Source organism: Helicobacter hepaticus ATCC 51449, assembly GCF_000007905.1.
GTDB classification, from domain to species: domain Bacteria; phylum Campylobacterota; class Campylobacteria; order Campylobacterales; family Helicobacteraceae; genus Helicobacter_C; species Helicobacter_C hepaticus.
This window is the reverse complement of record NC_004917.1, coordinates 1,672,473-1,730,143: the sequence shown is the minus strand read 5'-3', so window position 1 is coordinate 1,730,143 and position 57,671 is coordinate 1,672,473. Positions and strand designations below refer to the sequence as shown.

The 57,671-nt window shown below is 36.1% G+C and carries 60 protein-coding genes, 1 tRNA gene and 1 pseudogene (2 of these 62 cut by a window edge); 30 read left to right on the top strand and 32 right to left on the bottom strand.

The window, feature by feature from the left end:
* The 5 genes and pseudogenes from waaF to HH_RS08705 all read left to right on the top strand — a co-directional run.
* Positions 1-227, top strand: the final stretch of a protein-coding gene (waaF, locus tag HH_RS08725) for a lipopolysaccharide heptosyltransferase II (RefSeq protein ID WP_011116647.1). Its footprint begins 1,006 nt before the window's first position; 227 of the gene's 1,233 nt are visible here — the last part of the coding sequence; its start codon lies beyond the left edge, outside the window; it ends in the stop codon at positions 225-227.
* The gene (locus HH_RS08720; protein ID WP_011116646.1) at positions 224-850 is read left to right on the top strand and encodes a flavin reductase family protein; all 627 of its coding nucleotides are present in this window, start codon (positions 224-226) and stop codon (positions 848-850) included. Before waaF ends, HH_RS08720 begins: the two co-directional genes overlap by 4 nt.
* Positions 843-1,001, top strand: a pseudogene (locus HH_RS09865) (glycosyltransferase family 2 protein); the annotation flags it as partial. The gene HH_RS08720 and the pseudogene HH_RS09865, both read left to right, overlap by 8 nt.
* A 229-nt stretch (positions 1,002-1,230) precedes the next feature.
* Positions 1,231-2,409: a succinyl-diaminopimelate desuccinylase gene (gene dapE, locus HH_RS08710; protein WP_011116644.1), complete on the top strand. Its 1,179-nt coding sequence runs from the start codon at positions 1,231-1,233 to the stop codon at positions 2,407-2,409.
* A gap of 17 nt (positions 2,410-2,426) precedes the next feature.
* Positions 2,427-3,035, top strand: a complete 609-nt coding sequence (locus tag HH_RS08705; RefSeq protein ID WP_011116643.1) for a YhcH/YjgK/YiaL family protein — start codon at positions 2,427-2,429, stop codon at positions 3,033-3,035.
* 6 nt (positions 3,036-3,041) lie between these two features.
* Here the strand turns inward: HH_RS08705 and ligA are convergent, their stop codons facing one another.
* Complete coding sequence (gene ligA / locus HH_RS08700; protein WP_193328825.1) at positions 3,042-5,000, bottom strand: NAD-dependent DNA ligase LigA; 1,959 nt, start codon at positions 4,998-5,000, stop codon at positions 3,042-3,044.
* A 108-nt stretch (positions 5,001-5,108) separates the two neighbouring features.
* Here ligA and HH_RS08695 point away from each other — a divergent pair, with 108 nt between their 5' ends.
* The 3 genes from HH_RS08695 to HH_RS08685 are packed head-to-tail and all read left to right on the top strand — an operon-like array spanning position 5,109 to position 8,192.
* Positions 5,109-6,077 carry a chemotaxis protein gene (locus HH_RS08695; protein WP_011116641.1) on the top strand — a complete coding sequence of 323 codons (969 nt, stop codon included), beginning with the start codon at positions 5,109-5,111 and terminating at the stop codon, positions 6,075-6,077.
* A 48-nt stretch (positions 6,078-6,125) separates the two neighbouring features.
* Positions 6,126-7,871 carry an aspartate--tRNA ligase gene (gene aspS, locus HH_RS08690; RefSeq protein WP_011116640.1) on the top strand — a complete coding sequence of 582 codons (1,746 nt, stop codon included), beginning with the start codon at positions 6,126-6,128 and terminating at the stop codon, positions 7,869-7,871.
* Positions 7,872-7,880: 9 nt separating this feature from the next.
* Entirely contained in the window at positions 7,881-8,192 is a 312-nt protein-coding gene (locus HH_RS08685) for a YbjQ family protein (protein ID WP_011116639.1), read from the top strand.
* Between the two features lie 174 nt (positions 8,193-8,366).
* Here the strand turns inward: HH_RS08685 and HH_RS08680 are convergent, their stop codons facing one another.
* On the bottom strand, positions 8,367-8,999 hold the full coding sequence (locus HH_RS08680; protein ID WP_050720619.1) for an outer membrane beta-barrel protein: 633 nt from the start codon (positions 8,997-8,999) through the stop codon (positions 8,367-8,369).
* 155 nt (positions 9,000-9,154) lie between these two features.
* Positions 9,155-11,404, bottom strand: coding sequence for a type I DNA topoisomerase (gene topA, locus HH_RS08675; protein WP_011116637.1), 2,250 nt, complete (start codon positions 11,402-11,404; stop codon positions 9,155-9,157).
* A 162-nt stretch (positions 11,405-11,566) separates the two neighbouring features.
* Here topA and HH_RS08670 point away from each other — a divergent pair, with 162 nt between their 5' ends.
* Positions 11,567-13,111: a flagellin B gene (locus HH_RS08670; RefSeq protein WP_011116635.1), complete on the top strand. Its 1,545-nt coding sequence runs from the start codon at positions 11,567-11,569 to the stop codon at positions 13,109-13,111.
* Positions 13,112-13,142: 31 nt separating this feature from the next.
* Positions 13,143-15,044, top strand: a complete 1,902-nt coding sequence (locus tag HH_RS08665; protein WP_011116634.1) for a motility associated factor glycosyltransferase family protein — start codon at positions 13,143-13,145, stop codon at positions 15,042-15,044.
* Here HH_RS08665 and HH_RS09245 read toward each other — a convergent pair whose 3' ends face one another.
* From HH_RS09245 to HH_RS08600, 14 genes are all read right to left on the bottom strand, one after another.
* On the bottom strand, positions 15,045-15,443 hold the full coding sequence (locus tag HH_RS09245; RefSeq protein ID WP_050720618.1) for a hypothetical protein: 399 nt from the start codon (positions 15,441-15,443) through the stop codon (positions 15,045-15,047).
* Positions 15,425-15,760, bottom strand: coding sequence for a hypothetical protein (locus tag HH_RS09240; protein ID WP_050720617.1), 336 nt, complete (start codon positions 15,758-15,760; stop codon positions 15,425-15,427). The genes HH_RS09245 and HH_RS09240 overlap by 19 nt, the downstream gene beginning before the upstream one ends.
* Before the next feature lie 407 nt (positions 15,761-16,167).
* Positions 16,168-16,725 (bottom strand): Fe-S-containing hydro-lyase, encoded by a 558-nt coding sequence (locus HH_RS08655; protein WP_011116632.1) that lies wholly within the window; start codon positions 16,723-16,725, stop codon positions 16,168-16,170.
* Positions 16,726-16,735: 10 nt separating this feature from the next.
* Positions 16,736-17,581, bottom strand: coding sequence for a fumarate hydratase (locus tag HH_RS08650; RefSeq protein WP_011116631.1), 846 nt, complete (start codon positions 17,579-17,581; stop codon positions 16,736-16,738).
* A 62-nt stretch (positions 17,582-17,643) separates the two neighbouring features.
* On the bottom strand, positions 17,644-18,447 hold the full coding sequence (locus HH_RS08645; RefSeq protein ID WP_041309158.1) for a hypothetical protein: 804 nt from the start codon (positions 18,445-18,447) through the stop codon (positions 17,644-17,646).
* Between the two features lie 6 nt (positions 18,448-18,453).
* Positions 18,454-18,732 carry a hypothetical protein gene (locus HH_RS08640; RefSeq protein ID WP_011116629.1) on the bottom strand — a complete coding sequence of 93 codons (279 nt, stop codon included), beginning with the start codon at positions 18,730-18,732 and terminating at the stop codon, positions 18,454-18,456.
* Between the two features lie 288 nt (positions 18,733-19,020).
* A complete protein-coding gene (locus tag HH_RS08635) occupies positions 19,021-19,461 on the bottom strand; it encodes a hypothetical protein (protein WP_011116627.1) in 441 nt (146 codons plus the stop codon).
* A gap of 27 nt (positions 19,462-19,488) precedes the next feature.
* Positions 19,489-20,154: a 3-methyladenine DNA glycosylase gene (locus tag HH_RS08630; RefSeq protein ID WP_041309424.1), complete on the bottom strand. Its 666-nt coding sequence runs from the start codon at positions 20,152-20,154 to the stop codon at positions 19,489-19,491.
* Complete coding sequence (locus HH_RS08625; protein ID WP_041309423.1) at positions 20,141-21,724, bottom strand: ATP-binding cassette domain-containing protein; 1,584 nt, start codon at positions 21,722-21,724, stop codon at positions 20,141-20,143. The genes HH_RS08630 and HH_RS08625 overlap by 14 nt, the downstream gene beginning before the upstream one ends.
* Positions 21,711-22,778, bottom strand: a complete 1,068-nt coding sequence (locus HH_RS08620) for an ABC transporter permease (RefSeq protein WP_011116624.1) — start codon at positions 22,776-22,778, stop codon at positions 21,711-21,713. The genes HH_RS08625 and HH_RS08620 overlap by 14 nt, the downstream gene beginning before the upstream one ends.
* On the bottom strand, positions 22,771-23,823 hold the full coding sequence (locus HH_RS08615) for a microcin C ABC transporter permease YejB (RefSeq protein ID WP_011116623.1): 1,053 nt from the start codon (positions 23,821-23,823) through the stop codon (positions 22,771-22,773). The genes HH_RS08620 and HH_RS08615 overlap by 8 nt, the downstream gene beginning before the upstream one ends.
* Before the next feature lie 79 nt (positions 23,824-23,902).
* The gene (gene kcuS, locus HH_RS08610) at positions 23,903-24,139 is read right to left on the bottom strand and encodes a KCU-star family selenoprotein (RefSeq protein WP_011116622.1); all 237 of its coding nucleotides are present in this window, start codon (positions 24,137-24,139) and stop codon (positions 23,903-23,905) included.
* A gap of 56 nt (positions 24,140-24,195) precedes the next feature.
* On the bottom strand, positions 24,196-25,068 hold the full coding sequence (locus tag HH_RS08605; protein WP_011116621.1) for a hypothetical protein: 873 nt from the start codon (positions 25,066-25,068) through the stop codon (positions 24,196-24,198).
* A 9-nt stretch (positions 25,069-25,077) separates the two neighbouring features.
* On the bottom strand, positions 25,078-25,920 hold the full coding sequence (locus HH_RS08600; protein WP_011116620.1) for a hypothetical protein: 843 nt from the start codon (positions 25,918-25,920) through the stop codon (positions 25,078-25,080).
* Between the two features lie 219 nt (positions 25,921-26,139).
* Here HH_RS08600 and HH_RS08595 point away from each other — a divergent pair.
* Positions 26,140-26,215: transfer RNA gene (locus HH_RS08595), tRNA-Val, on the top strand.
* Here HH_RS08595 and lspA read toward each other — a convergent pair.
* Positions 26,194-26,694, bottom strand: coding sequence for a signal peptidase II (gene lspA, locus HH_RS09380; RefSeq protein ID WP_011116619.1), 501 nt, complete (start codon positions 26,692-26,694; stop codon positions 26,194-26,196). The genes HH_RS08595 and lspA overlap by 22 nt on opposite strands.
* Before the next feature lie 22 nt (positions 26,695-26,716).
* A complete protein-coding gene (gene glmM / locus HH_RS08590; protein ID WP_011116618.1) occupies positions 26,717-28,078 on the bottom strand; it encodes a phosphoglucosamine mutase in 1,362 nt (453 codons plus the stop codon).
* 87 nt (positions 28,079-28,165) lie between these two features.
* Here glmM and rpsT point away from each other — a divergent pair, with 87 nt between their 5' ends.
* From rpsT to HH_RS08575, 3 genes are read left to right on the top strand one after another with little or no spacing between them, the layout of a single operon-like run.
* The gene (rpsT, locus tag HH_RS08585) at positions 28,166-28,438 is read left to right on the top strand and encodes a 30S ribosomal protein S20 (RefSeq protein WP_011116617.1); all 273 of its coding nucleotides are present in this window, start codon (positions 28,166-28,168) and stop codon (positions 28,436-28,438) included.
* A 25-nt stretch (positions 28,439-28,463) separates the two neighbouring features.
* Positions 28,464-29,531 (top strand): peptide chain release factor 1, encoded by a 1,068-nt coding sequence (gene prfA, locus HH_RS08580; protein WP_011116616.1) that lies wholly within the window; start codon positions 28,464-28,466, stop codon positions 29,529-29,531.
* Positions 29,528-30,607 carry a glycosyltransferase family 10 domain-containing protein gene (locus tag HH_RS08575; RefSeq protein WP_011116615.1) on the top strand — a complete coding sequence of 360 codons (1,080 nt, stop codon included), beginning with the start codon at positions 29,528-29,530 and terminating at the stop codon, positions 30,605-30,607. Before prfA ends, HH_RS08575 begins: the two co-directional genes overlap by 4 nt.
* Here the strand turns inward: HH_RS08575 and HH_RS08570 are convergent.
* The 5 genes from HH_RS08570 to HH_RS08550 form a co-directional block, all read right to left on the bottom strand.
* A complete protein-coding gene (locus HH_RS08570; RefSeq protein WP_011116614.1) occupies positions 30,547-30,900 on the bottom strand; it encodes a hypothetical protein in 354 nt (117 codons plus the stop codon). The two genes, HH_RS08575 and HH_RS08570, sit on opposite strands and share 61 nt — an antisense overlap.
* A gap of 67 nt (positions 30,901-30,967) precedes the next feature.
* Positions 30,968-33,343: a ribonucleoside-diphosphate reductase subunit alpha gene (locus HH_RS08565; protein WP_011116613.1), complete on the bottom strand. Its 2,376-nt coding sequence runs from the start codon at positions 33,341-33,343 to the stop codon at positions 30,968-30,970.
* Between the two features lie 9 nt (positions 33,344-33,352).
* Positions 33,353-33,976: an NAD(P)H-dependent oxidoreductase gene (locus HH_RS08560; protein WP_011116612.1), complete on the bottom strand. Its 624-nt coding sequence runs from the start codon at positions 33,974-33,976 to the stop codon at positions 33,353-33,355.
* 71 nt (positions 33,977-34,047) lie between these two features.
* Entirely contained in the window at positions 34,048-35,850 is a 1,803-nt protein-coding gene (typA, locus tag HH_RS08555; RefSeq protein WP_034365749.1) for a translational GTPase TypA, read from the bottom strand.
* A gap of 109 nt (positions 35,851-35,959) precedes the next feature.
* The gene (locus tag HH_RS08550) at positions 35,960-36,532 is read right to left on the bottom strand and encodes an adenylate kinase (protein WP_011116610.1); all 573 of its coding nucleotides are present in this window, start codon (positions 36,530-36,532) and stop codon (positions 35,960-35,962) included.
* Between the two features lie 113 nt (positions 36,533-36,645).
* Between HH_RS08550 and HH_RS08545 the strand changes: the two genes are divergently transcribed.
* A complete protein-coding gene (locus HH_RS08545) occupies positions 36,646-37,434 on the top strand; it encodes a DUF3943 domain-containing protein (protein WP_226989493.1) in 789 nt (262 codons plus the stop codon).
* 18 nt (positions 37,435-37,452) lie between these two features.
* Here HH_RS08545 and HH_RS08540 read toward each other — a convergent pair whose 3' ends face one another.
* Together HH_RS08540 and HH_RS08535 are read right to left on the bottom strand one after the other, a co-directional pair.
* Positions 37,453-38,034 (bottom strand): hypothetical protein, encoded by a 582-nt coding sequence (locus HH_RS08540; RefSeq protein WP_011116608.1) that lies wholly within the window; start codon positions 38,032-38,034, stop codon positions 37,453-37,455.
* Positions 38,035-38,046: 12 nt separating this feature from the next.
* Positions 38,047-39,597: a DEAD/DEAH box helicase gene (locus HH_RS08535; protein ID WP_083750357.1), complete on the bottom strand. Its 1,551-nt coding sequence runs from the start codon at positions 39,595-39,597 to the stop codon at positions 38,047-38,049.
* A gap of 154 nt (positions 39,598-39,751) precedes the next feature.
* On the opposite strand from HH_RS08535, the gene HH_RS08530 reads away from it, so the two are divergent.
* The 15 genes from HH_RS08530 to HH_RS08460 are packed head-to-tail and all read left to right on the top strand — an operon-like array spanning position 39,752 to position 52,759.
* A complete protein-coding gene (locus HH_RS08530) occupies positions 39,752-40,492 on the top strand; it encodes a cytochrome c biogenesis CcdA family protein (RefSeq protein ID WP_011116606.1) in 741 nt (246 codons plus the stop codon).
* A 1-nt stretch (position 40,493) separates the two neighbouring features.
* Positions 40,494-41,774 carry a metal-dependent hydrolase gene (locus HH_RS08525; RefSeq protein WP_011116605.1) on the top strand — a complete coding sequence of 427 codons (1,281 nt, stop codon included), beginning with the start codon at positions 40,494-40,496 and terminating at the stop codon, positions 41,772-41,774.
* On the top strand, positions 41,774-42,598 hold the full coding sequence (gene mscS, locus HH_RS08520) for a small-conductance mechanosensitive channel MscS (protein ID WP_011116604.1): 825 nt from the start codon (positions 41,774-41,776) through the stop codon (positions 42,596-42,598). Before HH_RS08525 ends, mscS begins: the two co-directional genes overlap by 1 nt.
* Positions 42,598-43,872: an aminofutalosine deaminase family hydrolase gene (gene mqnF, locus HH_RS08515; protein WP_011116603.1), complete on the top strand. Its 1,275-nt coding sequence runs from the start codon at positions 42,598-42,600 to the stop codon at positions 43,870-43,872. The genes mscS and mqnF overlap by 1 nt, the downstream gene beginning before the upstream one ends.
* Positions 43,869-44,369 carry a low molecular weight protein-tyrosine-phosphatase gene (locus HH_RS08510; RefSeq protein ID WP_011116602.1) on the top strand — a complete coding sequence of 167 codons (501 nt, stop codon included), beginning with the start codon at positions 43,869-43,871 and terminating at the stop codon, positions 44,367-44,369. Before mqnF ends, HH_RS08510 begins: the two co-directional genes overlap by 4 nt.
* 11 nt (positions 44,370-44,380) lie before the next feature.
* Positions 44,381-44,764, top strand: coding sequence for a Spx/MgsR family RNA polymerase-binding regulatory protein (locus HH_RS08505; RefSeq protein WP_011116601.1), 384 nt, complete (start codon positions 44,381-44,383; stop codon positions 44,762-44,764).
* On the top strand, positions 44,765-46,135 hold the full coding sequence (locus HH_RS08500; protein ID WP_011116600.1) for an NlpC/P60 family N-terminal domain-containing protein: 1,371 nt from the start codon (positions 44,765-44,767) through the stop codon (positions 46,133-46,135). It abuts the gene before it with no gap.
* Positions 46,132-47,001, top strand: a complete 870-nt coding sequence (locus tag HH_RS08495; RefSeq protein WP_011116599.1) for a metal ABC transporter solute-binding protein, Zn/Mn family — start codon at positions 46,132-46,134, stop codon at positions 46,999-47,001. The genes HH_RS08500 and HH_RS08495 overlap by 4 nt, the downstream gene beginning before the upstream one ends.
* A gap of 3 nt (positions 47,002-47,004) precedes the next feature.
* Positions 47,005-47,736, top strand: a complete 732-nt coding sequence (locus tag HH_RS08490; RefSeq protein WP_011116598.1) for a metal ABC transporter ATP-binding protein — start codon at positions 47,005-47,007, stop codon at positions 47,734-47,736.
* Positions 47,729-48,541: a metal ABC transporter permease gene (locus tag HH_RS08485; RefSeq protein WP_011116597.1), complete on the top strand. Its 813-nt coding sequence runs from the start codon at positions 47,729-47,731 to the stop codon at positions 48,539-48,541. Before HH_RS08490 ends, HH_RS08485 begins: the two co-directional genes overlap by 8 nt.
* Positions 48,538-48,729 (top strand): DUF5408 family protein, encoded by a 192-nt coding sequence (locus HH_RS08480; protein ID WP_011116596.1) that lies wholly within the window; start codon positions 48,538-48,540, stop codon positions 48,727-48,729. Before HH_RS08485 ends, HH_RS08480 begins: the two co-directional genes overlap by 4 nt.
* Positions 48,730-48,755: 26 nt before the next feature.
* Entirely contained in the window at positions 48,756-51,311 is a 2,556-nt protein-coding gene (locus tag HH_RS08475; protein ID WP_041309156.1) for an RNA ligase, read from the top strand.
* Between the two features lie 16 nt (positions 51,312-51,327).
* Entirely contained in the window at positions 51,328-51,789 is a 462-nt protein-coding gene (locus tag HH_RS08470; protein ID WP_011116594.1) for a hypothetical protein, read from the top strand.
* A 15-nt stretch (positions 51,790-51,804) separates the two neighbouring features.
* Entirely contained in the window at positions 51,805-52,383 is a 579-nt protein-coding gene (locus HH_RS08465; protein WP_226989492.1) for a hypothetical protein, read from the top strand.
* Positions 52,373-52,759 carry a hypothetical protein gene (locus tag HH_RS08460; protein ID WP_011116591.1) on the top strand — a complete coding sequence of 129 codons (387 nt, stop codon included), beginning with the start codon at positions 52,373-52,375 and terminating at the stop codon, positions 52,757-52,759. The genes HH_RS08465 and HH_RS08460 overlap by 11 nt, the downstream gene beginning before the upstream one ends.
* A gap of 8 nt (positions 52,760-52,767) precedes the next feature.
* Here HH_RS08460 and HH_RS08455 read toward each other — a convergent pair whose 3' ends face one another.
* The 6 genes in view from HH_RS08455 to rlmB are tightly spaced (at most 35 nt apart) and all read right to left on the bottom strand, a layout consistent with a single transcriptional unit that may run on beyond the window.
* Positions 52,768-53,100 (bottom strand): YraN family protein, encoded by a 333-nt coding sequence (locus HH_RS08455; protein ID WP_011116590.1) that lies wholly within the window; start codon positions 53,098-53,100, stop codon positions 52,768-52,770.
* A gap of 23 nt (positions 53,101-53,123) precedes the next feature.
* Positions 53,124-54,419, bottom strand: a complete 1,296-nt coding sequence (locus HH_RS08450) for a homoserine dehydrogenase (protein ID WP_011116589.1) — start codon at positions 54,417-54,419, stop codon at positions 53,124-53,126.
* A gap of 9 nt (positions 54,420-54,428) precedes the next feature.
* Complete coding sequence (locus tag HH_RS08445; protein ID WP_011116588.1) at positions 54,429-55,637, bottom strand: LL-diaminopimelate aminotransferase; 1,209 nt, start codon at positions 55,635-55,637, stop codon at positions 54,429-54,431.
* A 35-nt stretch (positions 55,638-55,672) separates the two neighbouring features.
* The gene (locus HH_RS08440) at positions 55,673-56,482 is read right to left on the bottom strand and encodes a hypothetical protein (protein WP_011116587.1); all 810 of its coding nucleotides are present in this window, start codon (positions 56,480-56,482) and stop codon (positions 55,673-55,675) included.
* The gene (locus HH_RS08435) at positions 56,476-57,633 is read right to left on the bottom strand and encodes a hypothetical protein (RefSeq protein ID WP_011116586.1); all 1,158 of its coding nucleotides are present in this window, start codon (positions 57,631-57,633) and stop codon (positions 56,476-56,478) included. The genes HH_RS08440 and HH_RS08435 overlap by 7 nt, the downstream gene beginning before the upstream one ends.
* A protein-coding gene (rlmB, locus tag HH_RS08430; protein ID WP_011116585.1) for a 23S rRNA (guanosine(2251)-2'-O)-methyltransferase RlmB crosses the window boundary here: on the bottom strand, positions 57,620-57,671 show its final stretch. The gene runs 638 nt beyond the window's last position; 52 of the gene's 690 nt are visible here — the last part of the coding sequence; its start codon lies beyond the right edge, outside the window — the gene reads right to left on this strand; the stop codon is at positions 57,620-57,622. The genes HH_RS08435 and rlmB overlap by 14 nt, the downstream gene beginning before the upstream one ends.

Here is a 57,671-nt window from a genome sequence, read left to right as displayed (position 1 = left end):
ACATACCTAGTGTGCCCTGTGTAAGAAAAGATTCTATATCTTTTTGTGAAGACCAACAAGCAAAATCTCTTTACGCTCTTGTTTGTAAATCTCTCCCTTGTGCGCCTTGCAAAAAACGTGAATGTCCCTTAAAACATCATAATTGTATGAAACTTATTACTCCAACAGAAGTTATCACTCAAACGCAAAATCTCCTAAAACTCCATTATAAAAGGCTTGATAAATGATACTTAAATCTTGCGATTCTACGCCATTACAAGCTTATAAAATTCTAAGTAATACAATTACACCTCGCCCTATAGCGTGGGTAAGCACTATTTTTCCAAATGGTGGAATAAATCTTGCGCCTTTTAGTTTTTTTGCGCCTATTAGTGTTAATCCACCTATTTTCTCTCTTTGTATTATGCAAAAAAGTGATGGCAGCCATAAAGATACTTATAAAAATATTATTAACACGTGTAAGGCTACCATTAGTATGTGCGAACACTCTCATCTCCAAGCTTTACACGATACGAGCACAGAACTTGCATATAATGTAAGTGAGGCAAATAAATTTGATATTCCACTTGAGTTGCTTCAATCAGGATTTCCTCCCGTGCCTCAAGGCATTAAAGTCGCCTTTATGTGTAATTTATACGATGTGCTAGAGCTTGGCGAAAATAAAAGTGTGCTTTTAGAAGTTGATTCTTTTTATATCGCCGATGAACTATATAGTGAAGACTTGAACTTTATGCCCACTTTTATCGGACGTGTAGGACGTATATATAAATTATGCTCTACGCCCATTACGCTAAATCCAGGTTCCAAAGATAAACAAAAACCATCAATTCAAGGAGAGAGTGATGAATGATGCGCCTCTTTTTTCTATTATTGTGCCCATTTATAATGTGCAATCCTATCTTAAAGAATGCCTAGATTCGCTCTTAGAACAAAGTTATAAAGATTTTGAAATTATACTCATTAATGATGGCAGCACTGATAAAAGCGGAGAAATAGCACAAACTAATGAAACCTATGCTTTTTATTACCGCTGTATTCGCACCTTGCTTAAACGCATAATGCGCATTTTAAATAACTTACCTTGGAGTGATGAAAAAGCTGATATTATTCAAAGCATTAAACCCCTTTATACCTATGCACCTTATCGCACAAAATTTTCAATGAATTTTCCACACTTTAGTGCCTTTGCTACAAAAGCACTCTCTTATCTTAAATTTAAAAAGGACTAATATGCCTCTTTCACTTTTACAAGAGCTCATCAAGCGTCCAAGTATCACACCTCAAGAATGCGGTATTTATGAGATTATCCTTAATAAATTAAATTCTCTCATACAAAAGGAACATATTGATACATTCATCATTGAGCAAGAAAAAGAGGGGGTAAAAAATCTCTTTTATCTTATTGCACCTAAAGGTGCAGACAAATCAAATCTGCATCATTTTTGTTTTGCAGGACATATTGATGTTGTGCCAACGGGAGAGGGTTGGGAGTTTGAACCATTTTGTGGGACACAAGATGAAAAGTATATCTATGGACGAGGCACGCAAGATATGAAAGGAGGCATAAGTGCCTTTATATGTGCCGTTTGTAATATTTTAGAATCCCATAATACTTCTTCATTACCCATTATGCTCTCAATCCTTCTTACAAGTGATGAAGAAGGAGAGGGAATCTATGGCACAAAGTTTATGCTTGAAGAGCTTAAAAAACGCGATTTGCTTCCTCATAGCTGCATTGTCGCAGAACCTACAAGCATAAATCACACAGGCGATATGCTTAAAATCGGTAGACGTGGCTCAATCAATGGCACACTCATCATTGAAGGCAAACAAGGACACGTTGCCTATCCACAAAAGTGCATCAATCCCATAGAACTATTAGGGAGCAAGCTTGGTGCATTAGCAGGCATAGAATTAGATAATGGGGATTCTCATTTTGCGCCGAGCAAACTTGTAATTACCGATATTCGAAGCGGTATGGAAGTTGTAAATGTAACACCACAGAATCTCAAAATAATGTTTAATGTGCGTAACTCACCTTTAAGCAATGAAGATTCTATTCGCTCTTATATTACCTCAATTCTTGGCTCCCTACCCTATGAACTCACGCTTAAAACTAATTCGCTTCCATTTATTACAGCAGATGATAGTGAAATTGTCAAATCACTTTGCGCCATCATTGAGCGCACTCTTGGCATCACACCACAACTAAGCACAAGTGGAGGGACAAGTGATGCAAGATTCTTTGCATCTTATGGTGTAAATGTAGTGGAAATAGGTGTGCCAAATGATAGAATCCACGCTATAAATGAACGCGTATCAATAAGTGATATACTTGCGCTGCACGATATTTTTGTAGAATTTTTGCAACTCTTTATAAAGAATGCTAAAATAGAGAATCTCAAATAAAATATAAGGAATAAAAAATGGCAATCATCGGCAAACTTGCGCATTTAGATTGGTTTTTTAAAGCCTACCCTGTGCTTAAAGACATACAAGAATATATGAACAACGCTTTAAATCCCACACACGATATACACAAAAGAATATGCTCTCTTAAGATTCCTCCACTTAAGGAGCGTTATGAGATAAGCTATCCCCTTACGCAAGGTGTGCGTGCTATTGAACAATCTTATCATCTCAAACCAATGCGCAATGCCTTTTTTGAGTCCCATCGTGTATTTATTGATTTCCAGCTTGTAGTAGAAGGCTACGAATATATGTTAATTGGCGATAAAAGCACATTTGATATACACATACCTTATGATGAAAGCAAGGATTTAATAGTCTATAACAACCTTTTAAGAGATTCTCATAGAGAATATAGCACTTTAAAATATACTTTACCCATTAATGAATCTTTAAATACACCCTATCGCACTAGTTTGCTTTTAAGTAGTGGGGATTTAGCAATTTTTTTCCCAGATGATACTCACGCTGGAGGTTTAGAACTCACACCTGATGTGCCTACACCTTACACTTATGCTATTAAAAAAAGTGTATTGAAAGTGCCTGTATCATTACTAGAACTATAAATTCTTTCACTTATTGATTTGTGCAAGAAATTCTTCTTCGTTTAATGTGGTAATATTTAAAGATTGTGCTTTTTCTAGCTTGCTCCCTGCCTTTTCTCCATAAATAACAAAATCGGTTTTTTTACTTACACTTGAGCTTATTTTTGCACCCTTAGATTCTAAAAGTTTAATAATTCTATCTCTTGGCTGACTTAGTGTGCCTGTAAGCACAATAGTTTTATTGAAGAAAACATTATTGTTATCAATTTCTAATAACTCTACTTTAGGCTTGATAATACAAAGCAGCTCAGCAATAAGCGTTTTGTTAGCGTGATTAAATTCCACAAGCGAATATGCCATTTCCTCCCCAAATCCATCAACGCTCAATATTTCTGAAAGTTCAAGTTCAAACACATTTAATCCAAATTTTTGAGCAAGCTTTTTACTTGCGCCTTCACCAATATGTTCAATGCCAAGTGCATTAATAAAACGCCATAACTCTACACCTATAGTATTTTGTATAGCATAAATAAGATTATTTGCCCTCTTTTCTTGCCACCCTTCAAGTGTGAGCAATTGTTGTATGCTTAAAGCATAAATATCTTTAATATTTCTTACAAAGGCATTTTCATAGAGTTGTATTACGATTTTTTCACCTAAACCATCAATATTAAGCGCTTTTTTTGAGGCAAAATGGATAATGGATTCTATTACACGCGCTTCACAGCTTAGATTCTGACATTTGATGAATATATCTTCAAGTAAAAGTTCTTCTCCACAGACTGGACAATGCGTAGGTTTAGAAATAACTTTTTGAGTACCATCACGCAAAGCCACAAGCGGTTTAATGATTTTAGGAATCACATCTCCACTCCGAATAATAATCACTTCATCGCCCAAACGAATATCTTTGCGCTCAATTTCACTAAAGTTGTGTAAAGTTGCACGTGAAATCATCGCTCCCTCAATCTCCACAGGCTTTAGTTCTGCCACAGGTGTAATAATACCTGTGCGTCCAACTTGTAGGCTTACAGATAGAATCTTGGAGCTCTTTTCCACTGCGGGAAACTTATAAGCACAAGCAAAACGAGGAGATTTAATCGTCCAACCAAGTTGTTGTTGAGAGGCAATTTTATCAAGCATAATCACCATACCATCAAGCATTATGGGATAATTATTGCGTTGAGAAAAAAGCACATTATAAGCATTTTGTATGGATTCTATACTCTCGCAATAACTCAAAAAAGGCACAGGAGCAAAACCAAGTCGTGTAATTGTATTAAAAGCTTCATAAAAGCTCTCAAATCGTATCAAACCTGCCCCAATGCCCCAAGGCATAAAACGAAGTTTGCGTTTAGCAGTAATTTTTGCATCAAGCTGTCTCAAACTCCCTGCTGCTGCATTACGAGGATTTGCAAAAAGGCTTAAGTTTTCGCTTAAACGATCTTGATTGATATATTCAAAATCCTCTTTGGCTATGACTACTTCACCGCGTATCTCAATTTCCTCTTTATAATTAATTTCAAGAGGAATACTCTGAATCGTCTTTGCATTATGCGTTACAAGCTCCCCAATAACACCATCTCCTCGTGTCGTAGCACTCACTAGCTTGCCTTCTTGATAAAGGAGATTGAGACTTGCGCCATCAAATTTAGGTGAGCAAGTAAAAGTAGCTTGAGGGTAGCTTTTATAGATTCTTTGCACCCATTCTACTAGTTCATCATAATTAAAAACATCTTCTAGACTCCACATACGCTCCAAATGCGTATTTTTACTAAAAGATTCTAAGGGCACATCACCTACACGTTGTGTTGGCGAACTTGCATCAATAAGATGAGGATTTTCTTCTTCAAAACGTACTATCTGATGATAGAGGCTATCATATTGCTCATCAGTTGCAATAGGTTCATCAAGCACATAATAGTGATATGCCATCTTTTTGAGAATCTGCACTTGTGTGTAATATTCTTGACTTGTCATAACGATTTACCTTTAAAATTTGAAGTTTAAGTGCTTATATTATGTATTTTATGATAGAATCATACCATTATTTAAGCGACATTTCTGTATTTCTTCTTATTTTGGAGGCTGACTTTGACACAAAAGCAATCTTTGATTGATAAAACAACTTCTTTGCATCTTAATAATGAAGTGCAGTTTTTATGCTTTACACTTGAAGAAGAAAGTGATGGCTCAAATCAGCTTTATGCAATGAATGTATTTAAAATACGTGAAATTATATACTATAATGATGACCTTACTGAAACTGCGGGAGACAATAGTGGTATTGTATTGGGTTATCTTACGGTGCGTGATGAAACAATTCCTCTTGTAGATATGAGACGTTGGCTCTATTATAGCAAGGAATGCCCTAATAGAGATTTGCGAGAATATTCACTCAATACAGATAAGAATCTCGTGATTATATGTAGCTTTTCTAATCATACCGTTGGGCTTAAAATTATGGGTGTAAAGCGCATTATCCATAAAAATTGGAATGACGTGAGCGTTGGACCAGAATATGGTGTAGATGGCGAATCAAAAATCACTGCTACGACAAAATACGATGATGGTTCAGTGATTCAAATTCTTGATGTAGAACGTATGCTCACAGAGGCTTTCCCGGGTGGAAACGCTGCAAATGAACTTGAACTCAATGATATAAAAAATATTGAAAGTGATAAAATTGTGCTTCTTGCTGAAGATTCTAAACCAGCAGCCAAATCATTACAACAAATCATAGAAAAACTCGGTCTTAAGTATTTTACTTTCCCTAATGGCAAGGCATTACTTGATTATCTCCATAATCCAGGTGTAGCCGCAAATATTGGGGTGATTATCACAGATTTAGAAATGCCTGTTGTTTCAGGCTTTGAAGTGCTTAAACGTATTAAAGAAACACCTGCAACTTGTCATATTCCCGTTATTATTAACTCATCAATGAGTAGCGATAGTAATTACCAAATGGCAGAACGACTGAAAGCTGATGGATTTATTAGTAAATCAAATCCTACTGAAATTGAACAATCTTTACGCCAGATACTTGAAGAAATGAATTTTTAATTCTCTATATGAATATGAATATGTTTATTTTACTCTAAAAGGCTAGCAATGTTAAGAACTCATTTATGTGCGGAATTAGGAGAGGAGCATATTGGCACAGAAGTGCAAGTTTGCGGCTGGTGCAATACTTACAGAGACCACGGAGGTGTAGTTTTTATTGATTTGCGCGATAAAAGTGGTATTGTCCAACTTGTATGCGACCCAAGCACTCAAGCTCACGCTATCGCTTCAAGTGTGCGCGATGAATATGTACTCGTTGCAAAAGGTAAAGTAAGGGCAAGAGGTGCAGGACTAGAGAATCCTAAACTTAAAACAGGTATGATAGAAATTGTGCTAAACTCACTTATTATTGAAAATAAATCGCCCACACCTCCCATTGCCATTGGTGATGAAAGCGTAAATGAGGAGTTACGACTTAAATATCGTTATTTGGATTTGCGCTCTCCTAAAGCATATAATATATTCAAAATCCGCTCTGATGCAGCTATTGCTACACGTAATAGTTTGCAAAAAATGGGCTTTTTAGAAGTAGAAACGCCTATACTTACAAAAGCCACACCTGAAGGGGCAAGGGATTATCTTGTGCCCTCACGTGTGCATCAAGGTGAGTTTTATGCCCTGCCCCAAAGCCCACAGCTTTTTAAACAACTCCTTATGATGAGCGGATTTGATAAATATTTTCAAATCGCTAAATGCTTTCGCGATGAAGATTTGCGTGCTGATAGGCAGCCAGAATTTACGCAAATTGACATTGAAATGAGTTTTTGTGAGCAAGAGGATATTATTAGTGTAGCAGAGAATCTACTTAAAGATATTTTTAGTGCGTGTGGCACGGAGATTGAAATACCTTTTATGCGTCTACCTTATGCACAAGCTATGGAATCTTATGGAAGCGACAAGCCCGATTTACGCTTTTGTATGCCGCTTGTAGAAGTGGGAGATTTATTTGTAGATTCAAGCAATGCAATTTTTAAAAATATCGCACAAGATTCTAAAAACAATCGCATTAAAGCTCTATGTGTCAAAGGTGGAGATACATTTTTTTCACGCAAGACTCTAGGTGAAGCAGAAGATTTCGTGCGTAAGTTTGGTGCAAAAGGGCTAGCCTATATTCAAATAAAAGAAAATGAACTCAAAGGTCCTTTAGTAAAATTTATCTCTGAATCTGCACTCAATGAGCTTGTATCGCGCGTAAAAGCAGAGGTTGGAGATATTATTTTCTTTGGCGCAGGAGCTAAAAAAATAGTATGGGATTATATGGGAAGGTTGCGTCTTAAAGTTGCTGAAGATATGAAGCTTATTAATGAAAATGAATATAAATTCTTATGGGTGGTGGATTTTCCTATGTTTGAAAAAGATGAGGGTAAAACAAAAGCCCTACATCACCCTTTTACAATGCCAAATGATTTGGATAAAGAAGATATTGAGGAGATTACCTCTGTGGCTTATGATGTGGTGCTCAATGGCATTGAACTTGGTGGGGGAAGCATTAGAATCCATAAAGATTCTATACAAAAGCGTGTGTTTGAATTACTTGGCATTAGCACACAAGAAGCAGAGGATAAATTTGGCTTTTTACTTGAAGCATTAAGCTTTGGTGCACCTCCACACGGAGGAATTGCTATTGGATTTGATAGATTGATTATGCTTTTAAGTAAATCTCAAAGTATCCGTGATGTCATTGCCTTTCCTAAGACACAAAGAGCAACTTGCCCGCTTACTCTTGCCCCAAGCAAAGTTAATGATGAACAGCTTAAAGAACTTCATATCCGCGTAAAAAATGAACTAAAATAAGGAGGCAATATGAAACTTTATAGTGTTGCTTATATACCACAAAGTTATGAAGTCTTAGGGCTTGTCAAAGGCTCAATGGTGCAATCAAAACACATAGGACGTGATATTATGGCAGGGCTTAAAGGTATTGTTGGTGGAGAAATTAAAGGCTATACCGAAATGCTTAATGACGCGCGAAATATCGCTACCGATCGTATGATAGAAGAAGCCCACGCTCTTGGAGCAAATGGCATTATTGGTATTTCTTATGTCACTTCATCGCTTATGTCTAATACTTCAGAAGTGCTTGTATATGGGACTGCAGTGAAAATCTTATCCTAATTGATGAAATATGTAATTTTTGCTTGTGTCTTTGTAATGGCATCGTTTTTTCATAACGCACACACCACTTTTTGAGCACGACATCACAGCATTGATTGGACGAGCAATTAAGGAGATTCTTAAATTTGAGTTTTGCAGTAAATATATTTACTGCAATCGTGAATCTAAAAGATTTTAGAAATTAAAAATATAACGCAGCTCAACATTATAATCATATGAACCTGTCATTTTTATCTTTTGGCCCCCATTGTCTCCATCAAAAATAGTAGTTTTTGTAAATGGCACGCGAGCAGCAATTTCTAGCCCATAATGCTTAGCAAACACACTACGCAAACCAAAATTTAAACCTGCACTAAAAGCAGTTTTTTTAACATTTTTTGAATCTGCAATATCCTTACCAATATCTTTACCCCAAGTATTTGCACCTGCTCCAGCTCCTAAGAAAAAACCAAGGTTTGCATTAGGGCGAGCGATAAAATTATAGAGCATATCAATATTTACTCCATAATCCATTAGAGTTCCTCTAAATTTTTGACCCACATCTTTTCCAATTGTATTTACATTTATATAGTAGCGCAATCCAAAGTTAGGAGTAAAGAATTGCTTATAACCAGCAATAAATGCAAAGGTTATGCCATTATAATCTTTCTTACTAATAGTGTCTCCACTAGCATTTAAAATTTTAATATGAGGAGTTCCATAACCTACGGCATTACCTCCAAACACACCACTCTCTTCAGCCACAAGCGGCGAAGCCACAAAAAATAAAATTACAGCCAACCTTGCAAACAATTTTTTTGTTTTCATTGTCAAACCACCCTTATTGATTAAATTTGCATTTTTATTTTACAAATGCATAAGCGCTATTCTACCCCCCCCCCCCCCCGATTTTGCTTAAAAGCAAAAGGTTTTTTGAGGTTTATCTATTTTTTTAGAGAAAAAGTAACATTATTTGATAATTTTTATATTTCTATTCTATGCTTGCATTTGAGACATTCGCGCACTTGTTTTTTGCGATATTCACGCTCTACGCTTATTCCGCCACATTGCGGACATTTCTCTTTGATAGGCTCAAATTTTGAGATAAAAGTGCATTTTGGATAGTTCTTGCAGCCATAAAACGCTCCCCTGCGGCTAAATCTTTTTACAATCTCTCCTTCGCATTCTGGACAAACCACACCTTCAACACTATGAGCCTGTGCTTTGTCTGTGAGAGATTTTGTATTTTTACATTTGGGATAACCGCTACACGCGATAAATTCACCATTACGACCAAACTTTTTTATCATAGGTTCGCCACATTTTTCACATACACCATATTCTTGGGATTGCGATTGAGAATCTTGTTGTGTAGGTTTAATATATTTACATTTGGGATAACCGCTACACGCGATAAATTCACCATATTTGCTCTTGCGTTGCACAAGCTCTTTCCCACATTTTGGACACATCTCTCCTGTAGGAATAGCAACTTTTTGTGAGACAATCACTTTTTTGCCAGATTCTATCTTTTGCATAAATGGCTGATAAAACTCCCACAGCACAGATTCCCAATTCATTTTTGCTTGAGCGATTTCATCAAGCTTATCTTCTAATCCGGCGGTAAAATGGGTATCTACAATCTCATCAAAATAAGATTCCAACATTTCTATCACCTTAAATGCACTTTCTTGCGGCACAAGCTGCTTTTTTTCTATATTCACATATTCTCGTGCCACAAGCAATGCAATAGTTGGTGCATAAGTGGAGGGACGACCAATACCAAGTGATTCCATACTTTTAATAATGCTTGCTTCAGAATAACGCGACGGAGCTTCGGTGGATTTTTGAACAGATTCTATATTATTTAATAACACATCTTCGCCCTCTTTGCATTCGGGCAAAAGCTTATCTTTGTCATCATTTCCCATAATCTTATAGAATCCATCATAAACAAGTTTGCGCCCACTTGCTTTAAATTCAATCAAATGTGTTTGATTATGAGGTGTAAAAATAATATTTTGTATCTCAAAAAGCGCATCTTGACTTTGTGAAGCCAAAAAACGATAATAAATAAGTGCATAAAGCTTATGCTCTTCTGGCTTAAGATAAGATTTTGCGATTTCTGGAGTAAAATCAAGATTGGTTGGTCGTATCGCTTCGTGAGCTTCTTGTGCAGCTTTGGATTTGGTAGCGTAATTTTTGGTTTTAGCAGGAACATATTCTTTGCCATAAGTTTTTATAATCATTTCTCTTGCGGCTTTTTGCGCTTCTTTGGCAATATTAAGACTATCTGTCCTCATATAGGTAATTACCCCCATACTTCCAAAATTCGTTTCCACACCTTCATAAAGTCGTTGTGCAATACTCATCGTCCGTGAGGGAGAAAATCCTAATAAACTTGAGGCACTTTGTTGTAATGTAGAAGTCATAAATGGTGGAGGTGTTGATATTTTCTTACTTTTTGTGATAATTTCTTTAATAAAAAATTGCTGCTTTTGGATATGCTCCAACATCGCCTCTACCGCCTCAAAATTTTGCAAAGAGAGCTTTTCAAGCTTTTTGTCATAAGTGATGAGTTCGGCTTCTATATTATTTTGACCATTATCTTGGTTTTTTTGCTTACTCTTAGGTTTCATATTAAAAACTGCATTAATTAAAAAATAAATTGTCGGCTTAAAGGCGCGTATCTCTCGTTCCCTATCCACAATAATCTTAAGCGCAGAACTTTGCACACGTCCTGCTGATAATCCACGCTGAATCTTGGAAGAAATAAGTTCGGAAAGTTTAAAACCAACAATCCTATCAAGCAACCGCCGTGCTTGTTGAGCATTTACCTTTGCCATATCAATTTGACGCGGATTTTGCAATGAGTGCGTAATAGCATTTTTTGTAATCTCGTGAAACACAATGCGTGGGATTTTTTCATAAGGGAGATTTAGAGCTTGAGTAATATGAAAACCGATAGCCTCCCCCTCTCTATCCTCATCTGTTGCAATATAAGTTACCTTTGCTTTTTTGCTAGCAACCTTAATTTTCTCAACAATCTCCATATGGTCTTTACTGATAGTGTATTGTGGGTGGAATGTTTTATCCTTTATATCAATGCCAAAAGTATATTTTGGCAAGTCTCGGATATGACCTTTAGAGGCTATAACCTCATATTTACTCCCTAAAAAATTTTTAATCGTCCTTGCTTTGGCGGGCGATTCTACAATGATTAAATCTTTCATAGCTTAAATTCCCCTAATGCCTAATTTCTATGAGAAATAAAAAACGGATTTTAGCACAGATTCTCATTAGAATTTCACATTTTATGTTTTTTAACATAAAAAATATGGAACATCTTTTGCTTAATCGGCACAAATGAAAAAAAGTTTAGCAAAGGATGCAAAATGAGTTTTAGGATAAACACAAACATCTCCGCCCTTACTGCTCACACTATCGGTGTGCAAAACAATAGAAGTCTGCATAACTCACTTGAGAAGTTAAGTTCTGGCTTACGCTTAAATAAAGCAGCTGATGATGCTTCAGGTATGGCGATTGCTGATAGCTTAAGAAGTCAAAGTGAAAGCTTAGGACAAGCAGTCCGAAATGCAAATGATGCTATCGGTATGATACAAGTTGCAGATAAAGCAATGGACGAGCAGCTAAAGATTCTAGATACCATTAAAACCAAAGCTATTCAAGCAGCACAAGATGGACAAAGTAACGAAACAAGAAAAGCGCTTCAAAGTGATATTATTCGCCTTTTAGAGGAGCTTGATAATATTGCAAATACTACAAGCTATAACGGGCAACAAATGCTCTCTGGTGCATTTTCAAATAAAGAGTTTCAAATTGGTGCATATTCAAATACAACTGTTAAAGCCTCTATCGGTCCTACAAGTTCAGATAAAATTGGACACGTGCGCTTAGAAAGTGGATCATTTGGAGGGATTGGTATGCTTGCTTCTGGTGCAGCATCAAATCTTACTGAAGTAATGTTAAAGTTCCGCCAAGTTGATGGAAAGCACGATTTTGAAACTGAAACCGTTAAAATTTCTACATCTGCAGGAACAGGTATAGGTGTTTTAACTGAAGTTATCAATAAATATTCTGATACACTAGGTGTGCGTGCTGCGTGGAACGTAATGGCAACAGGTGATGTGCCTGTGCTCTCTGGCACTATTCGTGAGCTAGTTATCAATGGTGTAACAATCGGAAATATTCACGATATTCGCAAAAATGATTCTGATGGACGCTTACTTAATGCCATTAATTCTATTAAAGAACGCACGGGTTGTGAAGCTTTTACTGATATTACAGGGCGTATGAATGTGCGTAGCCTTGATGGGCGAGCGATTTGTATCCGCACTCAAGGCGATAGTGGAAAAATATTTGGTGGAGGAAATTTCGCTGGTATCTCTGGAACAGATCACGCTATTGTTGGGCGCTTAACGCTTATTAGAACAGATGCAAGAGATATTATTGTGAGCGGAGTAAATTATAGCCATATAGGATTCCATTCTGCGCAAGGTATTGCCGAATTTACCGCAAATCTCCGCTATATACGTGGAGAAATGGATGCAAATGTCGCTTCAGCTTGTGGAGCAAATGCGAATGTCGCTCAAGCTAATCTCCATTTTGATGGTATCGGAGCTGGGGTTACAAGCCTTAAAGGTGCAATGGTAGTTATGGATATGGCAGAATCTGCACGTGCCCAGCTTGATAAACTCCGTGCAGATATTGGTTCAGCACAGATTCAACTTGTTTCAACTATTAACAACGTCTCTGTTACACAAGTTAATGTTAAAGCTGCAGAATCAAATATTAGAGATGTGGATTTTGCATCAGAATCTGCAACATTCTCTAAACATAATGTTTTGGCTCAAAGCGGTAACTTTGCAATGGCACAAGCTAATGCTGTGCAACAAAATGTACTTAGACTTCTTCAGTAGTCAAGTAGCATAACTATTATAAATACACTTTATGCAGGATTTTTTTAGTCTCAATCTCTCTGCGTTGGCAATTCGCTCTCCTGCCCTCGCACTTAGATTGAACGAGTTTGAACCTAACCAGGACTTTGAAGTTTATCAAGGAAACGACCCTCTTAATATTAATATTATTGACAAACGCTCAAATACTCCACTCTTTCAAGGTAACCCGCTTGAAGAAACAAATGCTAAAATTGAATCATTTGCAAAATATTCACATTATCCTTATTTGTATTTTTTTGGCATAGGCAATGGGGTGTTTTATAAAGTCCTTTTGCAAAATGATTTTTTAAAACGTATCATTGTGCTTGAACCTGAAATAGAATTACTCTTTATTGTGCTACATTTTATGGATTTTTCTAAAGAAATCTTAGAAAAACGGCTTATTTTTATTGACGCTAAAAGTTGCGATTCTACGAGCATTGATATACTTTTTGCAAGTAATCGTGATGCAAAAATTTACTCAAAAGTCTATGATTTACATCTTTTTAATTCCTATTATGAGATTTATTCAGAGCTTTATATCAAAATTAATCAATTTTTTATCCGCTCTATTGAACATAGTGTAATTAGCGTAGGTAATGACAGCCGAGATTCTATCATTGGCATTTCACATCACATACAAAATCTCCCCGATGTAATTAAATCGCCCACTTTGCTTGATTTACTCGCACAAATTAAAGGAAGAGATACAGCCATTATTGTCGCCACAGGTCCAAGTTTAAGCAAGCAGATTCCATATTTAAAGCAAATCCAAGATTATGCTACAATCTTTTGTATTGACGCATCTTTCCCAATCCTTGCAAAAGAGGGTATTAAACCCGATATTGTTTTTTCACTTGAACGTGTAGAACTCACAGCAAAATTCTATGAAGACACTCCTAAATGGGCACACAAAGACGTTATATTTGCAATCACTTCCATTGTGCATAATCGTCTTAAAAATGCACTTAAAGGTAATGTGGTGCAATATTCTTTGCGTCCTTTTGGATATACAAACTACTTTGAGATTCCAGAATATGGCTATTTGGGCATCGGTATGAGTGCTGCAAATATGGCTTATGAGCTTGTAGTGCATTCGCGCTTTAAACGTTGTATTATCATTGGACAAGACCTAGCATTTGGCGAAGATGGCACATCTCACGCTAAAAACGCCGTATATGGCACACACGAAATCAATCCCGAAGAAATGGAACAAAAGGGACAAAAAATTATGGTAGAAAAATATGGTGGCGGCGGTATGATAGAATCCACAAAAATATGGAAGCTATTTTTAACATTTTATGAACGCGATATTGCCAACACTCCTTATCCTATTGAGGTAATCAATGCTACAGAGGGAGGTGCTCGCATACACGGGACAAAAGAAATGCCTTTCCCTGAAGCTATCAAACTCATTAATACTTCACATAAAAAATTCCCTATCACACTCACTTTGCCCACATCTGAAGCTTATGAAGCAAATCTAGCTAAAATAAAGCAAAAAACTCGCGAGTGGATTGATTTAGGGCTTAAGGATAAAGCATTTGTTGAAGAAGTATTTTTAGAAGTAGCAGCACTTACCGAACGTTTTGAGCTTCTCAATAAAGAAAAGCGTTTAGAAGAGCTTAAAAGTGAAGAATTACAAAAGTGTATAAATAGAATCCAAGAAGTAAAAGAGCTTTTTGATAAGCGGAGATTCCGTGAATGCTTTATGGACGCACTTCAATCTTATATTTTTCATCAAGAAATGGACATCGCTCGCATACTTGTAATGCCAGCTAACAATGAGGAAGCAAAGCTTATTAAACAAGCTGAACTCATTTATGCGCATAAATATTGGCTTTTCTCGCTTGCAGGAGGTATGGATAGTGTGATTGAAGTTGTTAAAAAAGCTTTTGCAACTTGGGAGATGTAATCACATAAAAGGCACTTTAAATTCTGCAATTCTTTGTCGTATTTGTTCTAATCGCACTTCATCTATTACCTCACCCATTGCCTTTTGAATGCTTAAATACAAATTTTCTAACATATCTTTCTTGAGAGATTCTATATCTAATACATTTGGATTAAAATCTACTTGTCCATTTTTTAGCTCTTTTTTCGTCCAAATTCTCAAAATCCCGCTCACAGCAGAAAAACGATTAAGATTCTCTTCTTCTAAGGCAATTAAAACCACGGGTATTCCCATAGCTACACAAGGAGCGGCACAATGCAGCGCACAAGTGATGATGAGTTTTGCTTGATTTTTATAAGTCTCAATCAAAGATTTACTTCTTTCATAGCTACTTTGCCAATCTAACCTCTCTTCAGGCACAACCCTGGGATATATTTATAAATCGCCTTACTAACACCAACCAAAAAAACCTTATTTTGTTCTACACTTGCCTCTCGTTTAGGAAGTGTAAGAGTCAAACAACGTGAAAAATAGGATTTTATACCAAGTTTTTGACAAAACTCCAATGTATATAAATCCCGACAACCGATTTCTTTGTTTTCAAAATACCAAGGATAATAACTGATAAAATATTGCAAAAATTTATGAAATGAAGTGGCAAAATGTGTGCCTACAAAAACGCTTAAAGTCTCATTATTTGGAATACAATGAATTGAATGTGCAAACCAACCCTGCATAACAACGAGTGAACCCCCCCCCTCGAAGAATAACTCACAAGAGAATCCCTATCTATAAAAGAATATTGTGCATTTGGAAAGTAATGAGTGATGGCATTTTTTGTTGCAATAGTTTGAATATAATCACCAAGATTATTCCCGCCAAATTGCGACAAATGTTTTGCAAAGTTAAAAAGCAAAAAATGATTCTGTTGTATTTGTGCATTGGGATTTGGCACGATAAAATGCCTTAAGTTTAGTATTTGCATTTCTGTTTGGGTTGTATCAAAATGAACAAATACCTGTCGTATCTTTCTCTTTAATCTAGATATAAAAACATTATTCCCCCATTCACATTATATTTATTTCGGAGTTTGTTATTGAACATAAATCTTAATAGATTTGAGAATCTATTAAGATACAAAATACTAAATTTTCTTATAAGGAGCTTGTCCAACTTCGTAGTAATTATTGCCTGACGCATCAATAGCCACAATCGCAGGGAAGTTTTCTATTGTAAGTCGTGCAACCGCTTCAGGTCCTAACTCAGGATAAGCTAAGACTTCATATTTAGTGATACATTTTGAAATGAGTGCTGCCGCACCACCCACAGCCACCATATATACAACGCCGTGCTTAACCATAGAATCTATGACTTCTTTGCTGCGATAGCCTTTACCGATCATTCCGTGAATGCCTTGCTCAATGATTGTCGGCGTATATTTATCCATTCTCCCGCTTGTCGTAGGACCTGCGCTACCTATCGCATTGCCCGGCTTTGCAGGAGTAGGTCCTAGATAATAAATCGTCTCACCGCTCAAATCTACAGGGAGCTTTTCTCCACGTGCTAACGCTTCAGTTAAAGCTTTATGTGCTGCATCACGAGCGCATAAAATTGTGCCAGAGATTAGCACACTCTCCCCTGCTTTGAGGCTTTTTGCCACTTCTTTACTTATAGGTGCAGTGATTTTTTTTGGCTCTCCCATTTTTTCCTCCTTAAAGCTCAATATCAGCGTGTCGTGCGGCGTGGCAGTTGATATTTACTGCCACAGGAAGCCCCGCAATGTGTGTAGGATACCATTCCACATTGACTTTAAACGCAGTCGTAGTGCCACCTAATCCTTGTGGTCCTACGCCTGTTTGATTCGCAATTTCAAGCAATTCTTCTTCGAGCTTGGCATAGCGTGGGTCTTTATTTTTAGAATCTATTTCGCGCACAGCCGCCTGTTTGGCTAAAATTGCTGCTTTTTCCATTGTCCCACCAATACCTACGCCAATCACCATAGGAGGACAAGCATTGGGACCTGCGAGTTTCACCGCTTCGGTAAAGACTTTTTTCACACCCTCAATGCCATCGGCTGGGACAAGCATTTTAAGCACACTTTTATTCTCGCTCCCAAAGCCTTTAGGGCAAACTTTTAAATGCAACTTATCGCCCTTGATTATTCGCGTATGAATGACTGCAGGAGAGTTATTTGTCGTATTTTTGCGCTCATAGAGTGGCTCTTCTACGACAGATTTACGCAAATAACCATTCGTATAGCCCTCTTTAATACCCTCATTAATGGCATCTTCAAGGTAGCCTCCTGTGATATGCACATCTTGCCCGATTTCTACAAACACCACGGTCATACCTGTATCTTGGCAGATAGGCATCATATTGCTTTCCGCAATCTTGCCATTTTCAATGAGCGTATCTAGGATATTTTGTCCTAATGCAGACTTTTCACTTCCCTTTGCAGCACTAAAGGCGCGTTTAATATCGGGCGTTTGGATACAACACGCATTAATGGCAAGTTTAGCAACAGCAGATTTAATATCTTCATATCGCACTTCTCTCATTACTTCCTCCTTATTTTTGTTTGAAAACACACCATTCTACTCTAATATAATGTAAAAAAGACTTAAAGCCATTTATTAAATCCAAAGCCAAACTCTAAGCCAAAAATTGCTTGCATTGCTTGTGGATAGATACTAGAGACGCCATAGCGATTTATTACACTTGAAGATGCAGAATCTAAATGTGTGAGGGTAAAAGTGAGCTTACTATACAGCCCATAGAGTTTATTTTTGTGTAAGCCCACAAAAGCGCGGATTTGGTGATTATTTGGCTCTAGTTTGCTCCATTTTGTAGCAGCACCAAACCTATCGGGCGTGTATCTATCAGGATAAGTATAGAGTCCATACACACCATAGTTATAGGAGATTCCATACTCTAAGGCGAGATTATTTTCTAAAAGATAAGAGCCAGATACCCCAAGTCCCAATGTAAAAAGTGCAGTATTTGGCACACCATATTTTTCATCAAAAAATAAAGCACTTCCGCCAAGAATAATCCCCACAAAAAAAGGATTTTGCACATCATTTTTCACATTTTTGCTTAAAAATATCGTGCTATCTATATGCGCACCAAAGGTATTGAATCTATCCTTATTATAGGCTATCACAGCATTTTGAGCGTTTTTTACATTTGCATTGAGTAACCCAAATGTAGCATTCCATATCAAGCCATATTTTGCAGTATATTGAGAGAAAAGAGCATTGAATGTCCCGCCAAGCATTGACATATCGTGTAAAGAAGTATGATGCACTCCTGCTAATGCACCAAGCCCGATTTTATAATCTGTGCATTTAAATTCATCACAGCTATACTCCGCCCTAAGTGCGCAAAGTGTAAGGCACAAAAGAGCGAAGATTCTATAAAGCATTTACAATTACCAATTTATAGGTGGGCTTGTAAAACTAACATCCTTGCAGTTCTTATTTAAAAGACAATTAAGTCCCCAAGTAACCCCTGTAATGCCTATTGCAGTAAGCCAAAATTCTCCTGTTGTATTTTTCATTTCCTCATCACTTAAAGCAACGACATTCACTTCTGTATTCCCAAAAAGCAATGCTTTATCAGCATTTGTAAGTTCTTTTTGAGGTTTAGCCGCACTAAGAGTAGCGACACATAGACTTAAAACCACCACAATACTAGAAAATCTTTGCATAGCAACCTCCTAAGTTTTTGCATAGCCTTATATACTAGTAAATAAAGATTTAAATATCACTTAAAAATAAAAACATTATCAATTATAATACTGCTTGTCATTATAGAACATAAAACTTTTTGAATCTTGTGGCGTAAAATACATCAAATGAGTTTCTATATTTAATGCAAATAGAAGATTTACTCCACAAAGCTCTAATACCACAAACAATAAAAAAATTTCTTCATTGTCGTCTCCTTAGAAACACTACTTTGATATACTACAAAAATCATTCTTATGACTATCACATCAAGGCATAACAAAGCAAGTAGTATGTATCGTAGTGTTATTGTTCTCATCATAAGTGATAAGATGATGCGCCTTATCTGTATCAAAGGAGAGTAAAATTAAAACTTGATTTTCTGAAGGCAATTCTATCTCTGCAGCGTGTCTTTGCTCTAAAATACTTTGTGTGGATATTTTTTGAGGCAAAAACGAATGTTTTTTTCTTAATGAATTATACACATCATCTAATGTCTTATTTTTATATACACAATGACTACCCAACTTTACTTTATTGTTAAATAAATCCAAACACTCAGGAACAGATTTACTTTGTATAGCACTATAATGTTTGGTAACCTCATCTTGAGGCACACAAGGGACTTTAGGGTGGCTATGTTCTAATGCATAAACTTGAATGCCAAATACTATTCCTAAAAACCAAACTTTTTTTATATTGACTTTCATTTTGCTTCTCCTCCTTAAAGCTCAAGTCTATTGTATCAAAATATGTTTTATATCCTGCTTTGTCTTACTCCATTCTACAATCTTGCCGTGAAAACGTGCAAAAATCTGCGCCAAATTCATATCTTGCGGATAAATCTCATAGACTAAAGCAAGATTCTCTCTTACCCCATTTTCACAAAATGCCCTTAATTCCTCATAATCCTCTATTTCCCTACCAAGCGCACAAAGCAGCTTGTAAGTGTATCTATCCACAACCATTACCTCACGCTCACAAACATAATTTAAAATTGCATACGCACTCTCGCGCCCTATGCCTTTTTGCGTAATAAGCCATTCAAAATCCACATTTTCCTTAAAGCTTTCAAAACTTCCAAAATCTGCTAAAATCGCCTGTGAAATATTTATAATATAAGCTGATTTTTGCCTCTGTAAACCAATGATATGTGATTGCAAGACATAAGATTCTATATGTGCCATTTGTGCTAAATCTTTTTGAGAATCTCCATTTAAAATTCCAGCCTTTTTCATAGAATCAAGCATTATTTCTACCTTACTCCATTGCGTATTTTGCACTAAAATTGCTCCAAGAACCACTTCAAAGCTTCCTGCTCCTTCCCACCACCAGCTTGGTTTACCTTCTAAAAGTCCATAAGATTTAAGTGCTTTAAGTAAGCTAAAGCTAGATTCTATCATTTTTCCCTCTTTTAAAAAACTCTGTAATAAGACTTTTTGCATACGCATTTTGAGGATTTGCAAAAACTTCCTTACTCACTCCTTGCTCCACCACACGCCCTTTATGCAAGATAAGAATCTCATCGCTTAAGGCTTGTAAAATTTCTAAATCGTGGGTAATAAATATATAACTCATATCTAATTGTTCTTGAAGCTGCAATAAAAGCGTGAGAATAAGCTTTTGAGAGCTTTTATCAAGTGCAGAAGTTGGCTCATCAAGGAGTAAAATTGAAGGTTTCCTCACAATGGCACGAGCAATAGCCACGCGCTGTTTTTGTCCTCCGCTAAGTTCAAAAGGATAACTTTGTGCAAAATGCGTATTTAGCCCCACAGATTCTAATGCCCATTCCACTTGTTTTTTAAAAACAGCAAATTTCCCACCCAATGCCTCTGCAATAATATCTCCTATAGTAAATCTTGGCGAAAGTGAGGAAAAAGGGTCTTGGAATACAATGCTGATATGTCTTCTTAATTCTTGCATATCTTTTAGACTTGCATAATTATGTCCTTTAAAATATATCGTCCCCTTTATCTCAAGTAAGCGCAATAATCCTAATGCAAGGCTTGATTTCCCACTGCCTGAAGCCCCAGCAACACCTAGAATCTGCCCTTTTTGCAAGGTAAAATTGACATTTGATACAAGATCTTTAAAATGCGTTTTGAAAAAATGCCGCACAGATACACCCACATTCAAATTTTCTACCTTTAAAAGCGTGCTATCTTTTGGATTTACTCTCTTATGCACCTTAGTAGGCAAAATCAAAGATTCTATAAGAAAATGTGTATAAGAATGCGTAGGGTGCGTAAAAATATTACTTGTTGTATTTTCCTCCAAAACTCTGCCCTCTTTCATCACTACAACCTTATCGCAAAATCCCTTTACCACACCCAAATCGTGGCTTATAAATAAAATCGCACTTGTGGTGCTAAGATGAGAAAGTAGCTCCATAATTTGCCGCTGAATAAGCACATCAAGCGCCGTTGTTGGTTCATCACAAATAAGAAGTGTGGGATTATTAATAATGCTCATCGCAATAGCCACGCGCTGCTTTTGTCCTCCGCTAAGTTCAAAAGGATAACGATGAACCAAATGTGTGCTTAAATTGACAGATTCTAATACTTCTTCTAGCCTTTCTTGTGCTTTTGTATGTAATGCTTTGCCGCGTAAATGCGGATAAAGATCATTCGCGTGGATATAAAAACTCTCTAAAATCTGTTTTCCTACTTTATGAAGTGGATTAAGACTTGAGAGTGGCTCTTGGGGAATATAAGCAATGTCTTTTCCTCGCAAAGAGCGTAAATCCTTTGAGTTAAGAGTAAGGATATTGTGATGATTGAAGCATATCTCCCCGCTTTGAATGCTAATATTATTTTGGAGTCGTAAAATCATCTGTGCAAGCATACTTTTGCCCGAACCAGATTCTCCTACAAGTGCAACTTTTTGACTCTTAGCAATGCTCAAAGAGACATTGTTCAAACTAAAATGCGAGGAGTGTAAAAATGAAGCATAAAGATTCTTAATCTCTAAAATCATTTTTATCCTTTAAATTCGTATGAGATTGCATACTTGGCTTTATATGTGGGTCAAGTGCATCGCGTAAACCCTCACCAATAAAAACAAGGATTGAAAGCAACACGCAAAGTGCTATAAAAGCACTTATACCTAAATGTGGAGCAGAGAGATTGTTTTTACCTTGTGCGAGAATCTCGCCTAAACTCGCACTTCCTACAGGCATACCAAAGCCCAAAAAATCAAGACTACTAAGTGTTACGATACTTCCAGCCATAATAAAAGGCGTGAAAGTAAGCGTAGCACTCATTGCATTGGGCAAAATATGGACAAACATAATTTTTATATCACTCACACCCATAGCTTTTGCAGCTCTCACATACTCAAGATTCCGTGCTTTTAAAAATTCAGCCCTGACAAGATTGACAAGTATCATCCACGAAAAAGCCAACACCACGCATAAAATCCACATAAAACTTGGCTCAAATACACTTGAAATGATAATAATCACGAACAAAATAGGCACAGCGTTTAAAATCTCAATGAGCCGCTGCCCTATTAAATCAATTTTACCTCCATAATATCCTTGCAATGCTCCTACGCTTACACCGATAATCACACTACATATACTTAAAATAAGGGCAAAAATAATAGAGATTCTATATCCATAAATAAGCCTCGCAGCTACATCTCTTGCTTTATCATCTGTGCCTAGATAATGCTTAGAATCAGGAGATGTCGGGGCTTGAGTAGGTAAATCCATAACAATACTATTATAGCTATAAGGAATAGGCGCATAAACAACAAAAGCATCTTTAAGTAATTCATCTCTCACATAGCTATCTAAATAATCACTCCAAGTCTCAAAATCCCCACCAAAAGTAGTTTCGGGGTAATTTACAAACACAGGAAAATACATTTTGGAATCTTTATAAATAAAAAGTGGCTTGTCATTAGCGATAAATTCTGCAAATACGCTTATTAAAAAAAGGAGTGCAAAACATATAAGGGAATAAAAAGCGCGTTTATTTTGCTTAAAGACATACCAACGAGTTTTGAGCATACTATTAGACATTTTTGCTCCCAAAATGGATACGTGGGTCAATGAGATAATACATCACATCACTTATAATACCTATCACAAGGGCAATAAAAGTAAAAATATATAAAGTGCCAAAAATAACAGGATAATCGCGGTTAATCACACTTTCATATCCCAAAAGTCCCAAACCATCAAGGCTAAAAATAATTTCAATAAGCAAACTTCCGCTAAAAAATGCACCCACAAACACAGCAGGAAATCCGCTTACGATTAAAAGCATTGCATTGCGAAAAATATGCTTATAAAGTATATAAGATTCGCTCCCACCCTTTGCTTTAGCACTTATCACATAGCTTTTGCGAATCTCCTCCAAAAAGCAATTTTTGCTTAACATACTTAAAGTTGCAAAACCACCTATGGAAATACACAGCACAGGCAAAAATAAATGCCATAAATAATCTTTAATCTTGCCCCACATATTTAAAGATTCAAAATGCTCGCTCACTAGCCCTCGTAAAGGAAAAATATCAAAATAACTCCCTCCACAAAAAAGCACGATAAGCACCACACCAAACATAAAAGCCGGAATCGCATTAAGCACAACAATAATGACGCTACTTATCACATCAAAATGCGAACCATTACGCACTGCTTTTGCAATACCTAGCGGAATGCTAATAAGATAAATAATAAGTGTGCTAAATATCCCTAGCGAAATAGACACAGGCAATTTTTGTGCGATGATTGAAAGCACACTTGATTGGCTATAAAAACTCTCACCAAAATCAAAACAGGCAAAATGAAAAAGCATTTGAAAATATCGTTCGCTTAGAGACTTATCAAAGCCATAGAGTTTTTTTATCTCTTCTATAAGTTCAGGCTCTAAGCCAATAGAACCTTTATAAAGAGTATTTTGCCCTACTGCTGCCTCACTTAAATGCCCAAGATTCTCTATTTTAGCTATTGTCTGCTCCACAGGACCACCAGGGGCAAGCTGCATAAGCAAAAAATTAATACTCATCACACCTATAAGAGTGGGGATAACAAGTAAAAGCCGTTTGAAAATATAGCCTAACATCGGACGCTCTTGTAAAAAATCTGTGTAAGAATAAAATGCTTGAAAATTTGTTGTCGCAAACCTTGCGAGATATTGTTTATCAGCATTTTGCACTTCCTGCACCATACTTTGCCTCTAAAGCTTCTGTAAAAAACTCTTTTTGCGTCTTAGGGATTGTATCAGGGTGGTGGATTCTCATATGTTCTAAATATTTATCATAGCTTGGCATACCCACTAGCAAATGAAAAAATCTATCACTACGCCGATAGAGTGTCTTTAGCTTATGCCACCAAAGTTTATACGAATGCCCCTTACGCGTTTTGTCATTATTTTCCATTGACTCCCACGCTTTTATAGAATCTAAAAGCTATAATATAGCGTATTTAGTTTAACTTAAAACCCAAAGCTGTATTGAATAAAAAGACGATGTGTATTATTTTTAGGTTCATATAAATACACTTCATTACCTGTATAAATGCTCTCTGTTCTTATGCTCTTTGAATCTCCAATATTCCAATATTCATATACTAAACGAAATGAACGCAATTCTCTTGCTTTATTGAAAAAATTTGCTCCAATAAAGGCTGAAAATCCAAAGCCCTCTTTTTGTGTAACTCTTACATCACCTGTATAGCCATATTTACTCGCTGTAGAGAGGTGATTACCAAAAATCAAATAACGATAGCCACCACCATAGGTAAATGCTATTTTTGAATTTAAAAGTGCCTCTCCCTCAATCTCTAAAGGCACATAAAAATACCCCTGTATTCTATCCATTGACATAAACTCATTGCGATTAAGATGATAACCCAGTCCTGTTTGGAGATAAAGTGTGGCATTTGAAGAATGCAAGAGATTATATCCACCCTTTAACTCTATATCTCCAGCAACAGAGCCATCCATACCATATGCCTTCTCTCCGTCTCTATCGGGATTATCTGGGTCTAAAATACCACCTGTATAAAGCCCAAGTGCATAATTTACTCTCAATGTCCCCTCTAGCTTAATACCTTGCGAGATATGCCCTATCTGTCCTATAAGTCCAAACATCAAGGTATCTATGTGCATCACTGTGGGTTCAGTATAGCGATAATACCCACTATAAAAACCAAGAGAGCGATAAAAGCCCTGTTTGATAAGGCTTTTTTGCCATTTTGATTGAGAATCTCCTGCAAAAATACTCTCATCTGCCTTACTCATACCACAGAACAAAACACAAAAAAGAAACATTGTGATAAAAAATTGAGATAGTTTCATTGCTTTCATTATGCCTCCTTAGAATCCAATGCCAAATCGTAAGCCCACATAGCTTATACTTGAGCGTGGATAAGAGACAACAGCACTTCCGGGTAAGTAACCGGGTGTGCCACTTGAACCCGCAGGTGGTTGTGCAATACTAATAGTTGCACTCTCTGATGCCCCAAAGCTTTGGTATGAAGCTAAGATATTAGCATAAAAGAAAGTTTCTTTGCTTACATAATACCTCCCACCAACACTTAAGCGTAATCCATAGCCTCTATTCATTGAAAGATTTCTTTTATTATCACCTGCATCATATTGAACAAGCAATGATTGAGATAAGCCTATATCATAGGCTAAAAGATATTCAAAAGCAACGCGAGGACGCACTCTTATATCACCTCGCAATTCAATAGGCAAATAAGAAGCTAAAATTTGTCCAGCAGCAGGAGTATTGATTGAAACAGAGAGGAAAGTAGCAAATTTATAGCCTGTGCCAATGTATAAAGGCATATCAACACTCCGCCTTATTAGCGAATAACCAACATATATAAGACCATCAAAAAATAAATTCACACTGCCCACAGGTGATTTTTGACTTGTAAGATTCTCTGTGCCTTGCAAAGGATAGTGCTTATTAATATTTCCTGTGCTACCTCCTAACATTGCATCTGAGCCCCAAACAAAACCATTTTCAAAAATAGAATAAGAATCATAATGCAAGGCTATATGCAGGGAATCTATATGGCTTTTCCCTGCATTATGCGCTAAATATGCAAAGTTTAATCCTAATTTTGAAAAAGAACCATTTATTAGCTCATCAGCCTTGCTCTGCACACCTAAAACCAATACCAAAATAACTAATAAAATGCGTTTCATAAATTCCCCCACCTAAATTTATTTATAAACATATTATCAAAAAAAAAAAAAACAAAATCAAGTTATTAAATATAACGACAAACAATGAACTGCTAAAGCGATATGGCACAAGAAAATCAAATAATATTTAAGAAAGTTTAAATCAAGCTTGAGATAGAATCCGCTCTTTTTAACTTAGTGTCGCCTTTGTTGGCAATGATTTAAAGTTTTTATAATAAAGGTCGCGTAGCTCAGTTGGTAGAGCACTACCTTGACATGGTAGTGGTCGCTGGTTCAAGTCCAGTCGTGGCCACCATTTCTTTTTTCTTGTAACATTTGATAAATCATCAACACCACACTTATATCAATGAGCACATCAGCAAGGTTAAAAATTGCAAAATCAAACCAATAATGCCAATACACATAATCTACAACTCCCTCATATACAAATCTATCAATGATATTTGATAAACCCGCACCAATTAAAATGCCAAGAGGCACATAATGTTTAATAAAAAAATCACTCCACAATGCACCTGCAAATAAAATAATCAAAAGCAGAATCTGAATATATTTTAAATATTCCTCTAAAAAGCTAAACATTGAAAATGCTACGCCTTTATTATATACAAGAGCCCTCCCCCCGATAGTTATTGCTTCACTCTCCCATACAAAGCCCTCAAGCATAATGAATTTTACCCATTGATCAAGAGCTATACTTAGGATAAAAAGCACGATAAAAATGCTTAGTTGTTTTGCTGTAATCTGCTTTAAATGCCTAAATGCAAAAGTCATATTGTCTCATTTTATTTGTTATTTACACATTGAGCTGCTTTTGGCATAAATCAACAAGCATTTTAACTTGCTCACTCACAAGCTTGTAATCTTTACCTTCCACCAAGATTCTAAGTTTATTTTCTGTGCCAGAGTAGCGCACAAGGTAGCGATTCCCAGATGCACTTATAGAATCTAATTTTTCTTGCAATCCATTAATTTTTTCAAGTGGCTTTTTTTGAGAAACTTTAAGATTCACAAGCTCGCTCGGATAAATCTCAAAGGGATTAAGCGCATCTTGAGAACTTTTCCCACTTTGGATTAAAAGTGCTAAAACTTGCAATGCACTCACCAAGCCATCGCCAGTTTTTGCATAATCACTAAAAATAATATGTCCGCTGCTCTCCCCTCCAAAATTAAGCTTATGCTCACGCATTTTATCCCATACATATTTATCTCCAACATTGCAACGATGAAGCCCTATTTGATGAGACTTAAGGAACTCTTCAAGTGCAAGATTACTCATCAAAGTTGCCACAATAGCATTATTTTCAAGTTTGCCAATTTGCTTTTGATACAAAGCAAGTGCACCGATGAGTTTATCACCATTGACAATATTTCCTTTATTATCCACCACCACTAATCTATCCGCATCGCCATCAAGAGCAAAGCCCACATCAGCACGATATGTCATCACTTCTTGAGCCAAGCCTTCAGGGTGCATAGCTCCGCACTGCTTGTTGATATTGTATCCATTAGGCTCATCATTAATAGCTATCACATCAGCTCCTAATTCGCTCAACACAATAGGAGCAACACGATATGCCGCACCATTAGCACAATCACACACTATACGCAATCCTCGTAAAGTTAGATTCTTTGGAAAAGAATTTTTAATATGCACAATATAACGTCCCACCACATCATCAATACGCTTTGAACTACCGATTTCTAGCCCACTTTTGAGTGCGCTTTGGAGCGAGGTGGGATTGTAATAATAAGATTCTATACTTTCTTCTTCTTCTTGAGCAAGTTTATAACCATAATGATTAAAGAATTTTATACCATTATCATCATAGGGATTATGGCTTGCGCTTATCATAATTCCCGCATCGCATCGCATATCCTCTGTCAAAAAAGCAACGGCGGGAGTAGGCATAGGACCAATTTGTATCACATCATAGCCCACAGAAGTGAGAGCAGAAACAAGAGCGTTTTCTATCATATAACCGCTACGACGTGTATCCTTGCCTACGAGAATCTTATTTGTCAATGAATGTTGGCGAAAGTGTATCCCCGCACTTGTTCCTAAAGCTATCACACTTGAGGGAGTAATCACTTCCCCCGCACGTCCTCGGACACCATCAGTGCCAAATAGTTTTGCCTTTGTATCTTTTGTCTTCATTCAATCCCCTTACAGACTTTTAAACTGCATTTAATCAAACTTTTGGCAGAATCTTGCCCTAATTTTTTAAAAAAAGGACTAATAAAAATGGCAAATCATAAATCTGCTCAAAAACGCATTCGGCAAACAAAAACTAGAACTGAACGCAACCGATACTACAAAACGCGTATTAAAAATATTGTCAGAGACCTTCGTGAGGCTGTTTTAAACAAAGATGTAGCAAAAGCACAAGAAGCGCTCAAAATTGCCAATAAAGAACTTCATAAATATGTCAGCAAAGGGATTTTGAAAAAAAACACTGCTGCACGCAAAGTATCGCGGCTTAATGCAAGTGTGAAAAAAATCGCTCAATCTGCTTAAATTATTATATTTTTAAGAGGTTGAAATGCTTATTGACAAACTTAAACCCATTGTGGCACGTTATGATGAGATTTCAAGCCTCCTTAGTTCAGAATCCGTTCTCTCAAATATCAAACAGCTCACAGAGCTTAGCAAAGAACAAAGCGATATAGAATCTATTGCGCAAAATGCCAAAACATATTTTTCCATCCTTGAAAATATCGTGCAAAATAAAGCTTTGCTTGAAGACAAAGAGCTTGGCGAACTTGCCAAAGAAGAACTCAAAGATTTAGAATCTGCTAAAGCCACATTAGAAGAGGAAATCAAACTTCTTCTAATCCCCAAAGACCCAAATGATAACAAAAATATCTACCTTGAGATTCGTGCTGGGACAGGCGGTGATGAGGCAGGGATTTTTGTAGGAGATTTGTTTAAAGCATATTGTCGTTATGCGGATTTACAAAAATGGAAAGTTGAAATCATAAGCTCAAATGAAAATAATGTCGGTGGTTACAAGGAAGTTATTGCACTTGTCAAAGGAAATGGTGCGTATTCTAAGCTCAAATTTGAAGGAGGCACCCACAGGGTGCAAAGAGTGCCAGAGACAGAATCTCAAGGACGCATTCACACTTCAGCTATCACTGTAGCAATTATGCCTGAAGTTGATGATGTGGAGATTAATATTAATCCTAATGATTTAAAAATTGATGTTTTTCGCAGTGGTGGGCACGGAGGGCAAAGCGTAAATACCACAGATTCAGCAGTGAGAATCACGCACATTCCTACAGGTATTAGCGTCTCTATGCAAGATGAAAAATCTCAACACAAAAATAAAGATAAGGCTCTTAAGATTCTTAAAGCAAGACTTTATGAGGCAGAGCTTGAAGCGCAAAATGCGCAAAACAAAGAAGCGCGTAAAACTCAGGTAGGAAGTGGTGATAGAAGTGAACGAATCCGCACTTATAATTATCCACAAAATCGCCTTACAGACCATAGAATCGGCTTAACTCTTTATAGCCTTGAAGAGATTATGCTTGGTGGCTTACTTGATGAATTTATCAATCCTCTCATTGCTCACGCTCAAAGTCAAGCTATGGGAAACATAGAACAATGAACCAAGGTTGCACAAAAACTCACAAGCCCACAAAAAAAGTATATTTTTGTGATGGGGCAGTGAAAGGGAAAATTGTTGCTTTACTTGAACAACATTATGAACTTATTTTGACCAATAAGGACCCAGATTATATTTTTTACTCTTGTATGGGATTTGAACATCTTAATTACAATAAAGTAAGAATCTTTGCCACAGGCGAAAATCTACGAGCAGATTTTAATTTTTGTGATTACGCTATTGGATATGATTATATACATTTTGAAGACCGATATTTGCGCTATCCACTTTATCTTCACTGCGAATCTGATATGCAAAAAGCTATGAACAAACACTTACATATTACACCAGAGACACTCCAAAATAAGAGTCGTTTTTGCACTTTTGTTGTAAGCAATGGTAAGGCAGATGAGATACGCACACAATTTTTTGATTTTTTAAGTCAATATAATCGTGTAGATAGCGGTGGACGATACAAAAATAATATTGGGAATCCTGTCGTAGATAAATATGCTTTTTTAAAAGAGGGTAAATTCAATATCGCTTTTGAAAATTCAAGCACAAATGGCTATATTACCGAGAAACTTATTCAAGCTTTTGCTGCACACACCATACCCATTTATTGGGGAGATGAACGCATAAGTTTGCCTTTAGATAAAATGGGGGGGGGGATAAATCCAAAGTCTTTTATTAATATGCATAAATATGAGAGCTACAAAGAAGTTTTAGAAACCATTTATTTTCTTGATACCCACGATGAAGCTTATTTATCAATGTTAAGTGAGCCTGTATTTTTGGATAAAAATCATCAAAAAATATTTGATGAAAAACTTGAAAACTTTTTGCTTCATATTTTTAATCAACCCTTAGAAAAAGCTTATCGCAGAGGATTTGGACAATGGCGTTGCAATATTGAAAAACGATATAAAAAAGCTCAAAAAGCGCGTCAGATTGTCAATAATTTTGCAAATATTTTTCAAATACCTCTGCGCACTTTGAAAAAATATCTTTTGTCTATTTATCTATCCGCGACCTCAAAAAGTTTCGTCTTTTTCACCAAAGAGCGCACAAGTAAATAAAATACTGCCGATATACCAAAAAGATAGCTAAGAATCTCATTAGGCAAAAGCAGATGCCAATCATTGAGCCAACACACAAATACTACAATGAGATAATGAAATACAAAAAGCGAAGAGGTAAGTCCAAAAAATGAATGATACTCACGTCTAAGCATTGACCTAAAAGAAAAATCCATCTTACTTGGCACATAACCTGTAAATTTTGGAAAAAAAAGTAATAGAGCAAAGGGCAAATAACTCCGATAACGAAATAAAAAATCACCTTGTTGTTTCAATTCTTCTTGCAGTGCCATAATATCCCCCCTTTATAGCTAAAATTGAACTCCTAGTATTTTACTCCTATTGATCTTAGTATTGACATTATTGACAATTCACACATTCTACACTTCTATCCATCACCTGCTCTTCTGCCTCTGGGCTTTGAGAGCGTAAATAATATGTGCTTTTCAATCCTAATTTCCACGCAAGTGTATAAATGTCATTGAGCATTTTACCACTTGCTTTATCAAGACGCACAAAAATATTTGTGCTTTGCCCTTGATCTATCCATTTTTGTCGGACAGCCGCCGCTTTAATGATATGAGTTTGCTCAATATCATACGCTGAAACATAATAATTCCAAGTGTCAAGGTTCAAGTGAGGCACAACCACAGGAATAAGTCCGCTTAGATTCTCTTCATACCATTTTTTTCTATACACAGGCTCAATGGTTTGTGTTGTGCCTACTAAAATACTAATTGAACTTGTAGGAGCAATCGCCATTAAATAGCCATTGCGCATACCTTGTGTTTTTACTTTTGCTCTCAAAGATTCCCAATCACATTGCTGTGAGAAAAGCCCCCCTCTATCAACAATCTTAAGTGCCTCTTTGTTTGCCATATCAATAGGAAATATGCCTTTGCTCCAATTACTGCCTTCAAATTGAGGATATTTACCCTTTTCTTGGGCAAGATTTGCACTTGATTCAATCGCATAAAAACTCACAAGTTCCATAATCTCATCAATTTTTATCAAATGCTCTTCACTCCCCCAATCAATGTGGGAACGCGCAAGCATTTCTGCTTCACCCATAACTCCAAGCCCAATAGCACGATTTTGCATATTTGTAACTTTAACTTTACGATTAGGATAAAAATTTAAATCAATGACATTATCAAGCATTCTAATAGCAATAGGCAAGACACGCTCAATATCTTCCTTGGTGTTTATTTTGCTTAGATTCACACTTGCGAGATTACATACCGCTGTTGCCCCACCTTGTGCTATACGCGAAGTAATAAACACTTTCCTACCATTTATAGAATCTACACTTGTAATTTTATTTGCCCTCTTGCACATACCATTATCAAGCTTTACCTCTTCTTTTTCTTCATACACTACTTTTGAGCCATCTTCAAACTCCACTTCCACCACATAATGGTTAGGATTAGTATTTTGAAAAATCTCTGTGCAGAGATTTGAGCTTCTAATAATTCCTGCGTGAGCATTAGGATTTACCCGATTAGCATTGTCTTTAAAGCATAAAAAAGGCAAGCCAGATTCAAAATAATTTGTCAAAATCTTTTTCCATAAATCTTTGGCTAATATACGAGATTTTAATACCTTATCAGATTGCTCATATTCAATATATTTTGCTTCAAATGCTTCACCATAGAGTTCAGTGAGTTCAGGACATTCATAAGGGTCAAAAAGTGTCCAAAACTCATTTGATTCTACGCGCTTCATAAATAAATCACAAATCCAAATAGCAGGGAATAAGTCGTGTGTGCGTCTTCGCTCCTCACCGCTATTTTTGCGCAAATCAATAAAATCGTGAATATCATTATGCCAAATCTCTAAATAAGTAGCAATTGCACCCTTTCGTGTGCCAAGCTGATCAACTGCTATTGCCACATCATTAGCGATTTTTAAAAATGGCACGACACCACCTGCTGCATTTTTATGTCCATCAATAAAGCTTCCAAGCCCACGCACTCGGCTAAAATCCCAGCCTATACCGCCTCCATATTTGCTTAAAAGTGCCATTTCTTTATAAGCATCAAAGATTCCCTCAATATTATCAGGCGTGCTTCCTACAAAACACGAGCTTAACTGATGACGCGTAGTGCGAGCATTTGCAAGGGTAGGTGTCGCGCAAATAACCTCAAATAAGGAAATCATATTATAAAATTTCACTGCCCAAGCGTTGCAATCTTTTTCATTTTGTGCCAAAAACATAGCAATTGCCATAAACATATGTTGAGGCAATTCAATGGGACGATTATTACTATCTTTTAATAAATATCTATCATAAAGTGTCTTAATGCCCAAATAATTAAATTGCAAATCACGTTCAGGCTTAATATGAGAATCTAAAAATGCTAAATCATATTTTTCTTTAATACCAGAGATAAGCTTACCCTCTCTTTCCCCCTGTTCAAAATACTCTTCAAGCTTTTTATAACCTGTCCAACCTGTAACTTTATGATACAAATCATACAAAAATAATCGTGCTGCTACAAAACTCCAATTTGGCGTATTTACATCAATTTTATCTACTGCTGTTTTTATGAGTGTTTGCTGAATTTCTTCAGTTGTAATTTTATCTTTAAATAGAATCTTTGCATCAACTTCTAACTCACTTTGACTAACTCCTTCTAACCCCTCTACTGCCGCGTAAGTATGTTTTTGAATCTTTGCAATATCAAGTGGTTCAATCCGACCATTTCTCTTTGTAACCGTGATTGTATCTAACATTTATCCCCCTTATTTATATTCAACCAATTCATCAAGCGTGATTCTATAACGTGCCTGCTGTGCTTTACCGCGATAACCAAAACATACAATCAAACTTACTTGTTCTTTAAAGCGATCCAATCCATAAAGCTCCTCTACTTTGCGTTTTTCAAAACCTTCAATATAGCAAGTGTCAATTTTAATATAACTCGCATAGCTTACCATATAAGTAGCCATAATATAAGCCTGTAAAGCACTCCAATGCGCAATTTTCTCATCAGTAAATCCACGTGCTTTAAGGTAATCTCCTAGTCGGCTACAAAAAGTCTCATATCCATTTAAATCCATTTTTCGCCTAAAAGTATTGCGTTTAGCATATTCACTTGGTGGCACTAAATCGCTTTGTAAGCTTTTAAATACCACTACTTCACTTGCACTTGTAATTTGTGGCTGATCCCAACATAGCGGACGCAATGCTTTCTTTGCTTCATCACTGCGTAAAACTAAAAGCCTTGTAGGCTCCATACCAAATGAACTAGGAGCAAGTCGTCCTACTTCTAAAATTTCCTCAAAGGTTTCTTTTGGGATTTTTTTGTTCTCATCAAAAAGTTTGCAGGAGTGGCGAAAATAAATTGATTCTAAAAAAGGATTCATTGTTTTTCCTTTATTTAATTTTAAGCCATTGGCTTAATAAAAGGGTGGCAAACACCCCTTAATAAACCAACTTATTTTGCTTTTGCTCTTTTACGCATATTTGGCTCTAGAATCTTTTTACGGATTCTAATAGTTTGAGGAGTTACTTCAAGTATTTCATCATCTTCTATCCATTCTAATGCCCTCTCTAGTGTTAAATCCCTTGGTGGCACAAGTTTAATCGCTTCATCAGCCCCACTACTACGCATATTAGTTAAGTGTTTTGCCTTAATAGGATTAACATCTAAATCATTATCTCTGCTATGCTCACCAATGACCATTCCTACATATACTTTAGTTTGTGGTGCTATAAAGAGTATTCCTCGCTCTTGGATATTAAAAAGTGAAAAACCTGTCGCATCTCCATTTTCCATACTAATGAGTGCGCCGTTTTTACGAGATTCTACACTACCACTAAAGGGACGAAACTCTAAAAAACTATGATTCATAATGCCCTCACCTTTCGTATCTGTCAAAAACTCACTGCGATAGCCGATAAGCCCACGCGCTGGAATCTCAAACTCTAATCTTGTATAGCCATCACTCATAGGATTCATAGCTTTCATCTCTGCCTTTCTCTTGCCAAGCTTTTCAATAATCGCCCCGCTAAAATCTTGCGGCGTATCAATGACTAAATGCTCAAATGGCTCGCATTTCACACCATTCTCTTCTTTGATAATTACTTCAGGACGTGAAATACTAAATTCAAAGCCTTCTCGGCGCAAATTTTCAGCCAAAATGGTAATTTGTAACTCCCCTCGCCCACTCACTTTGAATTTTCCCTCGCCCATTTCTTCACAACGCATAGCAATGTTAGTTTGCATTTCTTTTAAGAGCCTATCTTTAATTTTATTTGCCGTTACGTGTTTGCCCTCCAACCCTGCTAAAGGGCTATCATTAACTGCAAAATACACACTCATTGTAGGTTCTTCAAGGTGCATAGGGTCAAGCGGCATAGGATTAGTAGGACATACAATAGAATCTCCAACATCAACGGCATTAAAACCGGCAATAGCAACAATATCACCGGCTTCAGCAGATTCTATCTCTGTGCGTGCTAAGCCTAAAAAGCCAATAAGCTTACTAATGCGCCCAGTTTCTTTCTCGCCATCACTTTTAGCAAGCATTACATTCTCACCTTTTTTTATACAACCATTAAATACACGAGCAATGCCGATTTTTCCTACATAATTATCATAATCAAGCGTAAATACTTGCATTTGCAAAGGATTCTCTTTTGCACCACTTGGCAGTGGGACATATTCTAAAATTGCCTCAAAAAGAGGTTCAAGATTTTTCTTTTCATCTTCTAACTCTTTGATTGCATAACCATCTCGTGCAGCAGCATAAACTACAGGAAAATCTAGTTGTTCATCACTTGCACCCATTGCTACAAATAAATCAAAAACTTCATCAATCACTCTATGAGGTTGGGCAGCTGGCTTATCAATTTTATTAACTACTACAATGGGGCGGATTCCAAAACCAAGTGCTTTTTTCACAACAAACTTTGTTTGAGGCATAACACCTTCTTGTGCATCTACAAGAAGCAGCACGCCATCAACCATTTTAAGCACCCGTTCTACCTCTCCACCAAAATCCGCGTGTCCGGGCGTGTCAATAATATTTATTTTTGTCCCCTTATAATTGATAGCTGTATTTTTTGAAAGAATAGTAATACCTCGTTCTCTTTCTAAATCATTAGAATCCATAACACGCTCATCAATTTGTTCCCTCTCGCCAAAAGTACCGGATTGAGTAAGTAGCCCATCTACAAGTGTAGTTTTTCCGTGATCAACGTGAGCAATAACAGCAATATTTCTTATATTTTGCATAAAAATGATTCTCTACTTTCCATTTAGAATTAAAGTAAGGATTCTACTATTTTAAGTATAAAAAAACATAAAAGTGAAGAATATAATTTTAAAACATTATTTTAAAGTATTACATTTTCCCTTTAATAAAACTTTCCATTTCACTTACGATTTCCTCAATCATACGCTCACCATTAATTTTATGAAGCACTTTTTGCTTACTATAAAATGTCTCAATATCTTTAAGTGGCGTGAGATACACTTGCATACGATTATTAAATACTTCTACATTATCATCTGCACCTCTTGCCCGTCCTAACACTCTCTCTCTTGCGACAGATTCACTTACTTCAACTTCTATTACGCTCACTAATTGCACTTGATTTTGTGCTTTAAGTTTTTCATCAAGGGCTTCCATTTGCTCTATGCTACGAGGATAGCCATCAATAATGATAACATCTTTGGGCGCATTTGCTATGGCATTAATAATTGTGCCAACTACAATATCAAGTGGGACAAGATTGCCCTTACTAATAAAACTATCAATGGTTTTCCCATATTCACTACCACTTGCAACTTCTTCGCGTAATAAATCTCCCGTGGAATAATGCACGATAGAATCCGCATTATCTCTTGCAATGATTTGTGCATCTGTCGTCTTTCCCGAACCGGGCGCACCAATAATTAAAAACAACTTTTTCATAACTATTCTCCTTAAAACTTTAATGGACAAAAAATATTTTTAAAAAAGATTATAGCTTTAAAATCTTAAGATATAATATGATTTCAAATATTCAAATGACAAAGAAAAAGAAGATGAATTTTACATTTGCTAATAAATTTAAGCTTATGCTCTTAAATATGTTTTTGGTTTGTAATTCTTGGGGAACACAACTCCCTCACTTAGAATACGAAAAGCTAGAGCCACATACCGAATCTAATGCTCCATTAGATTTGCAAAAACATCAATATTATGAGCCACAAAATAAAATTGCATATTTGGCTGCAAGTTCGGGCATTATACTTGGTGGGACACTCATAAGCGCTGGTGTGCTTTATCTTATGCCTGAGAGTGTAACAAACTGGAACAAAGATGAAATAAAGAATCTTGGCAAAAATTGGGCAAGGAAAACCTCACAGGGACCAGTAGTAGATGCCGATAATTGGTTTTTAAATTGGGTTACACACCCTTATTGGGGTGCAGTGTATTATATGCAACCTCGTGTTGCAGGATATAGCTGGAATATATCTGCACTTTATAGTGTTCTTGCTTCTGCTCTTTTTTGGGAATATGGCATTGAAGCATTCGCTGAAATACCATCGTGGCAAGATTTAATTGTTACTCCTGCAATTGGCTCAATGTTTGGTGAATTATTCTACCAAGCTTCACTTCGTATCCATAACAATCACGACACAATTCTTGGCTCACGTTTTCTTGGCAAAAGTGCCTTGCTTCTTATGGATCCTATTGGATTTATTTTGAAAGATTTAGGGGTAGCAAAACGAATTGGAATAAAAAATAAAAATGAAGCCCAAAGTTTCATTATGCCACTAAAAAACACAAAGGGTGAAGGAGCACAGATCGTTTTTGCGATGCGTTTCTAGCTCATACATAAATAAAATTTAAATGCTAAAATCATAATAACTTACACTTACAAAAAAAGATTGTGTATCAAAACGTTCTCCAAGCAATTTCTTACTTTTTTCATTAAATCCACGTTGGTAACCCACACTTAGACCATAACCTTTGGCTATATCAATAAAAACTTCTGCACGAGCTATGCCACCATAAATATTATATTGTTCTTTAGGTTCTGGTGTAGCAAGATTACTCATTTCAAATCCTCCTCCAACAAATGCAATTACACGTCCATCAAAGAATCTATATCCAATTTGCCCACCTACAGAAAAATTATATAGTCCATTTTTATTTTCAGAGCCTGCACTCCCATCAATCCACGCATTAAGAAGTAAAGTCTTTCCCTCTGTGAGAATAAAGCCTCGTTTCAAGCCAAAAAGCATTGCATTACGAGCACTTTTATAGTCTTGCAATACTTCATTTCTTTGCGCACCTGTGATTGTAGAATGTAACCAACCAATATTTAGGCTTCCAAAAGTATTAGAAGAAACAGGTGCTGGAGTAAAATCAATTCCCCATACTAAACCCAAATTTAGAACATTTAAAATAATTAAATTCTTTAACAATTTCAATACTTTTTACCCCCAAATGCTATTTGTGTAAGGCTGACTTCTATCAATATTATCATATCGCTTATTATTTTTACTCCCTTTACCACCACGTAGATTACCTTTAGTAGCACTACGTGTATTTCCTACAAATTTTTTATTAGATTTTTTAGGTTGTTCACTTTCATAGTTTTCTTCAAGTTTGGCTATTTGTTCCTTGCTTAAACCAATTTTAAGACTGCTATTTTTTTCTAAATGTAATGAAATAAGCTTAAGACAAAGCTGTGTAGTATCTATTTTGTCTTTGAGTTTTTCATAAATGGCCACCGATTTATCACTAATCTTTGTATGCGAAAGTTCCTGTGAAAATGCGTCATCACTATATTCTTGCTTTATCTCGCAGAGTTTAAGTTTGGCTTTGGTAATTTGTTTAATCTTACTTAAATCTTTATACTCAAGTGGTGTAGCAAGTGTAACTGCAACACCTTTTTTTCCTGCACGTCCTGTGCGCCCTATACGATGCACATAACTCTCAGGATTGAGTGGTATATGATAATTAAATACGTGGCTTACATCACTTATATCTAATCCGCGAGATGCAACATCAGTAGCAACAAGAATTTCAATTTTATTTTCCCTAAATGCCTTAATCGCCTCTCTTCTATCCCTCTGTTCCATATCTCCGTGTAATGCTATAGCTTTAAATCCACGATTTGCAAGTCTTATAGCTAAAGCATCAGCTTCTTTTTTCATACGCGTAAAAATAATGCTTTTTGTAGGATTTTGTGTCTCAATTAAGCGCACAATCGCTTCATCGCGCTCACCTTCATTGATAATATAATATTGCTGTTCAATATCTTGATTTGTAACATCTGTGGGGGTAATTTTTACAAAAGCAGGTTCATTAAGTATTTTCATTGCTAAAGCTTTAATTGGTTCTGGCATCGTAGCTGAAAAAAGTAATGTCTGGCGCGTATTGGGCAAAAATTTAAAAATCTCTTCAATATCATCTAAAAAGCCCATATCAAGCATTTCATCACTCTCATCAAGCACAACAATTTGAGGCGAAAAATGTGCAATTCTACCATTTTGTAAATGGTCAAGTAACCTTCCGGGTGTAGCTATCATTGCTTTAGGTTTTTTCTCAAGCAAATCACATTGTCGTTTAATGCTCTGTCCTCCATACATACAAATTGTTTTAATTCGTCCAAACCGCCCTAATTTTAGAATCTCCTCACTAATTTGCATAGCAAGCTCCCGTGTAGGAGTGATAATAAGCGCTTCAATATCTTTATTGCGATTAAGGGTGTTAAGAATAGGTATAGCAAATGCAGCAGTCTTTCCTGTGCCTGTCTGAGCCTGCGCAATAAGGTCTTTGCCCTGTAAAATAATTGGTATACTTTGAGATTGCACTGGACTAGGTGTGCTAAAGCCTGCTTCTCTAATGCCCTTTAATACAAAATCTTTAAGTCCAAATACATCAAAACCTTGCGTATCTTGTTTATGTTTTGATTTCAATCCTTGTTTTATTGTCACACTCGGAGACTCTTCTGATTGTTGTATGAGAGAAGCATTATCCATTCGTTTTACCTTAACATTTAATAAGTATCCCAAATTATTCATTTGGCATTTAAAGCGGGATTATAACAAAATTTTGCTCTTTTAAGATTGAAATTTACAAAAATATTATCGCACTTAGATATAATACAGCACTTCCAAAAGTTAAAGGATAAAGGTGAATTTTGACAATACCCTTACAACACTCTACGACACTATGCCTTTTGGAGCAAGTTTTCTCGCTGGAATCTTAACATTTTTAAGTCCTTGCATTTTACCTCTTGTCCCTCCTTATATTTCTTATATTTCTGGCATCAGCATTAATGATTTACACGCGCGCAATACCGCACATAAATCTCGTATTATTTTTACCTCATTGCTTTTTATTGCTGGTTTCTCTTTTGTATTTATTACACTTGGACTTTTTGCTTCATCTGCGCTTGGAACACTCTTGAGTTCATCTTGGATACGCTACATTGCAGGAGGTATTATCATTGCCTTTGGAATACATTTTTTATTTCCATTGAAATTGAGTTTTCTATATAAAACCTTTCAATACAATTTAAACTTTGCGCGTTTTGGTTTTCTTTCTCCATTTATACTTGGGATTGGTTTTAGTATTGGTTGGAGTCCTTGTGTAGGTCCCATTCTTACCTCAATTCTCACTCTTTCACTTTTCAATCCATCTCACGCACTTTGGCTTATGTTAGCTTATTCTGCAGGATTAGGCTTAGCATTTTTACTTGTAGCAATTTTTATTGATATAGGATTAAACTTTTTAAAAAAGCTTAATCGCTTTTTAAGATTTGTTGAAATTATTTCAGGATTACTGCTTATACTTATTGGTGTGTTTATCATTACACAAAAAATGGATTTTTTATTTTTTACTACTTTAGATTCTTGGAACAAGGAGGTTTAATATGCTTTTTCAAAATGCAACACTTTGTGATTATCAAGGCATAAAAAAAGCCGATTTGCGGGCGCAAAATGGTCTTATTACAGACATTGGCTCACTTCAACCCCTAAAAGATGAGGATATATATGATGCTAAAGATAGAATCTTATTTCCTGCAATGATTGACCTTAATGTTGCACCAAAAAGTCTTTCTCTCTCACGCAAAAATCTCCTCTCACTCGCACAAAAAGCACTTAAGGGAGGTGCGGGAAGTATTTTACTTTATCCGCATACCACTCCCTCTTGTAGCGAAAATGGCTCTATTGAGCTTATTAAAAGCCTTAATAAAGAATCTCCCATTCATCTTATTCCTGCGATTAGCCCACTTGATTCTCAAGGCAAACTAAGCGATATTAGCACATTGCATACAAATGGTGCAAAGGCTATTTTTGCACCAAGTGATATTGATGCGCATAGCCTGATGAGCATTGCTCAATATGCTCAAATGCTTGATATTCCGCTTATGTGTTTTTGTCAAGACTCATCTGTAGCCGATGGAGTGATGAATGAAGGAATTTTGAGTGCTTCGCTTGGACTTCCTTCTATACCTGCATACAGCCAAACTAAAGAGGTTGCTAAAATTGCCGAAATGTTTAAAAATATGCCAATTAAACTTATTTTTGATACTTTGGTTTATCCACGTAGTTTTGAAATACTCCAATCTTTTAGAGCTATTCACAACAAAACTTCACAAAAAAATAAAGATTCTATGCAATTTGGCGAGACTCCACAATTTTTCACACAAACTTCTATTCATCATCTTATTTTAGATGAAAGTTTATGCGATAATTACAATACTGCAGCCAAGCTCAACCCACCACTTGTAGAAAAAAATGCTCAAAGCAAACTCATTGAGATGCTACAAAATGGATATATTGATACGCTTACAAGCCTTCAATGTGCAGATTTTAATTCTAAAAAAGACCAAGTTTTTGAGCTAGCAAGTTTTGGAGTAGATGCACTTGAGATATATTTTCCTTTGCTCTATACTTATTTGCATAAAGCTTATAATATTCCGCTTCCGCTTATTTCACAATTTACAAGCTATACGCCTGCACAGATTCTTAATCTTAATAAAGGCGCATTACAAGAGGGCAAAATTGCCCAATTATTTGTATTTAATCCTCATACACGCTTTAAGGTAAATGATATGTTTTCACCTTATCATCAACACAATCTTTATGGTAACATTGAAGCGTTTTTGAGCAATGAAATACTCTATACACCCCACACAAAGGAACTATAATGCAAGAACTTAAAAATTATTTTATAGGCTATCTACCTCAAATTGAACAACTTAGTATCGGATTCTTAAAAGCTGCGCTTATCCTCATTATTGGTTATTATCTCTCGCGTTTTGTAGCAAACAAAATCCGTAAAGCTATTGCAAAACAAGATGAAATACTTGCGCGATTCATTGGGCAAGTGATTTTTGTCCTTTTACTTGTTGTGATGATTATCGCAGCACTTGGCACTATCGGTGTGCAAACAAACTCTATCATCGCTGTGCTAGGAACTGCAGGTGTGGCTATTGCACTCGGGCTCAAAGATTCTCTTTCATCAGTTGCAAGCGGCATAGTGCTTATCATTCTTCGCCCATTTAAACGAGGAGATTTAATTGAAGTAAGTGGCTTGGTTGGCAATGTAGAAGCTATCAATCTTTTTACTACTAATCTCCGCTTAAATGATGGAAAATTTGCAATTATCCCTAATAGTAATATGGCAACTGCGAATATTATTAATACTACCTATAATGACCAACGCCGCATTGAACTCATTATAGGAGTAGGATATGAGAGTGATATAGAATCTGTAAAAAATATTATTATTGAAGTATTACAATCCACTCCTGAAGTTGATTTAGAACAACAATATTTTATTGGATTAACTGAACTTGCTTCAAGCTCTCTTAATTTCACACTTCGTTTTTGGGTAAAACTTGAATATGGTGTGCTCAATACGCAAAGTAAAGTTTTAGAATCTATCAAAACAAACCTTGATAAACACGGCATTGAGATTCCCTATAACAAACTTGATATAAATATTGCACAATCTCCTAAGGCTAATTAATGTTACATATTTGGGGAGCGCAAGAAGCGTTTATTTGTGATGAGAATTTTTCTATTTTACATAATGGTGCTATTGCTTTTGAAGAAAATAAAGATAAAATCTTAGCTGTGGGGGATTACGAAGCACTATGCTCACAATTTCCTAATGCAAAAACTCATTTTTTTCCTCAAGGTATCTTACTCCCCTCTCTGATTAATGCACATATACATTTTGAATTTGGCTCGCATTTGGCACAATTTTGTTATGGAGATTTTGGAGCGTGGCTTGATAGTTTGATGACATCGCGCGATGAAGTCCTCAATAGTGGCAATTCTTCTGAAACTATCATTTTACAAGACATTAATGATCAAATAAATGCAGGTGTAGGAAGTGTAGGTGCAATAAGTAGTTATGGTAATGATATGACTGCACTTGCTTCAAGCCCCTTACGTGTAGTATATTTTAATGAAGCCATAGGAAGTAATCCAAGTGCTATTGATTTTCTCTATGCTCACATATTAGAGCGTCTTGAACGTGCAAAATCTCTCCATAGCCCTACTTTCATACCAGCAATAGCCTTGCATTCACCCTATTCACTCCACCCTATAATGGCACAAAAACTCATAGACATAGCCACCAAAGATAAACTGCCCCTTTCAGCACATTTTTTAGAATCCGCACACGAGCGAGAATGGCTTACCCAAAATAGCGGATATTTTAAAACATTTTTTCAAAGATTCTTTAAAATTGAGAATCCTCAAAGCTTTTACTCACCCCAAAGTTTTTTAGATATGCTCTCCCCCCTTAGAGACACTCCACTCTCACTTACACACTGCCTCTATATAAAGGAAGAAGAGGCAAAAATGATAGAATCTCTGCAAGCTTCTATCATTACCTGCCCTCGTAGTAATCGCCTTTTAAACAATGCTTTCTTCACACGCTCCCTTCTACGAAATAAAAAAATCCCTCTTGCACTTGGCACAGATGGCAAAAGCTCGAATAATAATGTCAATCTCCTTGATGAATTACGCACAAGTCTTTATGCATATCCGCAAGAGGATATACTTGCCCTTGCAAAATCATTGATTTTAAGTGCCACACTCTATGGAGCAAAGACTTTGGGGCTAAATAATGGCACATTAAGCGAGGGTAAAAATGTAGATTTTGCCATTTTTGAATTTAGCCAACCTTTATTTCAAACTCATCAATCTCACCCCAATCAATCGCCCCTACATTTTATTCTCCACGCTACAAAACCTACTCATCTTTTTATCAATGCAAAGGCAGTATTATGAAAGATTCTACAATTCAGAGCATACTTTTTGTGTGTTTGGGCAATATTTGCCGTTCACCCTTAGCTCAAGGTATAGCGCGACACATAGCACAGCAACATAACCTTAATATAGAAATAGATTCTGCAGGGACAAGCGGGTGGCATATTGATGAGCAACCCTGTGCTGGCTCACGTTATATAGCTAAAGAACACGGATTTAGCATTGATGATTTACGAGGGAGACGAGTAAGTGCGTATGCTGATGAAAAATTTGATTTGATTATCGCCCTTGATAGAAGTAATTATGCCGATTTACTCACACTTGGATTCGAAAAAAATAAGGTTAAAAAACTTGGTGAGTTTGGATTAAAAGGAGCAGATATTCCTGACCCTTACACTTACAAAGATATGGAAGGTTTTGAGCGTATATATCAAATGATACATCTTTGCGTGCATAATCTACTTTCTATACACTATCCTGTGATAGAATCTCCCTATACTTCCTCCACAAAAGAATAGAAAGGATAAATATGACAATCTCACTCTATGGTATCAAAACTTGCGGTAGTGTCAAAAAAGCAATAACACTCTTACAAAAACATTCCATTCCTTTTATATTCATAGATTTGAAAACTCATACACCCTCTAAAGAACAACTCGCCTTATGGATTGAACAAAAAGGCATTGAAATTGTGCTCAATACTAAAGGCACAACCTATAAAACACTCAAAAAAGATGGAAAAATTACTGACACAATCTTAAATGCAACACTTCAAATGCAAATTAATACACTTTTTGATACACCTATGCTTCTTAAACGCCCCATTATCACAAGTGATGAAAATCTTATCATTGGCTATGATGAAAGCGCTATCTTAAGGCTTATTCATATTTTTCAGCAAAGGAAGCTGTAAATGAAATTCTGCCTTACGCATATCATATTTGCCATTCTTTTTGCTTTACTCTTAAATGCTTGTGCAGACAAAATTATCCCTAGCACTGAAGTCAAAGATCTGCAAGCACTTCCTCAAGATGCAATTTTTTATATTCCTACAGATACTAAGATAAAATCTAAGCGCTATTCTGAAGAAACTTTAGCACTCAAAAAAGACTATTTGCAAAAATATTTTTCTCCTTGGCATCAAAAACCAAATCCAAAAAAAAATGAAGTTTTTTGGATTCTCCCCTCACTTCAAAATATTGCCACAGGCAAAGGTAAAACAAGAAGCTATGGTGAAAATCTCCAGGAAATAAACCCACAAGAGGCAAAGAAGCTTATAGATTCTATGAATCTTAGCTCTTATCCAAACCACAATCAAAAAGCCATTATCACCACTACAACTGCAGTGCGCGCAGTGCCTACAAATAAACCCTTATTTAATAAACCGAGTGGTTATCCATTTGATAGATGGCAAAATTCCCTTATTTTCGCAGGCACACCTGTGCTTATCACACATATGAGCAAAGATAAATCTTGGGTGCATATTCAATCTGGCTTTGTCTATGGCTGGATAGAATCACATCATTTTGCCACACTCACGCAAGAGCAAGTAAAAGAAATACAAAGCTACACAAGGTATGTAAGTCCTATTGTTGATGAGATTCCTTTATTTGATTCTCATAAACACTTTACCTCACAAGCACGTATTGGACAGATTTTCCCTGTGTATGGGACACAACTTAAAGAAATGATAGGTATTGCAACCTATGTGCGTTTGAATAATGGCAAGGCTAAAAGAGAGCAAAGCTTTATCTCACTTGATAAAACTAAACCTTTCCCAAGAAAGCTAGATTCTCAAACTATCGCTTCAACAATTAATGCAATGATAGGACAAAAATACGGCTGGGGTGGATATTTGCAAAATCGCGATTGCTCTGCCTTTATCCGCGATATTTTTGCACAATATGGCTTACATCTTCCGCGAAATTCTAAGGCTCAAGTATATTATGGTAAAAATCAAATTGATTTAAGCAAACTTAATCGCAAGGATAAAGAAGCCTTTATTATAGCCAATGCTACGCCTTATCAAAGCATTCTTTGGCTACAAGGACATATTATGCTCTATATTGGAGAATATCAAGGTAGAGCCATTGTCGCACATAGTGTGTGGAGTGTAACCACAGGTAAAAAATATGAAAATATGCTCGGTGGTGTTGTTATCACTTCTTTGTATGTAGGAGATGAACACAATGGTGTATTTGCAAAATCTGAATTGCTTATTGATAGAATCCAAGCTATGTCTGACCTTTCGCAGCTTGCAGCACAAATCAAAGGGCATAAATGAAAGTTATCATAACTCTATGCTTGTGTATTATGAGTATGTTTGCTAAAGAAATCTCGCCTATTAAAGTGCTTGTGAGTGTGCTACCACAAAAAGAAATGATTGAACGCATTGGGGGCGAATATGTTAAAGTAGAGGTGCTTGTGCCTGCGGGCAAATCACCTGAAATTTATGAACCAAGCTTTGCACAAATGAAACATATTCAAAATACTCAAATATTTTTTGGTGTTGGAATGCCTTTTGAATCTACTTGGCTTAAGCGATTTAAAAATACTAATCCTTCACTTATTTATCATAGCCTTATAGATGAAAAACCATCTCAGACTTCTTATCCCCACGCACATAATCCGCATATTTGGCTCTCATTTCAAGCTCTGCAGCCTCAAATTTTACGCATTGGCGATATTTTAAGTAAAATTGATACAACACATTCAGATATGTTTCAAAAAAATGCCTTAAAACTTGTTAAAGAACTTAAAAACATACAAAAACACACTCATATACTTTTCACTTCGCCCAAAGCTCAAAAAAATTTCATTACCTATCACCCTACATTTGCATACTGGAGCACAGAGTTTAACGTGCAAGAATTAAGCTTAGAGCATAATGGCAAAGAACTTAAGGGCAGAGAATTGCTTGCCCTCATCTCACAAGCTAAGGCGCACAATCTTAAAGCAGTTTTTATCCAACCTCAATTTGCCAAATCACGAGTAGAAATGTTTGCAAAAGAATTAGGTTTGCGTATTATTGAACTTGACCCTTTGCGTGAAGATTGGCTTTTATCACTTCAAGAATCTGCTTGTCAAATCGCATTTTCGCTCTCTACACAAGAGAGCAAATCCTGCGTGCAAGAATATTTCAAAGATTAATCTATGTCGCCGCTTTTGGATATTAAAGAATTATATTTTTCTTATAGGCGAGAGAATGTGCTTGAAAATGTTTCCTTTAGTTTGCAAGAGAGAGATTTTTGGGCAATCATTGGTCCAAATGGTGGTGGTAAAACAACTTTTATAAAACTTATACTTGGGCTTTTAAAACCTCAAAGTGGAGAGATAAAATTTGCTCGCAATATGAGCATAAAGCATATTGGCTATGTGCCACAAATTACACATTTTAATATGGATTTCCCTATCTGTGTGTATGATGTTATTGCAATGGGTTTGCTTAAACCTAGAATCTGGGGCTTTAGACCAAAAAAAGCACAAGATATATACGATATAATGAAAAAACTCAATATCACTCACCTTGCAAAAAAACCTTTGTATGCCCTCTCTGGTGGTGAGCGACAAAAAGTTTTAATTGCACGCTCCCTTGTAGATAATCCAAAACTCCTTATTCTTGATGAACCAACCGCAAATGTTGATGTCAAAGCACAAAAAGATATTTATCAACTTCTTGCAACACTCAATGAAAGCCTAAGTGTCCTCGTAGTAAGCCACGATATTTCTGTTATGCTTGGCTATGCAAAAGAAGTGCTTTATATTAATAAATACGCGCTTATTCATCAGATTCCAAAACTCAATTTTGATTTAAAAGAACATATTTGCGAAGTAGATATTCTTAACTCTTTTGCTCAAGCTGCACAAGGAGAATCTAATGGCTGATTTATTTTCATATCAATTTGTATGGATTGCGCTTTTTGTCTCATTTTTGGTAAGTGTGTGCAGCGGCATCATTGGTTCAATGATTGTAGCAAATAAAAATGTCTTTGTTGCTGGAGGAGTAGCTCATAGCGCTTTTGGTGGTGTGGGATTAGCACTTTTTTGTGGATTTAGCACAATGCTTGGAGCAATGCTCTTTAGTATATTAATGGCTCTTTTTCTTGCCTATGCGTTCTTATACCAAAGACAAAGACTTGATGCGTATGTGGGTGCAGGTTGGGCTCTTGGTATGGCAATAGGCGTCATTCTCATTGATTTAAGCCCGGGATATAATAATGACATTTCAAGCTATCTTTTTGGCTCACTCCTTGCCGTAAGTAAAGATGAAATGCTCGCTATGGCAATTTTTGATATAATTATCATCGCATTTGTAAGACTTTATTATTATGAAATCCTTAGCTTGTTTTATGATAGTGAATTTTGCACACTTAGGGATATGAATGTGCGCGTTTGGACAAGTATTATATTTGTGCTTATAGCTATGGGTGTTGTGATTTCAATGAGTGTTGCAGGATTAATTTTAGTATTGGCTATTCTTTCAATCCCCGCTTACATTGCTAATCTCTTTTCGCATTCGCTTAAAATGATGATGATAATCTCGTGGCTACTCTCACTTATTTTTATGTGGGCTGGATTTTTTATTGCTTATTGGTGTAATATAAGCATTGGAGCGTGTATAGTTGTGCTTCTCGCACTTGGTATGTTTGTTGCTATAATAACAAATAAATTTATGAGGAGGATTCTATGAGGGAAGAAGAATCGCAAAAAATTGCAAAAAGAGCTGTAAAAATCGCTTTGTTCTGTGTATTTATTACTTTGCTTTTAAGCCTTATTAATATCTATATACTGATTAACCAAATCAGTGCCACAGCAGCAATGAGCAAGGAAATCAAAGTGTTGCAGGAAAAAATAGGCATAAAAAGAGAAATACCTTAAAATTTAAGCGTAAATAAAGGGCATAAATGCGTATTTTGGTTCTTATGAGAGGGATTCCTGCAAGTGGAAAAAGCACTTGGATTGCAAATATGGGTTTAAGTGAATATACCCTAAGTGCTGATTCTTTGCGTCTTATGGCAAGTTCGCCTGTCCTTTTGCCCAAAAGTAAATCTAATGCTATTCTATCAGAATCTGCGGATTCTACAAAATCTCACGCATTAGATTCTCTGGCTTTTACAGGGATTAACCAACAAAATGATAAGCAAGTGTGGAAATTGCTTTTTACTCTCCTTGAAATGCGTCTTAAACAAGGGGATTTTACAATTATTGATGCAACTCATACGAGTATAAAAGCCTTGCGCGCTTATGAAACACTTGCAAATACCTATCGTTATCGTTTAATAGTGATAGATTTTAGTCATATTCCTTTAGAAGTAGCTTTACAGCGCAATGCTTGCAGAGGTTATAAATCTGTGCCCGTAGATATTTTGGAATCTATGTATAAAACTCTACAAGATTCTCTAACTCTGCCCTCGCGTTATGTTATTCTTAAATCCGATGAGATTGCGCCACTGCAAGACAAAACTCATCAAAGTATGCTGCATTTTAATCCAATTAATCTCAATACCTATGCTCAAATCCACCATATAGGTGATATTCACGGCTGTTTTGAGACGCTTTTACATTATCTTATTCACACCCATTCTTTAACACACTCACTCCAAGACGCATTGCGTATTTTAGAACAATCTCAATTTGCCCCTGAAATATGCGCTCGATTTCTCAATCCAAAAGCATATTATATTTTCTTGGGCGATTATATTGATAGAGGTGTGCAAAATGCTCAAGTCGTGCGATTTTTACTAGGCATTATGGATTTACCAAATGTGTGCCTACTTGAGGGCAATCACGAGCGTTGGTTATACAAATGGGGAAAAGAAGATATAAGCACAAATGAGTTTAGCATATTTACTCTCAAAGATTTAGAAAATGGCGGTGTAGGAAGCAAAGACACACATAGACTTTATTCCAAATTGCGTCAATGTGCTTATTATACTTATGATAATAAGATAGTCTTGTGCACACACGGAGGACTTCCTACTTTGCCAAATAATCTCTTGCTTGTCGCTACAAAACAGCTTATTTATGGCAGCGGTGGATATGAGGATATGCAAGAATGCGCAAAAAGCTTCGCTCTTAGCACAGCTAGTAACACCTATCAAGTTTTTGGACATAGAAATAGAGAAAAACACCCTATGCGCGTATATGAGCGAAATTTTGCACTTGAAGGTGGTGTGGAATTTAGTGGTGCGTTACGTGTGCTCATTTTAACAAAAACCTCATTACCTCCTTTTAGTGTCATAAAAACTATGCCTACTCAATCTAGCCTTTCAATGCAAGATTCGCTTATGGGTAGGCATACCTCAAAAGATAATTTTACGCTAATATATATGCAAAATAAACACAATACATCAGCACTAAACGCATTACATCAATCACGTTCAACCTTTTTGTTCTTACAAAAACTTCGTGCGAATGCACTCATTAAAGAAAAGAAGTTTGGAGACATTTCAAGCTTTAATTTTACTAAAGAAGCATTTTTTTCTAAACAATGGAATACTCTTACTTGCAAAGCTAGAGGTTTATTTATTGACACACACAATTTCCATATTTATGCGAGAAGTTATGATAAATTTTTTAACTACCAAGAACGAGAGGAAACTAGCGATGAGACTTTGAGGGAGAAATTAACATATCCGGTAAATGTATTTATTAAAGAAAATGGCTTTTTGGGTATTATGAGTACTCATAGTGCCTTGAGTGATACTAAAAATGCAAATAAAACAAATTATAATGTATTGCAAAACTTTTTCATTACATCAAAATCCGACCCTACAAGCCCTTATGCACATATAATGCGTAACCTTATTGCAGAATCTCTGCGCAAAACTGCACAAGATTCTATACAAGAAGTTGAATCTGAACTTTATGAAGAGCTTAAAACACGCAATCTTAGCCTTGTATTTGAAGTGATAGAGCCACAAGATGACCCACATATTATCGCCTATGAAAAGCCACAGGTTATTTTACTTGATGCGATTTATAACACACCTGATTATGCAAAACTCCCTTTTACAGAACTTTGTGCGCTTGGGAACAAATTTGGCTTTATATGCAAAGAGCACAAAATAACACTTCATTGCTGGAAGGAAGTGAGTGAGTTTCTCTATTGTGAAAGTGCATTAGAATCTAATTCTTTATTTGCACAAGGTAAGCGGAAGAATGGCTTTATTGAAGGGTATGTGCTTGAAGATAGTGCGGGTTTTATGTTTAAGTATAAAGGTGCATATTATCGTGCGTGGAAAGCCTTGCGTGAAATCGTTGAACAATGCGCACGCACTCGTGCTTTGCCTAAAAGTAAGGGTAAAAAATGGCAAGGAGATAGCGCGTATTATGAGCTTGAGGGAGCATTTATACAATGGCTATATCAATACATAGAACACAATGGTTTTGAAAGTTTGGAATCTAGTTCTCTTATTGACTTAAGAGAGGCTTTTTTACGCTCTTTAAGCATAACTTAACATCAAAGGAGATCAAATGCGATATAGTTTTATTATAATGACTTTATTTCTTGCCTTAAATTGCACCGCTTTAGAATGGAAATGGAAAGAAAAAAGTCTTAAAGATTGTAACAAATATGAAAAAGAATTGAACATAGATTTACATTGTAAGCATACAGGAGTGATTGAAAAAATCATTGAAGCCAAAGATATACAAGAAGCTTATACTAAGCTTTTAAAAGCAAAGGCAGATTCTAATATTTTTGCCATAGAGGCTTATCACGAAGAACTTTTAAAAAAATTACCAATGCAAAATTATCGTCTCACCCGAATCATTCCTCCTTATAATGAAAAAGCTTATATAGATTATAAATGGACTAACAAAAAAAGATTAGAGATTGCCATAGAAGCTGAGGATTGTCCTGCAATATATACTATTTATTTTATTGATTTGGGCAATGGGAAAGTTAAGATTCTATACGATCACGACGTTTGCTAAAGATAAGGAGAGAAAATGCGATATTTGTTGGTTCTATTATTTTGCTGCAATAGCTTATTTGCACAGATAGAAAAAGAAAAAAGCTTCACAGATACAAATATTACAGAAGCATATGGAGAAATGAAAATTGGTTTTTCAGAGAGTTATTATCTTCCACAAAGTATTAAGACTATGGAAAATATCACACAAACACTTGATGATGAGGAAAGTGAAATCTATGGCTATAAAACTCTCAAGGTGCAGTGGGAAAATACAAAAGAGGTGAAAATCAACCTAGAAGCTTTTGATAATGGGGAGAAAATTTGCGCTTATAGAAGTTATGAAATCTCCTTGAAACAAACAGGCAAGGACACTCAAGGTATTATAGCATCCAAAATGCTTTACCCGCAAGACATCGAAACATACATACAAAATGCTTGTGCCTGTAACTATTTTCGTGGCGAATATGGATATGACAAAGCGAGAGAAAAAGAGCTTGATGAAAAAATAAAACAATATTGTAAGCCACTCCCACAAGCTTACAAAATCTTACAAGAAAAATATAATAATCAGCCAAAAATACAAAAGATTCTAGAAAGGACAAATGGGCTGTGAAAGCAATCAAAAGATAAATCAAATAATAATATTTATTGTGCTTTTGCTAAGTTTTGGGTATGCAAATCCTAAAGAAAAAGATTTTGTGGTAGATTGTGATAAATGCGTGATTGAAGTGAGTTTTACTGAAGAGGAAGCGGAGAGATTCAAAAAAGAAATGGGAGAAGATAACTTTTATGACACAGCAGATGATGCGAATTATTATTCCTACACATTAAGAAAATATCTTGAAGTAAATGGTATAGAATCTAAACATATTTCACGTCTTGAAACGCCTTATACAAAGCTTATTTTTCCATATGTATCAGACCCACAAGAACAAATCAATGCTTATTTTAATATCACAAATCCAAAATATCCTAAAGAAAATGAATAATTCTATGCTCAACACAAAGTAATATTCTCAATCAATTCACACTCGCCATTTTTGATAATCAACGCATCAAGACAATACGCTTGTGTAATCTTATGTGTGAATAAATAAAATCCAATGGCTTTTGTAAGCTTTTTTATCTTGCTTGGTGTGATATTATAAATTGGCTCAAAGCTCTCGCCACTTTTTACTTCAATAAAATGCACAACATTATCCTTTAATGCGATAATATCAATCTCGCCATAACGAGCAAAAAAATTGCGCTCTAAAATCTCAAAACCACATTCACGCAAGAATACACAGGCAAAATCTTCTGCTTGTGTGCCTTTGTGTCTGCTATTCATTTATATGCCTTTTTTCTCCTATTTCAACATTCAATGCGCATTTTATAGGGCTTTTGTGAAATAGAATCTAATCTTTCTAGCTCCAAGAGTGCAGCATTAATATCCCTTTCATAGCAATGATGTGTGGAAAGTAACATTTTGGCGATATTTTTATCATTTGTCTCTTTTTGTAAAAATGCACCAATAGAAATATTATGCTGCCCTAGAATCTGCGATACTTGCCCCAATACACCGGGTTTATCACATACATAGAGTCGTATGTAGTATTGTGAGTAAATCTCATCAATACTTTTAAGCTTTAAATGCTCATTGCCTTCAAGCGGTTGGCTAAATCCAAGCATTGCTGCACTCTCCCCTCGTGCAATAGCAATAATATCACTTACTACAGAGCTTGCAGTTGCATCACCTCCTGCTCCTGCTCCATAATACATACTCTCCCCCACATAATCCCCAATGACACTAATGCCATTCATTACATTATCTACCTTGCTTAACATCGCACCTTTCTTAATCATACTCGGATGCACACGCAGCTCTACTTCGTTTCCTTGCTTTTTAGCAATACCAAGAAGTTTAATCGCATAGCCAAATTCATTTGCAAACTCTATATCATCAGGCATAATACTCTCAATACCCTCAATGAGAATCTCCTCTGGCATCGCATTAATGCCATACGCTAAAGAAGCAAGTATAAGTAGCTTATGTCCTGCATCGCCACCGCTTATATCAAGTGTTGGGTCAGCTTCTGCGTAGCCAAGATTCTGTGCTTGATTAAGTGCTGTGTGAAAATCTTGATTGTATTGCTGCATTTGTGTGAGAATATAATTACTCGTGCCATTGAGTATCCCACGAATAGCAAGAATATGATTTGCACTCAAACCATCTTTCAAAGCACGAATAATGGGTATGCCACCACACACACTTGCCTCAAAACCCACAGGCATACCATTTGCAAGCGGTGCTATATCATAACGGTGATAAGCAAGCATTGCTTTATTTGCAGTAATAAAAGCTTTTTTTACTTCTAACGCCCTCTTAGCAATCTCATAAGCAACTTCCACACCGCCCATAAGTTCAATAACAACTTCAATTTCGCAATCTTGCAAAATATCATCTATATTTGTGCTTACCTTTACATCAGTGGCGTTTAGATTCTTAAGCTTTGCGTGAGCTTTTGCCTCATCACGCACTACAATGCGCTTAAGCTCAATTTCTTTTCCAGCCCTTGCGCTAATAATATTCCGATTTGCCAAAAGTGCCTTTAATACGCTACTTCCTACAACACCAAAGCCAACCATACCCACTACAAGTTTTGACATACAAACCTCTTATTGAAATTGTTTAAGAAATGATTTGAGATTCCGTGCAGCTTGGCGAATGCGTTTTTCATTTTCAATCAGTGCGATCCTCACATAGCCCTCACCATAATCACCAAAACCCACACCCGGACTTACTGCAATTTTTGCCTCTTTAAGCAATCTTTTTGAGAACTCCAAACTTCCCATATCTCCTACACATTCAGGTAATTTTGCCCAAATAAACATACTTGCTTTAGGCTTTTTCATCTCCCAACCTGCTTCGCCAAAGCTTTTAATCAATATTTCCATACGCTTTTCATATGTATTTTTGATGTCTTTTACGCAAGATTGGTCGCCCTCAAGTGCAATAGTAGCGGCAATTTGCAAAGGCGTGTAGATACCATAATCAATCCAACTTTTAATTTTTTGCAAGGCTTGGATAATTTTTTTATTTCCTACTACAAAGCCTACACGCCAACCTGCCATATTATAGGTTTTGCTTAATGTATAACTCTCCACCGCTACATCTTTAGCACCCTCTATTTCAAGGATACTTGGCGTTTTAAAGCCATCAAAACAGAGCTCTGCATAAGCAATATCAGAAATAATATAGAATCTCTCCTGCTTGGCAAAAGCGACTAAACGCTCATAAAACTCCCTATATACAACAATAGTTGTAGGATTATGAGGAAAATTAACTACAACAAATTTCGGACGCGGCATCACTTCTTTCAATACGCGTTTAATGTTGATAAAAAAATCCTCTACATCAAGCTCCATTTGCTCATTCCACTTTAAACCAAAAGTAGAAACATTCGCACCATTAAGAATAAAAGCATAATAATGTATAGGATAGGCTGGTTCAGCTACGATTGCATTATCACCGGGATTTGCAATAGCTTGAACAAGATGCACATAACCCTCTTTGCTTCCCATTGTTACACACGCTTCACTCTCTGGGTCTAGCTCCACTCCATAAGTGCGCTTATACCAATTACAAATCGCCAAACGCAATTTATAAATGCCACGACTCACAGAATATCCTTGATTTTTACCCTTTTGTGCAGCTTCACAAAGCTTTTGAATAATATGCTCTGGCGTTGCTCCATCAGGATTACCCATAGAAAAATCAATCACATCTTCATTATTGCGCCGCATTTCTAGCTTAATCTCATTAATAGCAGCAAAAACATACTTTGGCAAACGTTTTATTTTATCAAACTCAATTTCATCAAACATATTTTCTCCTCTGTATTGTTTTAGATATTTAGATTCTATCGGAGATTCACAGAAATACCACCCTTAAGACTTTCCGAACTATCATAATCTGTAATCATTACAAACTTTACGCCTTGGGGAATCTTTACTTTAAGTGAAGCATTTGAACCTACATTACTCACCATATCTACTATACCAAGATTCTTATCATAAAGCACTACTCTTGGATTCCATTTAGGAAAATCAATGGCTTGGATATATAAATCTCCACCTGTATTCACATCTAACCAATATTCACCTGATGCTTCGCGTAAATTTAAAGTTGCAGACTTTGCGAGGAATTTTGTATTAGGTAATCGTGGCTCATTAACCTCAAGCATATATTCCCAAAATTGTGCATTCACACGATTAATATCAAGACAAATAAAACCTCTTTTTCCTAGCTCATCAATAATGATTCCCATATCGGGACTATGCTCTGTATTAAAGGAAAATTCTATGCTTGATAAGCCATTGCTCAACTCCGCTTTACTGATAACAAAATATGAATAGCCCATTGTTGTGAGAATATTATTACCAATTTTTGTCAGTAAAATAGGGCTGGTGCGTGCACTAAAATTTAATTTAACCTCACTTGGCTGCCCAAAACGCGAAGAAAGCAAGCCATTATTCTTAAGCGCATAAACAATCTTAGCAATATCAAGACGCCCACCTGTATAATACATATTTTTGTTAGCAAAGATTCTATTAATAAAGTTTGCATTGAGTTGATAGTTTTGCTCACCCATTAAATTTCGTATTTTATCGTCAAATGCGTCAGCCCACGCATAAACAGCCAAACTTATGATGAATATCCATCTTACCATTCCAAACCACCATTGAGTTGTTTAAAGCGTGTATAGCCTACATCGCTAAGATTTGCGCCATCATAATACATTCTCACAGGGTGTTTAGCTCCGTGAGAAATATCCTTACCATTAAGCGTAAGAGTAAAACTACTATGCCCCATAACAAAGAGCATTTTATGATTGAGTTTAATATCATATTCTCTTTTATAAGCAAATTGCTCTTTGCTCCCTGTCTCAAGATTAATTACGCCCAACCACAAATCATTATCAGCCCGAATATGTAAAACATTATCATTTTGTGAAAATTGCACAGATGTGCTTGCATTATTTTCTGCACTCTCTACATTTTGTTGTGTGCTTTGTGATTGAAAAAAGAAATTTTGCTCTGGGTGATTATTTGCGCTTGTTTGCTCTTGTTGTTGGTGAGGTATTTCCTCTGCAGCGGGTGAGAGCATATCTTGAGATTGTAATTCTTGTATATCTTGTTTATTTAGAGTATCTTCTTGTGGAGTTTGCTGAGTGGATTGCGTGTTAGATTCTGTTTGCTCAAGGGGTTTTGTAGTATCAAAAAACATACCATCATAAACTTCATTTTCTTCCCCGCTACTAGAATGAGAATCTTCGCTAGAATGCGTTACTTGTGGTGGCACATTTTGATAATCTTGCATAAATGCCTTATAGGCAAAATATCCCATAAATGCAAGGAGGATAAGCACCAAAATAGCATAGAGCCACGTATAAGATTCATTATCAGATTTTGTGGTAGGCTTAGCTTTAAGTGCAAGATCAAGCACACGATTTTCATGTTTTTTTTGCTCTTGCTTTTTCTTCTCTTCTTCCTCTTCTTTTTGAGCTAAATCTAGTAGTTTTTGAGCACGTTGCTCTTCATCTTGCTTGGTAATGACTTGCGAAACACTTTTAATATCTTCTTTTTGTGTCTGTTGTTGCAAAGTAATCCAATCACGTAAATCTACTTCATATTCACGCTCTAAAATTGCAATAAAACCTTTTGCCCTTACCTTATCAATCTTATCAAAACGTTTTTCAAGCACGTCTTCAATCTTTGAGCTTGCAAGTTTAGTGTTTTTGCTAATTTCCTTTAATCCAATAGCCTTCAATTTGGCAAGTTCTTCATCAAGAAATGTAGTATTTGTATTATTTCCTTGCATTTTTAATCCTATCTATTAAAATTCCCGTGGCTACTGCC

What these genes read in the sequence shown, in the direction of transcription:
- HH_RS08505 (WP_011116601.1), top strand. Translation starts at nt 44,381, where the DNA reads ATGACAATCTCACTCTATGGTATCAAAACTTGCGGTAGTGTCAAAAAA.
- HH_RS08655 (WP_011116632.1), bottom strand. Translation starts at nt 16,725, where the DNA reads ATGGGAGAGCCAAAAAAAATCACTGCACCTATAAGTAAAGAAGTGGCA.
- HH_RS08490 (WP_011116598.1), top strand. Translation starts at nt 47,005, where the DNA reads ATGTCGCCGCTTTTGGATATTAAAGAATTATATTTTTCTTATAGGCGA.
- HH_RS08615 (WP_011116623.1), bottom strand. Translation starts at nt 23,823, where the DNA reads ATGTTAGGCTATATTTTCAAACGGCTTTTACTTGTTATCCCCACTCTT.
- typA (WP_034365749.1), bottom strand. Translation starts at nt 35,850, where the DNA reads ATGCAAAATATAAGAAATATTGCTGTTATTGCTCACGTTGATCACGGA.
- HH_RS09240 (WP_050720617.1), bottom strand. Translation starts at nt 15,760, where the DNA reads ATGCAGGGTTGGTTTGCACATTCAATTCATTGTATTCCAAATAATGAG.
- HH_RS08480 (WP_011116596.1), top strand. Translation starts at nt 48,538, where the DNA reads ATGAGGGAAGAAGAATCGCAAAAAATTGCAAAAAGAGCTGTAAAAATC.
- HH_RS08470 (WP_011116594.1), top strand. Translation starts at nt 51,328, where the DNA reads ATGCGATATAGTTTTATTATAATGACTTTATTTCTTGCCTTAAATTGC.
- HH_RS08525 (WP_011116605.1), top strand. Translation starts at nt 40,494, where the DNA reads ATGCTTTTTCAAAATGCAACACTTTGTGATTATCAAGGCATAAAAAAA.
- aspS (WP_011116640.1), top strand. Translation starts at nt 6,126, where the DNA reads ATGTTAAGAACTCATTTATGTGCGGAATTAGGAGAGGAGCATATTGGC.
- HH_RS08605 (WP_011116621.1), bottom strand. Translation starts at nt 25,068, where the DNA reads ATGAAAGCAATGAAACTATCTCAATTTTTTATCACAATGTTTCTTTTT.
- HH_RS08630 (WP_041309424.1), bottom strand. Translation starts at nt 20,154, where the DNA reads ATGATAGAATCTAGCTTTAGCTTACTTAAAGCACTTAAATCTTATGGA.
- HH_RS08720 (WP_011116646.1), top strand. Translation starts at nt 224, where the DNA reads ATGATACTTAAATCTTGCGATTCTACGCCATTACAAGCTTATAAAATT.
- HH_RS08600 (WP_011116620.1), bottom strand. Translation starts at nt 25,920, where the DNA reads ATGAAACGCATTTTATTAGTTATTTTGGTATTGGTTTTAGGTGTGCAG.
- HH_RS08670 (WP_011116635.1), top strand. Translation starts at nt 11,567, where the DNA reads ATGAGTTTTAGGATAAACACAAACATCTCCGCCCTTACTGCTCACACT.
- HH_RS08620 (WP_011116624.1), bottom strand. Translation starts at nt 22,778, where the DNA reads ATGTCTAATAGTATGCTCAAAACTCGTTGGTATGTCTTTAAGCAAAAT.
- HH_RS08500 (WP_011116600.1), top strand. Translation starts at nt 44,765, where the DNA reads ATGAAATTCTGCCTTACGCATATCATATTTGCCATTCTTTTTGCTTTA.
- dapE (WP_011116644.1), top strand. Translation starts at nt 1,231, where the DNA reads ATGCCTCTTTCACTTTTACAAGAGCTCATCAAGCGTCCAAGTATCACA.
- HH_RS08445 (WP_011116588.1), bottom strand. Translation starts at nt 55,637, where the DNA reads ATGTTTGATGAAATTGAGTTTGATAAAATAAAACGTTTGCCAAAGTAT.
- HH_RS08640 (WP_011116629.1), bottom strand. Translation starts at nt 18,732, where the DNA reads ATGCAAAGATTTTCTAGTATTGTGGTGGTTTTAAGTCTATGTGTCGCT.
- HH_RS08465 (WP_226989492.1), top strand. Translation starts at nt 51,805, where the DNA reads ATGCGATATTTGTTGGTTCTATTATTTTGCTGCAATAGCTTATTTGCA.
- HH_RS08635 (WP_011116627.1), bottom strand. Translation starts at nt 19,461, where the DNA reads ATGAAAGTCAATATAAAAAAAGTTTGGTTTTTAGGAATAGTATTTGGC.
- HH_RS08645 (WP_041309158.1), bottom strand. Translation starts at nt 18,447, where the DNA reads ATGCTTTATAGAATCTTCGCTCTTTTGTGCCTTACACTTTGCGCACTT.
- HH_RS08455 (WP_011116590.1), bottom strand. Translation starts at nt 53,100, where the DNA reads ATGAATAGCAGACACAAAGGCACACAAGCAGAAGATTTTGCCTGTGTA.
- HH_RS08460 (WP_011116591.1), top strand. Translation starts at nt 52,373, where the DNA reads ATGGGCTGTGAAAGCAATCAAAAGATAAATCAAATAATAATATTTATT.
- HH_RS08535 (WP_083750357.1), bottom strand. Translation starts at nt 39,597, where the DNA reads ATGGATAATGCTTCTCTCATACAACAATCAGAAGAGTCTCCGAGTGTG.
- rpsT (WP_011116617.1), top strand. Translation starts at nt 28,166, where the DNA reads ATGGCAAATCATAAATCTGCTCAAAAACGCATTCGGCAAACAAAAACT.
- HH_RS08450 (WP_011116589.1), bottom strand. Translation starts at nt 54,419, where the DNA reads ATGTCAAAACTTGTAGTGGGTATGGTTGGCTTTGGTGTTGTAGGAAGT.
- topA (WP_011116637.1), bottom strand. Translation starts at nt 11,404, where the DNA reads ATGAAAGATTTAATCATTGTAGAATCGCCCGCCAAAGCAAGGACGATT.
- HH_RS08475 (WP_041309156.1), top strand. Translation starts at nt 48,756, where the DNA reads ATGCGTATTTTGGTTCTTATGAGAGGGATTCCTGCAAGTGGAAAAAGC.
- HH_RS08495 (WP_011116599.1), top strand. Translation starts at nt 46,132, where the DNA reads ATGAAAGTTATCATAACTCTATGCTTGTGTATTATGAGTATGTTTGCT.
- HH_RS08440 (WP_011116587.1), bottom strand. Translation starts at nt 56,482, where the DNA reads ATGGTAAGATGGATATTCATCATAAGTTTGGCTGTTTATGCGTGGGCT.
- HH_RS08560 (WP_011116612.1), bottom strand. Translation starts at nt 33,976, where the DNA reads ATGAATCCTTTTTTAGAATCAATTTATTTTCGCCACTCCTGCAAACTT.
- kcuS (WP_011116622.1), bottom strand. Translation starts at nt 24,139, where the DNA reads ATGGAAAATAATGACAAAACGCGTAAGGGGCATTCGTATAAACTTTGG.
- lspA (WP_011116619.1), bottom strand. Translation starts at nt 26,694, where the DNA reads ATGACTTTTGCATTTAGGCATTTAAAGCAGATTACAGCAAAACAACTA.
- HH_RS08685 (WP_011116639.1), top strand. Translation starts at nt 7,881, where the DNA reads ATGAAACTTTATAGTGTTGCTTATATACCACAAAGTTATGAAGTCTTA.
- HH_RS08435 (WP_011116586.1), bottom strand. Translation starts at nt 57,633, where the DNA reads ATGCAAGGAAATAATACAAATACTACATTTCTTGATGAAGAACTTGCC.
- HH_RS08680 (WP_050720619.1), bottom strand. Translation starts at nt 8,999, where the DNA reads ATGAAAACAAAAAAATTGTTTGCAAGGTTGGCTGTAATTTTATTTTTT.
- HH_RS08485 (WP_011116597.1), top strand. Translation starts at nt 47,729, where the DNA reads ATGGCTGATTTATTTTCATATCAATTTGTATGGATTGCGCTTTTTGTC.
- HH_RS08650 (WP_011116631.1), bottom strand. Translation starts at nt 17,581, where the DNA reads ATGAGAGAAGTGCGATATGAAGATATTAAATCTGCTGTTGCTAAACTT.
- HH_RS08665 (WP_011116634.1), top strand. Translation starts at nt 13,143, where the DNA reads ATGCAGGATTTTTTTAGTCTCAATCTCTCTGCGTTGGCAATTCGCTCT.
- HH_RS08575 (WP_011116615.1), top strand. Translation starts at nt 29,528, where the DNA reads ATGAACCAAGGTTGCACAAAAACTCACAAGCCCACAAAAAAAGTATAT.
- prfA (WP_011116616.1), top strand. Translation starts at nt 28,464, where the DNA reads ATGCTTATTGACAAACTTAAACCCATTGTGGCACGTTATGATGAGATT.
- mscS (WP_011116604.1), top strand. Translation starts at nt 41,774, where the DNA reads ATGCAAGAACTTAAAAATTATTTTATAGGCTATCTACCTCAAATTGAA.
- HH_RS08705 (WP_011116643.1), top strand. Translation starts at nt 2,427, where the DNA reads ATGGCAATCATCGGCAAACTTGCGCATTTAGATTGGTTTTTTAAAGCC.
- glmM (WP_011116618.1), bottom strand. Translation starts at nt 28,078, where the DNA reads ATGAAGACAAAAGATACAAAGGCAAAACTATTTGGCACTGATGGTGTC.
- HH_RS08550 (WP_011116610.1), bottom strand. Translation starts at nt 36,532, where the DNA reads ATGAAAAAGTTGTTTTTAATTATTGGTGCGCCCGGTTCGGGAAAGACG.
- mqnF (WP_011116603.1), top strand. Translation starts at nt 42,598, where the DNA reads ATGTTACATATTTGGGGAGCGCAAGAAGCGTTTATTTGTGATGAGAAT.
- HH_RS08565 (WP_011116613.1), bottom strand. Translation starts at nt 33,343, where the DNA reads ATGTTAGATACAATCACGGTTACAAAGAGAAATGGTCGGATTGAACCA.
- HH_RS08570 (WP_011116614.1), bottom strand. Translation starts at nt 30,900, where the DNA reads ATGGCACTGCAAGAAGAATTGAAACAACAAGGTGATTTTTTATTTCGT.
- HH_RS08545 (WP_226989493.1), top strand. Translation starts at nt 36,646, where the DNA reads ATGAATTTTACATTTGCTAATAAATTTAAGCTTATGCTCTTAAATATG.
- HH_RS08510 (WP_011116602.1), top strand. Translation starts at nt 43,869, where the DNA reads ATGAAAGATTCTACAATTCAGAGCATACTTTTTGTGTGTTTGGGCAAT.